Genomic DNA, 57,067 nt, shown 5'->3' on the forward strand with positions numbered 1-57,067 from the left:
GGGCAGTCCACTGCAGGGATCTACAATACAGGCTCGTGGCCTAAGGCCGGGTACGGCATGGGGACTGCCTGACAGAAAGAACTGGCCGGTTCTTTCTGTACGGGAGGATAATACAAGGCCGGGTAAGCGCTAGCGCCACCCGGCACACAGGTTAATGTGCCCCTTTGGCCTGGGTGACAATCTCTTCCAGGTTTTCAGGCATTGGCTCGTAAGGCGTCTCTTTTGCCGTTGGCTTGTCGACTTTCAACGCCGCCAGCGCGGTTTTGAGAGAATACAACGCCAGCACCACGACCACCACCATAAAGAAGATGGTCAACCCGGCATCCAGACGGTTGTTAAACACCAGCTGCGACAGCTGTGATTCCGTATACTGCGCCGGGATTTTACCGCTGTCGATCATCGCCTGAAACTTATTGGCAATCGCCAGGAAACCCACTTTATTGTCCGGGCTGAAGGCTTTCTGCCAGCCCGCCGTCAGGGTACAAATCAGCAGCCAGGCGGTAGGCAGCAGCGCCACCCAGGCATAACGCTGGCGCTTCATCTTGAACAGCACCACCGCACATAGCATTAACGCCATCCCTGCCAGCATCTGGTTAGCGATACCGAACAGCGGCCACAGCGTGTTAATACCGCCCAGCGGATCCACCACCCCCTGATGCAGGAAGTACCCCCACGCCAGCACGCACAAGGCCGTTGCCAGCAGGTTCGCCGGGAGCGAATCGGTACGCTTCAGGTTCGGGGAGATCACGCCCAGCAGATCCTGCAGCATAAAGCGCGCCGCACGCGTCCCCGCATCCACCGCCGTCAGAATAAACAGCGCTTCAAAGAGAATGGCGAAGTGATACCAGAACGAGACATCCATCAGCCCGCCCAGCGCACCGTGAAGGATGTAGGCCATGCCCACCGCCAGCGTAGGCGCGCCACCCGCGCGGGAGATAATCGACTGCTCGCCCACTTCACTGGCGATACTCGATAACGTATCCGGGGTAATGGCAAAGCCCCAGCCGCTTACCACCTGTGCTGCGGATGCCACCACGTCGGCGGTGCCCGCCGGAGCCAGAACCGCCATCGGGCTGTTCATCGCGAAGTAGACGCCCGGGTCGATAATGCAGGCAGAGACCAGCGCCATGATCGCCACGAAGGACTCCATCAGCATGCCGCCGTAGCCAATCAGGCAGGCCTGATTTTCATTCGCCAGCATCTTCGGCGTGGTCCCGGAGGCAATCAGCGCGTGGAAGCCAGACACCGCACCACAGGCGATGGTAATAAACAGGAACGGGAACAGGTTACCGGTCCAGACCGGGCCCGTACCGTCAACGAATTTGGTTAACGCTGGCATGGTCAGCGTCGGGCGCATGATCAAAATACCGATAGCCAGCCCGACGATGGTGCCAATTTTCAGGAACGTGGAAAGGTAATCACGCGGGGCCAGCAGCAGCCACACCGGCAGCACCGCGGCCACAAACCCGTACCCCACCAGCATCCAGGTCAGCTGTACGCCGGTAAAGTCGAAGAACGGTGCCCAGGTTGGGCTCTCTGCCACCCAGCCGCCGGAGATAATGGCGAACACCAGCAGCACCAGACCAATCACCGACACCTCACCAATACGTCCCGGACGCAGGTAGCGAATGTAGATCCCCATAAAAATGGCCAGCGGAATGGTGAACGCGACGGTGTAAGTCCCCCACGGACTGTGGGTCAGCGCTTTCACCACAATCATCGCCAGCACCGCAAGGATGATCACCATGATCATAAAGGTCGCCACCAGCGCAATCACCCCGGCCGTCGCGCCCATCTCCTCTTTCACCAGCTCGCCAAGCGAACGGCCGTCGCGACGGGTGGAGACGAACAGCACCATAAAGTCCTGTACGGCCCCCGCCAGCACCACGCCGGCAAGGATCCAGATCATCCCCGGCAGATAGCCCATCTGTGCCGCCAGCACCGGCCCTACCAGCGGGCCTGCTCCGGCAATCGCCGCAAAGTGGTGACCGAACAGCACTTTCTTATCGGTAGGAACGTAGTCCAGCCCGTCGTTATGACGAACGGCGGGCGTCATACGCGTGGCATCAACCGCCAGCACCGTTTTGGCGATATAGCGGCCATAAAAACGATATGCGATCAGATAAATGCAGACGGAGGCAACGACAATCCAGAGCGCATTGATCTGTTCCCCCCGGTTAAGGGCGATATAGCCCAGAGCAAAGGCTCCCACAACGGAGAGCCCTGCCCATGTAAGGTATTTCCCTGAGTTGTTCATAGTGGTTATCCGTTGTTGTGAAACAGTGAGATGTTACATTTTGTTTCTAGAACAACGCGTAAAATTTAACAACTTTGAAACGCAATAATGCGTGGTCAAACCAGAGATTTACACCACAGTGTTAAGTCGATCACTTTCAGGCTGAAACAACCCCGTCGCTGTCATCGGTCACACTTCTGCGTTTTTCGTCCTGGCTCAACCTTACGGGATGATTTGTATCATTTTTTTTACGCTCAACCTCGCCAGAATGACCCTGCGCGATCGCGCGCTTACCGCTTACAAGGAAAAGGAAATGAATCTGGATCGCTACATTGAAGAGCTGAAAAGCCTGGTGAACGTGGACTGCGGTACCCAGACCATCGCGGGCGTTGCTGCCGTGGCTGGCATTTTAGAATCTCTCTGGCAACGCGAAGGCTGGCATACCGGGCAGGTAAACCTGGGCGAGAAGGTTGGCCCGGGCCTCTTCGTCAGCAACAAGCCGCAGGCAGAGCAGTTCGACGTGCTGCTGGTCGGCCATCTTGATACCGTTTTTGCCCCCGGCACCGTGGCCGAACGCCCGTTGAGCGAGGACGATACGCGTCTCTACGGCCCCGGCGTGTCTGATATGAAAAGCGGACTGCTCAATATTCTGTGGGCAATGCGCGAGCTAGATCCTGCGGATAAAGATCGCCTGGCAATCGCGGTCGCGATGAATCCGGACGAAGAAACGGGCTCGGTATACTCCCACGAATGGATCGGTGCACTGGCACAACGCTCCCGCTGCGTGCTGGTGTGCGAAGCTGCCCGTGCTGATGGCTCTCTGGTGAAAGCGCGTAAAGGTATGGCGGGCTATCACCTCACCTTCAAGGGCGTGGCGGCACATGCGGGTAACGACCCGGAAAAAGGCCGTTCGGCAATCACAGCGCTGGCAAACAGCATCGTTGCCCTGAATGCGCTGAGCGACGGGTCGCGCGGCACCACACTCAACGTAGGGGTGATTAGCGGCGGCAGCGCGGCAAACGTGGTGGCGGACCACGCCGTGGCCGAGCTCGACGTTCGCTTCTGGGAAAACGACGAGTACGACCGGGTGAATCAGGCGCTGGAAGCCTTATGTGAAAAAGGCTTTTTAGAGGGCGTGACGACGACGCTGGCGCGGGTCAATCACAAACCGGCGATGGCAGCAAGCGTTGCGACTCAGGCACTGATGCAGCAGGTTGAAGCGGCAGGTAAAGCGGAAGGCATCGCCATTACCTGGCAGGCGGTCGGCGGCGGCAGCGATGCCAACCACACCGCTGCGCTGGGTATCCCCACGCTTGACGGCTTAGGGCCGATTGGCGCGGGCTTCCACAGCCCGGCGGAGTGGCTGGACAAAGCGTCCATTGCGCCGCGAATTCGGTTACTTAAACGCGTCGTCTCAATGCTCTAATTTTGTACTAGACCGCCCCCTCTCCCTGTGGGAGAGGGTTAGGGTGAGGGCAACAGCCCGCACAACATTACCCCAGCACCATCGTACTCAACCGGCAGGTACAGCACCGCCGTCCCTGCTCGTCGAACACCACAATCTCCCAGCTCTGGCTGGATCGACCCAGATGCAGCGGCTGACACACGCCGCGCACGGTCCCCTGCGCTACCGCACGATGATGGGTAGCATTCAGCTCCGTTCCCACCACGTTCTGCCCGTCGCGGGTCATCAGAAAACCGGCCATCGAGCCCAGCGTTTCCGCCAGCGCCGCCGACGCGCCACCGTGCAGCAGGCCAAACGGCTGATGGGTGCGCGCATCCACCGGCATTTCCGCTTCCAGCGTATCGTCGCCAAGGCGGGTATAAACGATGCCCAGATGCGCCACCAGCGTGTTCTGGCTGGTGGCGTTCAGCGCATCTAACGATAAATGGCGTTTCCAGATCATTACGCCCCCAGCGTGGAGCCGCCGTCCACCACGATATCCTGCAGGGTGATATGGCTGGCAGCATCGGAGGCCAGGAACAGGATCGTGCAGGCAATCTCCTGCGGACGGGCAATTTTCCCGAGCGGGATCCCCAGCTTAAACTGCTCGCCAAAACCGCGAATGCGCTGCTGCTCCGCATCATCGCAGGTCCACAGGGTGCGCTGCATATCGGTATCCGTTGACCCCGGCGACACCAGATTACAGCGCACGCCGCTGCCCGCCAGCTCCAGCCCGACGGTGAGGGCCAGGCTTTTCAGCGCCGCTTTCGAGGCGCCATAGGCACTCATCCCGATGCGCGGCGTGTGGGCCGCGTCGGACGCCACGGTGACAATCGCCCCGCTCTGCTGACGACGGAACTGGCCCATCGTCTGTTGAAAGAGGTTAAACGCCCCGCCAACGTTGACCGCAAACGTCTGCTGCCAGTCCTCCTGCGAAAGCTGGTCCGTGGCGCCCATGCGCAGAATGCCGGCGGCGTTGACCAGTATGTCCAGACGTTCCTCTACGGCGAGCAAGCGCCCGCAGACATCGCTCACCTGCGCCGCGTCAGATACGTCCAGCGTTTCGGTAGCAAATGGATAATTCCCCTGCGGGAAGGCCAGATCGAATCCGGTCACCTTCGCGCCCGCGTCGGCAAAGGCCAGCGCCGTCGCATAACCAATCCCTTTACCCGCCCCTGTCACCCAGACGGTTTTGCCGGTGAAATCAAAAACCATTACAGCACCTCGCGGGAGAGTAGCGCCCACCAGGCGTCGAGGGTCGGATTTTTTGCCAGCATCACGAAATCGATATCGCCGTGGACTTTACGCCAGCGTGCGGCGAGCGCCATCATGCGCACCGAATCCAGGCCGTAGTCGATCAGGTTTTCATCATCCATCGGTTCGTCGGTTTCATCGAGTAATGGCAGGATAAGCTCACGCAGCGCCGCTTTTGAGGCCGGAATCGATGGCAACAGGTCATCGGTCATTACCACGCGACCGGAACGCCCCGCCACATAATTAAGCGACATCAGATGCTCTTCGCGGGTGAAATCTGCCAGCGCGTCGGCAATAAAGAAGGGTTTGATGTCGCGCATAAACGCATCGGTGGCGGTGGTCATGCAGCCGATGTGAGCATACACGCCGGTGATCAGCAGCTGATTGCGGCCTGTCTCTTTCAGCATCAGCTCCAGCGGCGAGCGATGAAACGCGCTGTAGCGCCACTTCACCAGCACGGTGTCCGCTTCGTCCGGGGTCAGTTCAGCGACGATGCGCTGCTGCTCCGGGGAGCGGGTCAGGCCCGGGCCCCACATGTCATTCAGCAGGGCGCGGTCTTCGTCGCTCTGCTCTTTCGGCTGGGCGGTGTAATAAACCGGAATGTTGTGCGCTTTACAGTACGCGCGCAGCCTGGCGATGTTCGCCACCACCTGCTGCATCATCGCGCTGTTTTCGCCCCAGAAGTTCAGGAAATACTCCTGCATATCGTGGATCAGCAGCGCGGCACGTTCAGGCTCAAACGCCCAGTTCACTTTGCTTGTCGGCAACTCTGCGGCAGTTGGCAGCGCATAAGCGGTTAATTTTGGAATAGCCATACTCTGTTCCTCAGGCCCGGGCGCGTTCAGCGATCCACAGGCGCAACTGTTTCTTATCGACTTTGCCGACCGGCGTTAACGGCAGCGCATCCACGCTCTCCACGCGATCCGGCAGTTTGAATTCGGCAACGCCCTGCTCGCGCAGGAAGCGACGCACCTCAACCGCGCGCAGCGGCTGTTTCACCACCAGAAACGCGCAGCTTTTCTCGCCCAACAGGCTGTCCTCCATGCTCACCAGTGCGGCGTGGATCACCGCCTCATGGCGCAGCAGCAGGTTTTCGATCTCTTCAGCGGCGATCTTCTCCCCGCCGCGGTTGATCTGATCTTTCTCGCGCCCCTGCACAGTGATGTACCCCTGCTCGTCGATGGCAATCAGATCGCCGGAGCAGTAAAACCCGTTGGCATCAAAGGCGCTGGCGTTGTGTTCCGGGCTGTTGAAATAGCCGCGGAAGGTGTACGGCCCGCGGGTCATCAGACGCCCTGTTTCGCCACGTGGCAGCGGGTTGCCGTGCTCGTCCGCCACCCACACTTCGTCATCCGGGCACATCGGACGGCCCTGGGTGTGGATGATGCGATCCGGGGTATCATCGAGAGCGGTGTAATTCACCAGCCCTTCCGCCATGCCGAACACCTGCTGTAGCTGGCAGCCAATTTCCGCCGGAATACGCGCGGCAAGCGTGGCGGAGAGGCGTGCGCCCCCCACCTGCAGCAGCTTCAGCGATTTAAGCTGCGCATTGCCCGCGCCGTCGGCAATCGCCTGCAACCACAGGCTGACCGCCGGGGGTACCAGCGAGGTGACGTTAATTTGATGGCGTTCAATCAGCGGGAAGCAGATCGTGGCGCTCGGATCGTGCGCCAGCACCACGCAGCCACCAGCCATGAATACCCCTAACGAACCCGGGGAACTCATGGCGTAGTTATGGGCCGCCGGTAGCGCATTCAGATAGCGGGTATCCGCGGTAATGCCGCAAATTTCGTTGCTGCGACGGATGCTGTAGTCGTAATCGTTATGCGTACGCGGGATCAGTTTTGGCGTGCCGGTACTGCCGCCTGAAAGCTGGAAGAACGCCACTTCGTCGGCGGGCGTGGGGTTGGGGATGAAATGGGCCGCCGGGTGGGCGATGGCCGCCTCCAGGGCATGTGCGCCGTTATCGCCACGCAGCAGGACAACACGCACTGAGCGATGTTCATCCACAAAACGGTTCAGGAAATCATCGCCTGCAAACAGGGCGTGCTCGCGGTCGGCAATCAGCAGCGCGGGTTTGATCTGTGCGGCGTAGGCGTTCAGCTCGTTACGTTGGTGGCTGAAAAGCGCGTTCACCGGAGCCACACCCACCTGCAGAAGCGCGAAAAAGGTGATGTAAAACTCAGCCACGTTGCCGAGCTGAACCAGCGCGGTCTCGCCACGACGCACGCCCTGCCCCTGCAGGACGGAGGCCAGGTTATTCACCGCCTGGTTGAACGCGCGCCAGGTCAGGTGACGTTCACCGTCAATAATGGCGACGGTATCTTTCTCCGCGTGGTCGGTCAGAATGTGGGTCAGCGGCAGATCCTGCCAGTAGCCTTTTTCACGGTAGCGCCGGGCAAACTCCTCAGGCCAACGGGTAAAGGGGATGGTCATGATGATTCCTCAGTGCAAACCAAAAACGTTGAGCATGGTAGAGAGCTTCACCCCGGTTTCGCGCCACTCGCCCACCGGGGAGGAGGCTGGCACAATGCCCGCACCGGCAAACAGGCGAACGCGATTTTTAAGCAGACGCGCGCAGCGGATGGTCACCACCCACTCGCCGTTGCCTTCGCTGTCACACCAGCCAACGATGCCGCCAAACAGTTCGCGGTCGAACGGCTCCAGCCCGGCAATCAGCTCTTTTGCCGCCTGATGCGGGAAACCGCTCAGCGCAGGCGTCGGGTGCAGCAGACAGGCCAGAGTCAGGGCGTTCTCATTTTCACGGGCCTCCCCTTCCACTGGCGTCGCCAGATGCCAGAGCGTTGGGGTGGTGATCAGCTGCGGGGAAGCTGGCATGCTGAGATGATGGCTGCGCGGTGCCAGAATGGCTTTCATCGCCTGGGTCACCAGATCGTGCTCGTGGCGATCCTTCTCGGAGGCCAGCAGCTTATTACCCGCCTCGCGATCCAGCACGTCATCCGGCTGACGACGCGCAGAGCCCGCCAGCGGCAGAGAGCTAAAGTGTGTCCCCTCTTTACGCAGCAGCAGTTCCGGGCTCGCGCCCAGCAGCACGCCGCCATCTTCCAGCGGCACATGGAAGTTGAAGCTGGCCGGATTCTGGGCGATCAGTCGCTCCATCAGCGCGCCGCTATCAATCGTTTTATCCGTCGCAATATCAATCAGCCTCGACAGCACCACTTTGTTCACCTGTGGCGTGGCGGTGAGCGCTGCCGCACGGGCCACCATCTCTTCAAACACGGGCTGCGGCGGGATCTCAGTGCGGGTTTCCACGCTCAACGCCTGGGAAGCGGAAAAATAGCGCGCGGACTGCTGACGCGCCGGGCGCGAAAAGGTCTGCCAGTGCTGCGGAATAAACAGGGATGAGGGCTTGCGGGTATCGAACGGGATGGCACCCACCATCACGGGATGGGCAATGCCGCTGGCCTTCGCGTGGCGGAAAGCCTGAGCCAGTTTCTGCTGGAAGGCCCCCGACGGGTTATCACCGCCCTCGGCGGGTTCAGAGAAACGGGAAAAACAGCCTGACGTGGTAAAACTGCGGTAAGGCGACATAAAGAAAAAGCTGTCTGATGGCAGCGTGGTCGCGGTGTGCTGAACTTCCTCAGCCAGGGACGTATCCATATCATCCTCCATAAAATGATAAAAGAAGCAATAATGATTATCATTTATATTTTCGTTGGCTAACCTAATCCCACATCGCGCCGGTGTCAACCGCAGAGCGAACATCTTGTGCGAGTATCGCTTGCATCCCCTCGCTGCAATCATGAAAATGAGAAGCATTAACTTCAAAGAGAACAGGATGCCGCGTTGTGAAATTCCCCGCCGTTTGCCGTAATGCCCTTCTTTTAACGGGATGTTTTGTTTTAGGACTAACCTCAGCCATCGCCGCCGACTGGCCGCGTCAGGTAACCGACAGCCGCGGCGCGCATACCCTGGAGAGCAAACCCACGCGCATTGTCTCCACCAGCGTGACCCTGACCGGCTCTTTGCTGGCGATTGACGCTCCGGTAGTGGCCAGCGGGGCGACTACGCCCAATAACCGCGTGGCGGATGCGCAGGGCTTTTTACGTCAGTGGGGTGATATTGCGAAACAGCGCAACGTGGCGCGCCTGTACATTGGCGAGCCGAGCGCGGAAGCGGTGGCGGCGCAGATGCCGGATCTGATTCTGATTAGCGCGACCGGCGGAGATTCGGCCCTGGCGTTGTACGATCAGCTCTCCGCCATCGCGCCGACGCTCATCATCAACTACGACGACAAAAGCTGGCAGGAACTGCTGAAGCAGTTAGGCACGATAACCGGACAGGAAAAACAGGCCGCCGAACGCATTACAGCATTCGATAAACAACTCGCGCAGGTGAAACAGCAGATGACGCTGCCGCCGCAGCCGGTGAACGCCATTGTTTACACCGCTGCCGCGCACAGCGCTAACCTGTGGACCGCGGAGTCTGCCCAGGGCCAGCTGTTGCACCAGTTAGGCTTTACCCTGGCCGAACTGCCTGCCGGGCTGCACACATCAAAAAGTCAGGGCAAACGTCACGACATCATCCAGTTAGGCGGTGAAAATCTGGCTACCGGGCTGAACGGTGAAGGCCTGTTCCTGTTTGCCGGCGATCAAAAAGACGTTGAAGCGATTTACGCCAACCCGCTGCTGGCTCACCTGCCTGCGGTGAAGAATAAACGCGTGTGGGCACTGGGAACGGAGACGTTCCGCCTGGATTATTACAGCGCGATGCTGGTGTTAGAGAGATTAAATGCATTGTTTAAGTAGGCATTTTCCCTCCCTCTCCCCGTGGGAGAGGGGCGGGGTGAGGGCATCAGGCCGCACCGTCGTTCAATACAACCTCCTGCCGGAACCGGCGCAATTCTGCTAATACCATTAACAGGATCCCACCTACAACGGCTAACGCAAACCCGCTGGTGCTCGCCGAAGCCACCGGTGTCATGACGGCCCCCAGCCCACCGAGGATCGCCGCGCCAATGGCATCGCCCGTCACGTTTTGCGCGGTCCACAGGCCGTTGATGCGCCCGAGCATCCCCTCCGGCGTCTGGGTCTGGATCAGGGTGTACTGCAACAGAGAACTGATGGCGCTCAGCCAGCCGAAGAGCACCAGACACAGCACACCCAGCGCCCAGACCGGCATCAGGCTGAAGAACCCCATCGCGATAAACGACGCCAGTGTCGTCAACAGCATAATCAACCCTGGACGCGCGCTCTGCGCCAGCCTGCCGCTGGTTAGCGCACCACACGCCGCGCCGAGCGGAATGGCGGCGTACAGCACGCCAATCTCTGAGGCGCTCATCTGCCACACCCCCGCCAGCGCCGGGTACAGCACGCGTACGGCGCTCGCCATCGTCAGCAGACCACCGAGCAGCGCAATACCACCAATCAGCGGGTTGCTGAACAGAAACCGGATCGCCGCCATCAGCGATTTCAGCGGATGCTCACGCGGCTGCGGTGGCGGTGGCAGAAGCGGCAGACGCAGCAAGGTTAAGGTGGTAATAAACGTCCCCGCAGCCGCGAGGCCGTAGTTCCACGCCACGTTACCGGTGGCCAGCAGCAGGCCGCCCACCATCGGCGATATCACCGAGCCAAGACGGACGGTAAGCATGGTAATTGCCCCCGCCTGCATCAGATTCTCACGCCCTACCAGCGCGGGCGTGGCGGCCAGCAGCGCCGTCACGCCTAACGAAGCAAAGAAACCATCCCACAGCCCGAGGGCGTAAATGGCGAGTAAGGAGGGTTCTGGCAGCATTGCGTTCAGGCACAATCCGACAAACCCCACCCCGCAGGTGCCGCGTGCCAGCAGGATCAGCTTCTTGCGTTCGTACCTGTCGGCCAGCACGCCGCCGATCATCAGACCGATAAACATCGCCCCGCCGGTTAAGGTGACCGACAGCCCGACCAGCCAGCTGGAGTGCGTCAACGTCTGGATCTGTACCGGGACGGCAACGCCGAGCAGGCCGAGGGACAAAATGGAGATAAAACGCGCGATAAACACGGCGCGATACGCCGGATGCGTCTTCAGCAGGCTGAGGTTAATCAGCCAGGATTTTTGATTCATGACAAGACCTTGAGTCTATTTCTACCCATTCCATGGGCGCACATGCTAACATAGCCAAATAAGATAGATAACGATAATCACTATCATTATCAAATCATGGATGTTGCTATGTCGTTTTCCTCTTCTTCTGCGGTGCGCGCCGTTGCCGTGCCCGTATTATTGCTGCTGTTAATCCTTGCGATGGCGCTCAGTCTGCTGGTTGGTGCGAAACCGCTGCCCGCCTCCGTGATTGTTGATGCGCTCTTTGGTACCTGTCAGAGCGCCGACTGCACCATCGTGCTGGATGCCCGCCTGCCCCGTACCCTGGCCGGATTACTTGCCGGTGGCGCACTGGGGCTTGCGGGGGCACTTATGCAAACCCTCACCCGCAACCCGCTGGCTGACCCCGGCATTCTTGGCGTGAATAGCGGTGCCAGCTTTGCCATTGTGCTTGGCGCGGCGCTGTTCGGGTTTACCTCTCCCTCAGAACAACTGGTAATGGCCTTTTGCGGCGCGCTGGCGGCCTCGCTGATTGTCGCCTTCACCGGCAGCCAGGGCGGCGGGCAGCTTAGCCCGGTACGTCTGACGCTGGCGGGCGTGGCGCTTGCCGCCGTGCTGGAAGGGTTATCTAACGGCATCGCCCTGCTTAACCCGGACGTTTACGACCAGCTCCGCTTCTGGCAGGCCGGTTCGCTGGATATCCGCACGCTGGAGACGCTTAAGGTGGTGGTCATCCCGGTGATGATTGCCGCCGCCGTGGCACTCGGTTTAAGCCGGGCGCTAAACAGCCTGAGCCTTGGCAGCGACACCGCCACCGCGCTCGGTAACCGCGTGGCGCGAACCCAGTTGACGGGATTAGTGGTCATCACCGTGCTGTGCGGCAGTGCGACGGCAGTGGTCGGCCCGATTGCCTTTATCGGGCTGATGATGCCGCATCTGTCGCGCTGGCTGGTGGGGGCCGATCACCGCTGGTCGCTGCCGGTGACGCTGCTGGCCACCCCGGCCCTGCTCTTGTTCGCTGATGTTGTCGGGCGTCTTCTGGTTCCCGGCGAACTGCGCGTTTCGGTGGTAAGCGCCTTTATCGGCGCGCCGGTCCTGATCTTCCTGGTACGACGTAAACGCGGAGGTGGTGCATGATGGCCCCCTCTCGTCGTTTGATCGTCAGCGTTTCGCTGCTGGTTATCGCCATTCTGATGCTGGCGATCGCAAGCCTGTGCAGCGGCGCGGTGACGCTCGATCTGGCCCAGGTGTTTAACGCGCTCACCGGCAGTGCCCCGCGCGCTGTCACGATGGTGGTGACGGAGTGGCGACTGCCGCGCGTGGCAATGGCGATGCTGGTGGGTGCCGCGCTTGGCGTCAGCGGCGCGATTTTCCAGTCGCTGATGCGCAATCCGCTCGGCAGCCCGGATGTAATGGGTCTCAACACCGGCGCCTGGAGCGGCGTGCTGGTCGCGATGGTGCTGTTTGGTCAGCATCTGACGGCCATCACCGTGACGGCGATGACCGGCGGGATACTGACCGCGCTGGTGATCTGGCTGCTTGCCTGGCGCAACGGTATCGACACTTTCCGCCTGATCATTATCGGTATCGGCGTGCGTGCCATGCTGATGGCGTTCAATACCTGGCTGCTGCTGCAGGCTTCGCTGGAAACAGCGCTGTCGGCCGGGCTGTGGTATGCCGGTTCCCTCAACGGCCTGACCTGGGGCAAAGTCTGGCCTGCCGCGCCATTGATTCTGCTGATGTTTATCGCCGCGCTGCTGCTGGTGCGGCGCATGCGGCTGCTGGAAATGGGTGACGACAGCGCCTGTGCGCTGGGGGTCGGCGTTGAGCGTTCGCGTCTGATGCTGATGCTGGTCGCCGTGTTGCTCACCGCGGCCTCCACCGCGATTGCCGGCCCCATCTCCTTTATCGCCCTTGTCGCCCCGCACATTGCGCGTCGTCTTAGCGGTACGGCCCGCTGGGGCTTAACCCAGGCGGCGCTGTGCGGCTCAATGTTACTGTTGGCCGCCGATCTCTGCGCCCAGCGGCTGTTTATGCCTTATCAACTTCCGGTGGGCGTTGTCACCGTCAGCCTTGGCGGGATTTACCTCATCGTCTTGCTCGTTCAGGAGTCACGCAAGAAATGACCGATTCAACCCCCCGCTTGCGCGGCGAAAGCCTTACTCTCGGTTACGGCAAAAAAATCGTTGCCCATGACTTAACCGTCAACATTCCTGACGGCCATTTCACGGCGATTATCGGCCCGAACGGCTGCGGCAAGTCGACCCTGCTGCGCACCCTCAGCCGCCTGATGACACCGGTTGAAGGCCACGTATTCCTCGACGGCGAGCAGATCCAGCGCTTTGCCAGTAAAGAGGTGGCCAGGCGCATCGGGCTGCTGGCGCAAAACGCCACCACGCCGGGAGACATCACGGTGCAGGAGCTGGTCTCACGCGGACGCTATCCGCACCAGCCGCTGTTTACCCGCTGGCGCAAGGAAGATGAAGACGCGGTTAACCGCGCGATGCAGGCAACGGGCATTACGGACCTCGCCCGGCAGAGCGTGGACACCCTTTCCGGCGGCCAGCGTCAACGGGCGTGGATCGCGATGGTGCTGGCGCAGGAGACCTCCATTATGCTGCTGGATGAACCGACGACCTGGCTTGATATCAGCCATCAGATCGATCTGCTCGAGTTGCTGAGCGAGCTCAACCGCACGCAGGGTTACACCCTGGCGGCGGTGCTGCATGATTTGAATCAGGCCTGCCGCTATGCCACGCATTTAATTGCACTGCGCGACGGCGAAATTGTGGCGCAGGGCGCGCCGAAGGAGATTGTGACGCCAGCGCTTATTGAGCGGATCTACGGCATGCGCTGCATGATTATTGACGACCCGGTGGCGGGCACGCCGCTGGTGGTGCCGCTTGGAAAGCGTGCGCGCTGATGCCCTCACCCCGGCCCTCTCCCACAGGGAGAGGGAGCAAACCATCCCCTCTCCCCGTGGGAGAGGGTTAGGGTGAGGGGAAATCACTACCCCAACATCTTCTGCAACACCGGCCCAATCTTCTCAAACGCCTGCGGCGAAATGATGTCCACGTGGGCGCAATCCTGGCTGTATACCTCCAGTTCATTTACCCACGGCGACCACGCCACCAGCGGATCCATCGTTCGCGTGCGCTCGGCAACAAACAGCGTTGCTTTCCCGTCAAACCGCGAGCTGTGCGCCGTGGTGAGCAGCCGCACCGCGTCGGCGTAGTTACCTTCAATGGCGTTGAATAGCGCGCTGGAGCCCTGCCCCTGCTGGGCGGCGATAAACGCCTGACGCTCGCGCTCAATTTCGGCCAGCACCGCCGGGTCGAGTCCGTTGGCCTCTTTTTCTGACCAGTTCTGGGTTTCCGGTGGCCAGGTATCCAGCAGACCCAGGAAGGCGACGGTTTCGCCCTGTTCACGCAGACGCGCAGCAATCCCCTGCGCCAGCGTACCGCCAAGCGAGTAGCCGAACAGGTAATACGGCCCGTAGGGCTGCCGGCCACGTAACGTAGTCAGATGATGTTCAATCACCCCATCCAGATCCGCACACTGCTGCATCGGCCCCTCCGGGCGCGGCGACTGAATTCCGGTAATGGACCAGCGCGAGCTAAGGTAGCGCGCCAGCACGCTGAACTGCCAGGCAAAACCGGAAGCCGGATGGAAGCAGAACAGCGTCGGGCCGTCGCTTTCGCGCAGCGGCAGTAAGGTTTCATAACCCAGACGCTGCGCCTGCTCGTCGCTTATCGGCGAATCCAGCAGAGCACTCAGCCTGCTGACCGTAGAGGCGACCATTATCTGCCCCGGCGTCACCTTGCGGGCGAACGTACGGCTGAGCTGTGCGGCCAGGCGCATCGCCAGCAGCGAGTGGCCGCCGAGGGCAAAGAAGTCGGCTTCGATGTCGTTTACCGCGCAGCCCAGCAAAGACGCAAACGCCTGCGAGACGGCAATTTCGGTTGCACTTTCCGGTGCGCGTCCGCTGGTTTTGCTGGTCAGCTCCGGCAGCGGCAGCGCCTTGCGATCCAGTTTGCCGTTTGCGCTTAACGGCAGCGCGCTGATTTGCAGCATCACCACTGGCACCATATGCGGCGGCAACTGCGATCTGAGTGAGGCAAGCAGCGCGTCGCGATCCAGCGGTAAACCGGATTCAGAAACCACATATCCCACCAGCTGACGGGCATCGCCGCCCGTGGCCGCCGCCTGGTTGAACACGCAGGCGTGCGCCACCGCCTGAGCCACGTCGGGCAGCGACAGCATCGCCCGGTCGATTTCGCCAAGCTCGATGCGCTGGCCGCGAATTTTCAGCTGGTCGTCGCTGCGGCCTAAATACTCCACCGCGCCGTTGTCCAGCCAGCGGGCGACGTCACCGGTACGGTACATCCGCTCGCCCGGCGCGAACGGATCGGCAATAAAGCGGCTGGCGGTGAGATCCGGACGCCCCAGATACCCCTGCGCCAGCTGAATGCCGGTGAGATAGAGATCGCCCGCCACGCCAAACGGTACCGGGCGCATCATCGCATCCAGGATCCGCAACCCGGTGTTCCATACCGGGAAACCGATCGGCACGCTGTTACCTGCAACTGCCGCCAGCTCTGGTCCAAATGCCGGATACCAGCTAACGTCCACCGCCGCTTCCGTCGGGCCGTAGAGGTTATGCAGCGGCACGTGGGTGAGGCGCTCCCATTCGCGACAAAGTTCCGTCGGCAGTGCTTCCCCGCTGCAGAATACCTGCCTGAGGCTTTTACAGCATTCGGCGTTTTCCGGCGTCAGCGAGGCGACAAACGCCGCCAGCATCGACGGCACAAAGTGGGTGGTGGTGACGCCATAGTGCGCAAAGAAGTGCTGCATGGCCTGAGGATCACGGTGCGCGTCCGGCTCGGCCATCACCAGCTTCGCCCCGGCGATAAACGGCCACCAGAACTCCCAGACCGACACGTCAAAGCTGCACGGCGTTTTCTGTGCCACCACGTCACACGCCGTCAGCGTGTAGTGATCCTGCATCCATTTCAGACGGTTAACGATGGCGGTATGCCCGACCATTACCCCCTTCGGACGCCCTGTCGAGCCCGACGTAAAGATGATGTACGCCGTCTGCTCCGGCTTCGCCAGCCGCAGCGGTTCAGCATCCGCAGCCGGTAATAGTGTGTTGTAACTAAACGTCCCGACGGACAGATCGCTAAAGCGCGGGCGCTGTTCGTCGGTGGTGATAAGCAGCGACGGCTTCGCGTCCTCCAGCATCATCCGCAGACGATCGTCCGGGTAGCCGGTATCCAGCGGCAACCACGCGGCCCCCGCTTCCACAATGCCATGCAGCGCTAACGTCAGGAATACCGAGCGCGGCAGCGCCACCGCCACGCTGTCGCCCGGTTTCACGCCGCGCTCACGCAACAGATGCGCCAGTGCCACCACCTGCTCGCGCATCTGGCGATAGCTGAGCTCGATGTGCGCATCCGCCAGTGCGGGCGCGTCCGGCGTTTTGCTCGTCTGTTCCGCCACCAGTTCCGCAAGCGTGGTGGACGGTAGCGCCAGCCCGGTGTCGTTGATGCGTGCAAGCTGCTGGTATTCCTGCTCTGAGACCGTTTCAACCTCGCCACAGCGCAGGTCCGGGTTAGCGGCAAATTGGGTCAACATCGCATTCAGGCGCGCCACGTGACGGGCCAGCGTGGTTTCATCGTAGCGCTGTTTATTGGCGAGGATCTCAATGCTCAACCCACCCTGCTCGTCCGGGAACAATGCCAGCTCCAGATCGTTAACCGGGCCGGTGGCCAGCGTATGGGTGGTGGCCTCCACGCCGTCGATGTCCAGCTGATAATCGAATACCTTGACGTTGAGCACCGGGCCGAACAGGGCTTCATCACCCGCGGCACGCCCGCTGTCGCGCACGATCTGCTCGGCGTCGTAGCGCTGGTGGCGACGCATTTTTTTCAGCTGGTTTGCCAGGCGCTGCGCCAGTTCCGGCAGGCTCTCCTGCGGATGAATGTTCACCGCCAGCGGCAGCACGTTGAGCACCGGGCCGGTCGCGGTCAGCGCAGCGGAGCCCATGCGGCGCATAAAGATAAACCCGGCGGCGTAGTCCAGCCGTCCGGTGAGACGGCCCAGCCACAGCGCCACCAGCGCAAGCGCCAGATCGGTGCGCTGTACCTGTCCTGCGGCCTGCGCAAGCTGGCTGAAGGCGCGGCCATCGGCGGCGATTTTCAGGCGCAGGATGTCGGTGGTGGCGGCACGCCCCGGCAGCGGCGCAGAGGAAAGCGAGACCGGAGAAGGAAGCTGTTTGCGCTGCTCAGCCCAGAAGGCACCGTCGCGCTGATACGCCTCGCTGTCGCGGTAGCGCTGATACTCCTCCACCACCCCGGCGAACGGCGTAAACGGGGAGTCAGGCGTGGACTCGCCCCTCTTCCACGCGGCATAAATCGCGGCGATCTGGCGGGTAATCGCCGGGAAGCTGAAGCCATCGACCACTAAATGGTGATAGCGCTGATACCAGTACCAGTGTTGCGGACCGATCTGAATCAGCAGGTGAAACGCCAGGGGCTGACCGCTGTCGACACGAAGGTTCTGGTTAAGATCGGCGTCCATCAGCGCCACGGCGGCGTCATGGGAACCGGCATTCACGATTTCCGGTTCAGGCAGCGTCATTGATGCATCCACCCACTGCCACACCTCACCGTTATCCTCGGTGAAGCGCATGCGAAGAGTGTCGGCCTGCATCATGCCTTCGGCAATGGCTTTTGCCAGCAGCGGTGCGTCAATATCGCCTTTCAGTTCGGTGTAGTGTGCCACGCTCCAGGCGTTCGGCAGGCTGGAAAGCTGCTCCGCCATCCAGATGCCCGGCTGGGCGGCAACAAGCGGCAGACGGTTCATGCATGCTCCCCCGCATAATTAGAGGGGCTGAGCGTCTGCCAGTGTTCGGCCAGCCACTGCTGGCATGCGTCCTGCGATTGCGCTTCGCATACCACGCGCCAGCCTGCGGGCAATTCGCACTGCTGCGGCCACAGGCTGTACTGCCCCTGATCGTTACGCAAAATAGCAAACTGCCCCTGCGGATTATCGAAAGGATTGCTGAATTCCATACAGACTCCGTTAGTGAATAAGCGGCTGCCAGAGGGTCATCAGCCCCTGCGTCAGCCCACCGCGCCAGCAAAGCGCGTCGTGTCCGCCGTCAACCTGACGCCAGTAAACCTGCTGCTGTGTGTGCAGTTCGTCGTAAATGGCCTGATTCGCGCGGTAAATCAGCGGCTCGTTGCGCCCGGCCTCAAGGACGATGCGCAGGCCGCGTGCGGTTTTCTCACCCGCTTTCAGTTGGGCGATAAGCAGCCCTTCCTGCTGCCCGCCGCGATGCGGCCACCAGTAAGAGCCGGACTGGCTCAGCACGCAGCCAAAACGCTGCGGCCAGTTAAGTGCGGCATAAAGCGAGGAGAGACCGCCGAAGCTCTGGCCTGCGACCACCGTACGGTCTGCGCGGTCGCTGAATGGCGTGCGTTGTTTTACAAGAGGGAGAAGTTCTTCCTGCACCGCCAGCCAGAAATCGGGGTTACAGGGCAATTCGTTATTGCGATGCGCCATATCTATCACATCGATTAAAACGTAGACGGCAGGCGGCAGTTTGCGTCCGTCGGTAAGCGCCGTCAGCGCTGGCCAGACGGGCATGCTCTCGGCCCAGAACTGGCCGTCGAGCAGCACCGCCAGCGGGCGTTCCGGATCGTCATCGCCGGTGGTAAATATCCAGACGCGACGACGGTTGCCCAGCCGCTTGCTCTGCCAGTCAATGCAGACCGGCTGCCGGTATGGCGTATTGGGGCGATCCCAGCCGGGCTGCACCGGAGCGTCGGGCATCTCCAGCGCAGAGACATCATGCCCTCGCCCGCCTCGCCAGCTCTGGGCATTAAGCGGGTCGGACATTGCCTGCGGCAGCAGCTTGCGCCAGCCTTCGCGCAGCGCCAGGCGATCCGGCTGCTCACCGTGAAACACATCGGGCGCAAAATCGTCTGTATTCTCTGAGGGGATAAAGCAGTAGCTGCCGCGCCACTGGGGGCTGAACTCGCCCTGCCATTGCCAGACGTCGGTATCCGGGATGCGTTCGAGGGATTGTGGGCGGGCATTTTTATGGTGATCGGTTACGCCGGTGATATACAGCCAGACACGTTTCACCGCCGAGGTGTGTTGCGTTCCCGCCGGATCGCGCCACCAGAAGGTGACCCGATATTTCCCCTGTTCACGCACCCATTCCGGGCCGTTTTTCGACTGCCACCAGGCTTCACTTCCCGTTGTTAACACCGTCACCCTTCTAACCTCATGTTTAACAGTCTTTTTTGTTTCAGGACAAATTTTATTGATAATATTATTGATAACTATTTGCATTTGCAATAGCGTAATGCCCGCGCTGTGGGAAGCGCGTTCATAAGAAACCATAAAAGCGGGACATCCAATGAATAAGAAGATTCACTCTCTGGCCTTGCTGGTCAATTTAGGGATTTATGGCGTCGCGCTGCCTGCCATGGCAGACGACAATACCGCCTCCGCGCAGCATGAAGACACCATGGTGATCACCGCCGCCGAGCAGAATTTGCAGGCGCCGGGGGTTTCCACCATTACCGCCGATGAGATCCGTAAAAATCCGCCCGCGCGTGACGTGTCTGAAATCATCCGCACCATGCCGGGCGTTAACCTGACCGGTAACTCCACCAGCGGCCAGCGCGGTAACAACCGCCAGATTGATATCCGCGGTATGGGCCCGGAAAACACCCTGATCCTGATCGACGGCAAGCCGGTCACCAGCCGCAATTCGATTCGTCTGGGCTGGCGTGGCGAGCGCGACACCCGCGGTGATACCGGCTGGGTGCCGCCTGAGATGATCGAGCGTATTGAAGTGATCCGTGGCCCGGCCGCCGCGCGTTACGGCAACGGTGCGGCAGGTGGCGTGGTGAACATCATCACCAAAAAATTCGACGACCAGTGGCACGGCTCCTGGAACACCTATCTGAACGCGCCTGAACACAAGGATGAAGGTTCCACAAAACGCACCAACTTCAGCCTGAGCGGCCCGCTGGGCGGCGACTTCAGCTTCCGCATGTACGGTAACCTCGACAAAACCCAGGCCGATGCATGGGACATCAACCAGGGCCATCAGTCCGAGCGTACCGGCGCCTATGCCAACACCCTGCCAGCTGGCCGCGAAGGGGTTGAGAACAAAGACATCAACGGGGTAGTCCGCTGGGATTTCGCACCGATGCAGTCTCTGGAGTTTGAAGCGGGCTACAGCCGCCAGAACAACCTCTACGCCGGTGATACCCAGAACACCAACAACGACAATGCGCTGGTGAAGAAGAACTACGGCAAAGAGACCAACCGCATCTATCGCCAGAACTTCGCCGTGACCTGGAACGGCGGCTGGGATAACGGCATCACCACCAGCAACTGGGCGCAGTACGAACACACCCGCAACTCACGTCTGGGTGAAGGGCTTGCCGGAGGAACCGAAGGGCTGTTCAACAGCGATAAATTCACTGACACCGACCTGGCCGACGTCATGCTGCACAGCGAGATCAACCTGCCGATTGATTTCATCGTCAACCAGAACCTGACGCTGGGCACCGAGTGGAACCAGCAGCGAATGAAGGATTCCACCTCCTTCTCGCAAACCCTGCAGGGCGGGACCGTCCCGGGGATGAGTAACGATCGCAGCCCGTATACCTCCGCAGAGATTTTCTCCCTGTTTGCGGAAAACAATATGGAGCTGACCGACAGCACCATGCTGACCCCGGCGCTGCGCTTCGATCACCACACCATCGTGGGTAACAACTGGAGCCCGTCCCTGAACCTGTCGCAGGGTCTGGGGGATGATTTCACCCTGAAGATGGGCATCGCGCGCGCCTATAAAGCGCCGAGTCTGTACCAGACCAACCCGAACTACCTTTTATACAGCAAGGGCCAGGGTTGCTATGCCAGCTCTGACGGCGTGGGCTGCTATATGATGGGTAACGACGATCTGAAAGCCGAAACCAGCATCAACAAAGAGATTGGTCTGGAGTGGAAACGCGACGGCTGGCTGGCGGGCGTGACCTGGTTCCGTAACGACTATCGCAACAAGATTGAAGCGGGTTATACGCCGATTGGCCAAACCTCCACCAGCAAAGTCACCACCGATATCTACCAGTGGGAGAACGTGCCGAAAGCGGTGGTTGAAGGTCTGGAAGGTTCCCTGAACGTGCCGGTCAGCGACACCATCAACTGGACCAACAACATCACCTACATGCTGCAGAGCAAGAACAAGGAGACCGGCGACCGTCTGTCGATCATCCCGGAGTACACGCTGAACTCTACCCTGAGCTGGCAGGTGCATCAGGATGTGTCGCTCCAGTCGACCTTCACCTGGTACGGCAAGCAGCAGCCGAAGAAGTACAATTACAAAGGTCAGCCGGTGACCGGGTCAGAGAAAGACGAGGTCAGCCCGTATAGCATCCTTGGCCTGAGCGCGACGTGGGACGTGACTAAAAACGTCAGCCTGACCGGCGGCGTGGATAACGTCTTCGACAAACGTCAGTGGCGTGCGGGTAATGCCCAGACCACCGGGAATACCTCGACGGGTGCCTATATGTACGGCGCGGGGGCTTATACCTATAATGAGCCAGGCCGCACGTGGTATATGAGCGTGAATACCCGATTCTGATACAGGCAGTGACTTCCCCCCTCTCCCTGTGGGAGAGGGCCGGGGTGAGGGCAACATGCCGCACAATACTGACTGAAGGGAAAACCATGCACACAACCCACAGCACGTTCGTTCTCGCCAGCCTCACCGTTCACCGCATCACCTTCGCCCCCACCACCTTCATCGACGCCGATCTCCTCTGGCTCCCCCATCACGCACAGCTGGCTGACGCCGGACGCAAACGCAAAGCCGAACATCTGGCGGGCCGCATCGCCGCCGCGCATGCCTTACCTGGCCACGCCGTTCCCGGCATCGGCCCCAGCGGCGAACCGCTCTGGCCGCACGGGGTTTCGGGCAGCATCACCCACAGCGGCACGAGGGCCATGGCCGTCGTCACGCACGAGTACCATGCGCTTACTGGCATCGATTGCGAAGCGATCCTCCCCGACATGGAAGCTCGAGAAATCAAAGACGGCATCATCGATAAGCAGGAAGAGAGTGTGCTGTCACGCGCGGGAAGCCCGTTCGCCCTCGCCCTGACGCTGGTTTTTAGCGCTAAAGAAAGCCTGTTTAAAGCCCTCTTCCCGCGAGTGAAAATCTACATGGGATTTGACAGCGCCCGCATCACATCGCTCGACGAAGAGACGCTGACGCTGGCGCTGACCCACCCACTGGAGGGGTTTAACGAAGGCACCCCCTTCACACTGCGCTGGCAACGTGATGGCGATGGGGTGATCACATTGCTGTCACACTCTCCCGCCGCCTGGCCCTCACGCCAGTCACCACAAAGGTCACGATAAACACGACCGCGAACAGCACTACAATGGTTGGCGCGGGCGCGCTGTCAAGAAAGAACGACAGAAAGACGCCGCTCACCGAGACCAGCATCGAGATCGCAACCGCCACCAGCAGAGCCATATGGAAGCGCCGGGTGATCAACACCGCAACCGCACCGGGCGCAATCAGCAGCGAAATCGACAGAATAATCCCCACCGCTTTCAGCGTCGCCACAATGGTCAGCGAGACCATGCACAGTAACCCGTAGTGCAGCCAGCGGGTGCGCAGACCGCTCGCCTGCGCCTGCTGATAATCAAAGCAGAACAGCAAAAAGTCGCGCCATTTCAGGCCAATCACCAGCGAAATCACCCCGGCGACGATACCGCTTTGCAGGATATCCATGTTGTTTATGCCCAGCATATCGCCGAACAGAATATGGTCGAGATGCACCTCAGGTTTAACGGCGATATAGAGGATCAGTCCGGCACCGAACATGCCGGAAAAGACGATCCCCATGACCGTATCCTGCTTGATGCGGCTGTTATCCTTCAGGTATCCGGTGGCGACCGCGCAAAACAGCCCGGCAACAAATGCCCCCAGCGCCAGCGGCAGACCCATCATCCACGCCAGCACAACACCGGGAAACACCGCGTGGCTCATGGCGTCGCCCATTAATGCCCAACCTTTGAGAACCAGAAATACCGACAGCAATGCACAGGGCACGGCCACCAGAAGTGAAATCAGCAGCGCGTTGTGCATAAACGCAAACTGGAAGGGTTCCAGCAGCAGCGCCATCATGGGAGTAACTCCTGTGCGTGACGTGCCCGGCGCCGGCTGGCAAGCAGGCCATGCTTCGGTGCAAAGACGAATGCCAGCAGGAACAACAGCGTCTGGGCGACCACAATAATGCCGCCGGTTGCGCCGTCCAGATAATAACTGGCCCACGCGCCAAGGAAACTGGTGATGCTGCCAATAGCGACGGCAATCATCAGCAGACGCGGGAAGCGATCGGTCAATAACCACGCGGTCGCGCCGGGTGTGACCACCAGACAGATGACCAGAAATGCCCCGACGGTTTGCAGCGCCGCTACGGTGGAGACCGCCAGCAGGGTAAAGAAGAGGATTTTCAGGCGTTCAGGACGCAGGCCGATGGCGCGGGCGTGGTTCTCATCAAAAAAGGTCACCATCAGATCTTTCCATTTGAACAGCAGGATAATCGTCGACACCACGCCGATAATCGCCAGCTGGACAATATCTTCCGGAGCAATCGCGAGGATATTACCGAGGACGATAGTCTGAATATTTACCGAGGTTGGGTTGAGCGACACCATAAACAGACCCAGACCGAAAAAGGAGGAAAATATCAGCCCGATAATAGCGTCCTCTTTCAGGCGGCTGCGCTGGTTCAGAAAAAGCATGCTCCCCGCCGCCAGCCCGCCCGATAAAAACGCCCCCAGCGAGAACGGCAGCCCGAGCATGTAAGCGCCCGCCACGCCCGGTACGATGGAATGCGACAGCGCATCACCAATCAGCGACCAGCCTTTGAGCATCAGGTAACAGGAGAGAAAGGCGCACAGCCCACCCACCATCGCCGAGACCCACATCGCGTTGAGCATGTACTCATAGCCGAAGGGTTCAAGAAGCGCGTTCATTTTGCCTCCTGACGGTGGGTAACGAAGGGTCGCTCATCGTCAGTAATGATGCGTTCTTCAGAGCCGCTGAGCACCACGTGGCGCAGCACGCCGCTGAAGGCGCGTTCAAGATTTTCGGCGGTGAAGGTGGTTTCCGTTGGGCCGCTCGCCAGCACGGTACCTTTGACCATCAGCGTGTAATCGCAAAACTCCGTGACCGAACCTAAGTTATGGGTCGAGACCAGCATCGTTTTGCCCTCGTCACGCAGTTCCCGCAGCAGGCTGATAATTCGGGCTTCGGTTTTGACATCCACGCCGGTAAAAGGCTCGTCGAGCAGGATCACCTCCCCCTGTTGGGCAATCGCCCGCGCCAGAAAAATGCGTTTTTTCTGCCCACCGGACAGCTCGCCAATCTGGCGATGACGAAGCTCAAGCATATCCACGCGCTTCAGCGCATCGTTCACGATACGGCGATCGTTCTCCTTAGGCCGACGCATAAACCCCATATGACCGTAGCGCCCCATCATCACCACGTCTTCAACCAGCACCGGAAACGACCAGTCGACCTCTTCCGACTGAGGCACATAGGCGACGAGATTCTGATGCAATGCACGATGAGGCGGCATGCCCAGAATGGCGATGTTGCCCTTCGCCGCCCGTACAAAGCCCATTATTGCCTTGAACAGCGTGGACTTGCCGGAACCGTTCACCCCCACCAGAGCGGCAATCGATCCCCCCGGCACGTTAAATGAGGCGTCACGCAGCGCCGTGTGACCGTTGCGGTAGGTCACGGTGAGGTCTGTGACGGCAATCCCCTTTTGCATAGTTACTCCTTCGTGCCGTCACGGATGCCCTGCACCAGCGTGCGGGTGGTGACGTTCAGCAGATCGATATAGGTCGGTACCGGGCCATTTTCCGCGCTCAGGGAGTCGACGTACAGTACGCCGCCGTAGTGGGTATCGGTTTCACGGGCCACCTGACGCGCGGGCTTGTCGGAAACGGTGCTTTCGCTGAATACCGCCGGGATATGATGTTTTTTCACCAGGTCGATAACCTTGCGCACCTGCTGGGGCGTGCCCTGCTGATCGGCGTTGATTGGCCAGAGATAAAGCTCTTTCAGGCCCAGATCGCGCGCCAGATAGGAGAAGGCCCCTTCGCTGGTCACCATCCAGCGTTTGTCTTCCGGGATCTCCGCCACCTGCTTGCGCAGCGGTTCAAGGGTGGCGGTAATCCTCTGCTTGTAGGCCTCAGCATTTCGTTGATAGGTCTGCGCATTCGCCGGATCGTACTTCACCAGCGCATCCCGAATGTTGTCGACGTAAATCAGCGCGTTGTCGGGCGACATCCACGCGTGCGGGTTGGGCTTGCCGTTATAGGGCCCTTCGCTGATGCCCATCGGGGTGATGCCTTTAGTGACAATCACCTCCGGCACGCCGTTCAGGTGCTGATAAAAACGCTGGAACCACAGCTCCAGGTTCATGCCATTCGCCAGGATCAGCTGCGCCTTCTGCGCGCGTTTGATATCGCCCGGCGTGGGCTGATACTCATGGATTTCAGCGCCCGGTTTGGTAATCGATGTCACTTCTGCGGCGTCTCCCGCCACGTTTTTCGCCATATCAGCGATAACGGTAAAGGTGGTGATAACCCGGAACTTTTCGGCCGCCAGCGCGCCGGTGGTGGTCGCCGTCATGAGCAGCGCGCCGAGTAACAGACGCTTCAATCCTTGCCGTAGGTGCATCGCAGAAGTCTCCTGAGGTGGTTAAATTCAAAGCAAAATTAGCCTGTGCTATAAGGTATAGCACAGGCTAATTTTAAATGAAAATGGTTATCATTAAAGTTGTGTCAACCTGGACTGTCAGGTGGAATTTTTAGGAAATGTGCTTTCTTTTTTCTCTCACGGTCAGGAGTATTATTTACGGCCAATACCCATACTAAAAAAATGGAATTGACATGCCGGTTAATGAAAGAATTCACCCCACTTCAGGAACCCCGATTAATCCGGGCGGGATCCGACAGCTCACAATTGGTGAAATCGCCCTGGCGAAGACGCTTTACGGTTACAGCATTCGCTATCATCTGGTTTGGGTGCACAGGGAAAGCTATCTTCCTTTTAATCTCCAGCCTGTCGATATAGCGATGAGCCCTAATGGTGAAATGTGGTTTAGAGAAGAAACTTATTCACCTGATTTCTCTTTAGAGGACGACTTAGTTAAGAAACATAGGTTTATGCATGAGATGATGCACGTCTGGCAAACACAAAAGGGGATGTTTGTCAGAACCAGAGGGTTATTTTCCGGTATTGCTGACTATACTTATAGCTTAGATAAAGTAGATTTATTGCATTATGGGTTAGAGCAGCAAGCATCAATTGTAAGCGATTACTGGTTATTGCAATACTTTGGTCTGGACAAAAATCAGAGTTTATTACAATACCGAGATCTGCATCTTAAAGAAACGATCTATTACCTCCTGAATAAATACAAAACAGTTTTAAAAGGATTTCCCGGATGACAAAACTGCTGTTTATTATTGCTATGTGTATTTCAATTACCGGTTGCCCCGGCGGTAAACGAGCCCCAAAAACACGACTAACTTTTATTAATGGCAATCATGTTTGTTTCAGCATAAATAAAAATGACATTTTGAAATACTATACAATCTATTCAAGCAAAGCCCATCAGATAAGCATAGTCATGGGTTCCGGATACGGTGATTTAAACGCTTCATATCCTGATACCTGTATGAATATTAAATGGGAGAATGAACATACTTACGTTATTCACTACGGCTTAAATGGCAATGAATATGTACATCAGTTCGATATCGATAAAAATGGCAAGCTAATAAATTTAGGAGAACGATAATGTCACTACCCGCTTACTTATTTCTCTACGATGAAAATGGAATGCTCATTCAGGGCAATTGTATGATGCCAGACCGGGAAGGTGCTATTGAAATCATGAACAGCAGTTACAGTATAAAGCAGGCAGTGGACAGTCATACCGGAAATATGACCGGAACTCGACAGCATGGCCCTGTTACTCTGCATAAGCAATTGGATAAAGTGAGCCCTTATCTTGCCGTTGCCGCCTGCGAGGGCAGACGCCTGCAAAAAGCCATTATCAAATATTATGAAATTGTTGAAGCGGGAGCAGAAAGAGAGATCTACACCATTACGCTTGATAGCGTGGTGATCTCATCTTTGGATTTCACGCACGTCTATTATCCGGGAAGTTCAGCGCCGAATATGCATGAAGTGGTTGGACTTCGATTTCGGGGCATTCAATGGAATTATGTGAAAGGCAATATTCTTTATGGCGATGCATGGATGAAACCTGCACAGAAAGAGAAGAGTAACGCATAATTTCCCTGCCCCCCTAACTAATAAATATTCATGCAAGCTGCTGCTTATAAACGGCGATCCTGGCTTTCCCTGGATCGCCTCGTTAATTTTTACCGCTACTATTTTCTACTTTCGTTCACGGGCAAATCCCCCGTATCAATTAACGCTCCCGGAAACGTCTCCAGCCATTTCATTACCTTCAGCTTATTGGTATACGTCGCACTAACACCCTCCAGACAGCCCCAAAGCTCACGGGAATTTTGCGGCGTAATCACAATACAATCCGGCATCACGCGGATCTTCACGGCTATTCCTGCTTTAAACCCTGCGCGGGTTAACCACGCGCCGGTTAACGGCAGATAGTTGCGCTCCATTCGAGTATAAAGTTCCACACAGGCGGAACCCGCCTCTCCTCTTTCATGAAGATACGCAGAGTGAACCGGCTCGTCATGCAACGCCCGGATGCGTTTTTTGCGTAGCTTCTCGCGATTTTCTTGCTGAATCTCTAAATCTGCATTTTCTGTTTGGGCAATAGCCCGCTCTGGCATAGAATTCTTCGCAGCCATAATCAACTCCCTTTTAGTTGTTTGTGGTTAGCGGTATGGAGGTGGTCGCACACCTTTGTACCGCGATTCCTTTTCTTACCTTTTTATATCCTGTTTATAGCTCACATTGCTGTATTAATTGCCGAAATTATACCACCATGGATAAATGCACAGGTAAGCTTCAGTAGTAAATATATGAAAAATGCGACAAGGCTCGAAAAAAATGCAAGACAAACATTCCTCTTTTATTAATCACCGAGCTTTATATAAATCAATAATTTCATGAATAGCGTTTTGACAATTGGCATGTTATTTTAAAGACCAAGTTTTAGAATAACTTATTAAGTGTCTTATCCAAACGATATAAGGTTATAAAAAAGTTAAAATCTTTCACCTTACGCCTTAAGTTTATGTAATTTAACAAACAATAAATAGCATAATAAATATATTGGATACATATAAGACTACACCCAGCGATAAACATCCATTTCAGTGGACTGGCTGTTATGTTAATCCATGACATAATCCCACCCCAACCCGAAAGACCACCCACAATTAACATTACAAATGGTAACCAAAGTATGTTATTTTTAAGATTAACCTCTGCATTTTGATACTCATAAAAGCCTTTCACTAGAAACAAGGACTTACAAAACTTCCCTCGTTCTTTTTTGCTTGCAAGAAAGTATTCCAATATATATATGTTCAACTGGAAATTATCACATAATTTATAATAAGATAATTTAAGCTCTTGCTTGTATTTGCTTAATAAATTTTCTTCATTAGCACTTTCGATTAGAAAATCTATTGCTTCAGCCTTCTTATCATCTGATAAAGAGAAGAAGGTTTCATTGGTAATAAACCTTTTCAAGTATGGTAGTAATGGAATAAATAATTTATAAATGCTTGTTAACGAGGTAATTTCCATTTACTGCTTCCTTAAACTATTTTTTTATCGCAAACTTCAAACTGGCTATTTTTGATATCATCAAAATGTACCATTTACAAGTAAATGGCGGGAGTTTTGATAAAAAATCGGCGCTATACCGAAGATATAGCGCCGTTCATTAACCGACTCTCAATTTACACATCCGGGAACATCACGCTATTCCCCGGCGCTTCCCGGTGCAGATGGATAAAGTTCAGGTGCCGTTCATACTGGTCCAGAATATCCGTAATCACCTGCTCCTTGCTGTAGTCCATCAAATCATTCCCCTGGCTGCCTTCCAGCAGGAAGGTCTCCAGCCGGTAGTAGGTCGATTTGCCGCTGCGCGCGCGGTAGGTAAACCCGGGCACCGAATACTGCTGCGGCCAGATCTGATAGACAAAGTTCTGCTCGTCGCCCATATGCACCAGCAGATCCAGATGCCCCAGGGTCTCGCCCTCTTCCGGCGGCAGGTTTTTCAGCTCCACGTAGGCACCGCGTAATCGCAACTCCTGCGCCACCTCTTCCATTGCCGGGAAGCAGACCGTCTCCATCATCTGGCTGGTGTAGCGCGTGCCCGGGTAGTTCATCAGGCGCGAGAGACGCTTCTTCCAGCTCAGTCTGTCCTGGGCGCCCATCGGACGCGGCGCGGTATCGCGGCTGGCGCTGACGCGGCGGTAGTCTTCCACCTTGAGCGATTTATACAGCCCGGCCATCACAAAGAAGATCACAAAGCTGAACGGCAGCCCCATGATCACCGTGGTGTTCTGCAGGGCGGAAATCCCGTTGGTCATCAGCATGCCGAGCGTCAGCAGGCCGATGGCGACGGACCAGAAGATACGCAGCCAGTTTGGTGCATCGCTGTTGATGTCCTTCAGCTTCGAGGTGAAGTTCCCCAGCACCAGCGCACCGGAATCCGCTGAGGTGACGTAAAACAGCAGACCGGTAATGGTGGCCACGGAGGCGCTAAAGGTGAACGCCGGATATTGCGCCAGCAGGCTGTAAAATCCGCGCTCCGGGTGCGCCATCGCCTCCTGCGCAAACGCCGCGTCGCCGTGGATGATCTCATGCAGCGCACTGTTGCCAAAGACCGACAGCCACAGCAGGGTAAAGGTGAACGGAATGATCAGCGTGCCCATCACAAACTGGCGGATGGTGCGACCACGTGAAATACGCGCCAGGAACAGGCCGACAAACGGCGACCACGCCACCCACCACGCCCAGAAGAACAGCGTCCAGTTGTTCATCCACTCCACCGGGCGGTCAAAGGCGAAGCTGTTCAGCGTCATGCCCATAAAGCGGTTCACGTAATCGCCCACGTTCAGCACTAAGGCATTGAGCAGGAAAGAGGTGTCGCCCACAAACAGCACAAACAGAATCAGCCCCAGCGCCAGCGCGACGTTCAGCTCGGAAAGCACGCGGATCCCCTTATCCACGCCGGCAGTGACCGAGATGGTGGCGATAATCACCGACAGCGCGATCAGCGCGGCTTTCGCCGCTAGCGAATCCGGGATATCAAACAGCACGCTCAGCCCGTAGTTGAGCTGCACCACGCCGATCCCGAGCGTAGTGGCGATACCGAAGATGGTGCCGATCACCGCCGCAATATCGACGCTGTGCCCTATCGGGCCGTTAATCTTTTTACCGAAAATGGGGTACAGCGCAGAGCGAATGGTGAGGGGTAAATTATAACGATAGCTAAAGTATCCGAGCGCCATGCCCATCAGGGCGTACATCGACCAGCCGGTCAGTCCGTAGTGGAACAGCGTCCAGACCATCGCCTGGCGCGCGGCCTCCATCGTCTGCCCTGCCCCTTCCGGCGGCTGCATATATTGCGTGACCGGTTCGGCCACGGAGAAGAACATCAGGTCGATGCCGATACCGGCGGCAAACAGCATCGCCGCCCAGCTTAACAGACTAAACTCGGGTTTTGACTGCTCGGGCCCGAGCTTCACCGAACCAAAGCGCGAACAGGCAATGCAGACAACAAAGACAATATAGAGCGTCGCCGCCAGCAAATAGTACCAGCCGAAGGTCTTCGACACCCAGTTCAGGGTGCGCCCAATCCACTCGGCAGAGAAGTCGCTAAAGAAGATCGTCATCAGGGAAAACAACAAAATCAGTCCTGCGGATGTATAAAAAACAACCGGATTGATTTTGTCCTTTTCTCTGTCTTGCGAAAGATCTGTCATCCAGTATCCCCACTGTTTTTGTAACTATTAAAATCCAAATCCGCAACAATTAAGACACATTTTATATTGAACGTCCAATCAAAAACCGCTTTAATGGTTAACCAACGCTGATGAATGGAGTGGCAAAAATGCCCAAAGTGGGGATGCAGCCGATCCGGCGCAGGCAACTGATCAACGCCACGCTGGAAGCAATAAATGAAGTGGGAATGCATGACGCAACCATCGCGCAGATCGCCCGTCGGGCGGGAGTCTCAACCGGGATCATCAGTCACTACTTCAAAGATAAAAATGGCCTGCTGGAAGCGACCATGCGCGACATCACCGGCCAGCTGCGCGACGCGGTTCTGAGCCGCCTGCATGCCCTGCCGGATGGCAGCGCAGAGCAACGATTGCAGGCGATTGTCGGCGGCAACTTTGATGAAACCCAGATCAGCAGCGCGGCAATGAAAGCCTGGCTGGCCTTCTGGGCGAGCAGCATGCATCAGCCGATGCTCTACCGGTTGCAACAGGTAAGCAGCCGCCGTTTGCTTTCAAATCTGGTGTACGAATTCCGCCGCGAACTGCCGCGTGAACAGGCGCAGGAGGCGGGTTACGGGCTTGCAGCGCTGATCGACGGGTTGTGGCTGCGCGCCGCGCTAAGCGGCAAACCGCTGGATAAAAACGTAGCCCAGTCGCTCACCAGCCACTTTATCAGCCAGCATTTACCGACCGAATAACCGAGGAGAATTTATGTCCCGAATGGCAGAACAGCAGCTTTATATCAATGGTGGTTATACATCCGCCACCAGCGGTCGCACTTTCGAGACCATTAACCCGGCTAACGGCGACGTTCTGGCGACCGTACAGGCCGCCGGGCGCGAAGATGTCGATCGCGCCGTCCAGAGTGCCCGGCAAGGCCAAAAAATCTGGGCGGCAATGACCGCCATGGAGCGCTCGCGCATTCTGCGTCGCGCCGTCGATATCCTGCGCGAGCGGAACGACGAACTGGCGAAGCTGGAAACCCTCGACACCGGTAAAGCGTATTCGGAAACCTCAACCGTGGATATCGTCACCGGTGCGGACGTGCTGGAGTACTACGCGGGGCTGATCCCGGCGCTGGAAGGCAGCCAGATCCCACTGCGCGATACCTCTTTCGTCTACACCCGTCGCGAGCCGCTGGGCGTGGTGGCGGGTATTGGCGCGTGGAACTACCCGATCCAGATCGCCCTGTGGAAATCCGCCCCGGCGCTGGCGGCGGGCAACGCGATGATCTTCAAGCCGAGCGAAGTCACCCCACTCACCGCCCTGAAGCTTGCGGAAATCTACACCGAAGCGGGCCTGCCGGACGGCGTGTTTAACGTTCTGCCGGGCGTGGGCGCGGAGACCGGCCAGTACCTGACCGAACACCCGGGCATCGCGAAAGTCTCCTTCACCGGTGGCGTCGCCAGCGGCAAAAAGGTGATGGCGAACTCGGCGGCCTCGTCCCTGAAAGAGGTGACGATGGAGCTGGGCGGCAAATCCCCGCTGATTGTGTTTGACGATGCGGATCTCGATCTCGCTGCCGACATCGCGATGATGGCCAACTTCTTCAGCTCCGGCCAGGTCTGCACCAACGGCACCCGCGTGTTCGTACCCGCGAAGTTCAAGGCCGCGTTTGAGCAGAAAATCGTTGAACGCGTGGGCCGCATCCGCGCAGGCGATCTGTTCGATGAAAACACCAACTTTGGCCCGCTGGTCAGCTTCCCGCACCGCGACAACGTGCTGCGCTATATCGCCAAAGGCAAAGAGGAAGGCGCACGCGTGCTGTGCGGCGGCGACGTGCTGAAGGGCGAAGGCTTTGACAACGGCGCGTGGGTCGCTCCGACCGTGTTCACCGACTGCACAGACGAGATGACCATCGTGCGCGAAGAGATCTTCGGGCCGGTGATGTCCATCCTCACCTATGAATCTGAAGAAGAAGCTCTCCGCCGCGCCAACGATACCGACTACGGGCTGGCGGCAGGCATCGTGACGGCCGATCTGAACCGGGCCCATCGCGCGATTCATCAGCTTGAGGCGGGTATTTGCTGGATCAACACCTGGGGTGAATCCCCGGCAGAGATGCCGGTTGGCGGCTACAAACACTCCGGTATCGGCCGCGAAAACGGCGTGATGACGCTCCAGAGTTACACCCAGGTGAAGTCCATCCAGGTTGAGATGGGTAAATTCCAGTCCATATTTTAACCGGGAGGTTTTTTTGCAATTTGACTACATCATTATTGGTGCCGGCTCTGCCGGCAACGTTCTGGCAACACGACTGACTGAAGATCCGAATACCACCGTTCTGCTGCTTGAAGCGGGCGGCCCGGATTACCGCTTTGACTTCCGCACCCAGATGCCTGCCGCACTGGCATTCCCACTGCAGGGCAAGCGCTACAACTGGGCGTACGAAACCGAGCCAGAGCCCTATATGAATAACCGCCGCATGGAGTGCGGACGCGGTAAAGGGCTGGGCGGGTCGTCGCTCATCAACGGCATGTGCTACGTGCGCGGCAACGCGATGGATCTGGACAACTGGGCGAAAGAGCCGGGTCTGGAGCACTGGAGCTACCTCAACTGCCTGCCCTACTACCGTAAGGCTGAAACCCGCGACGTGGGTCCGAACGACTACCACGGCGGCGACGGCCCGGTGAGCGTCACCACCTCCAAACCGGGCGTGAACCCGCTGTTTGAGGCAATGGTGGAAGCGGGCGTACAGGCGGGCTACCCGCGCACGGACGATCTTAACGGCTATCAGCAGGAAGGCTTCGGCCCGATGGACCGCACGGTCACACCGCAGGGCCGACGCGCCAGCACCGCGCGCGGCTATCTGGACCAGGCGAAGCAGCGCCCGAACCTGACCATCCGCACCCACGCCATGACCGATCGCATTCTCTTTGACGGTAAGCGCGCCGTGGGCGTCGAGTGGCTGGAAGGCGAAAGCACCATCCCGTCCAAAGCATCGGCAAACAAAGAGGTGCTGCTGTGCGCAGGCGCAATTGCCTCTCCGCAGATCCTGCAACGCTCCGGCGTGGGCAACGCGGAACTGCTGAAGCAGTTTGATATTCCGCTGGTGCATGACCTGCCCGGCGTGGGCGAAAACCTGCAGGATCACCTGGAGATGTATCTCCAGTACGAATGCAAAGAGCCGGTCTCCCTCTACCCTGCCCTGCAGTGGTGGAACCAGCCGAAGATTGGCGCCGAGTGGCTGTTTGGCGGCACCGGCGTGGGGGCGAGCAACCACTTCGAGGCGGGTGGGTTTATCCGCAGCCGCGAGGAGTTCGAGTGGCCGAACATTCAGTATCACTTCCTGCCGGTGGCGATTAACTACAACGGCTCCAACGCGGTGAAAGAGCACGGCTTCCAGTGTCACGTTGGGTCGATGCGCTCACCAAGCCGCGGGCATGTGCGTATTAAATCGCGCGATCCGCACCAGCATCCGGCGATCCTGTTCAACTATATGTCCCACGAGCAGGACTGGCAGGAGTTCCGCGATGCGATCCGCATCACCCGCGAGATCATGCATCAGCCCGCGCTGGACAAATACCGTGGCCGCGAAATCAGCCCGGGGGTTGAATGCCAGACCGACGAACAGCTGGACGAGTTCGTGCGCAACCACGCCGAAACCGCCTTCCACCCGTGTGGAAGCTGCAAAATGGGCTATGACGAGATGGCGGTAGTCGATGGCGAAGGCCGCGTTCACGGGCTGGAAGGGTTACGCGTGGTGGATGCGTCGATCATGCCGCAGATCATCACCGGCAACCTGAACGCTACCACCATTATGATCGGTGAGAAAATTGCTGATGCCATTCGCGGGCGTGAGCCGCTGGCGAAGAGTACAGCGGCGTATTACGTGGCGAACGGAGCGCCGGTAAGACGCTGAGTTGCCTGATGCCGGGTAAGGCGTAGCCGCCACCCGGCAACAAATTACTTCAGCAGCTTAACCGTGGCATCGATATCGATTTCATCTTCGGTAAAGATCAGCGTGGTGTTCTGGAAGGTGGTGATCGCCAGCTTCTTCACCGTGCGCATTTCGCCCGGCTTTTTGTCGGATTTCGGTTTGATGTTGTTCATCAGCAGCCCGACCGACAGCACCGCGTTCTCTTTGTCGATGCCCGTATCCGCAGGCTCTTCTTCGCTAAACACCACGAAGGATTTGATGGAGGTGAGCTTCACGCGCTCGCCCGCAATATAGAGGTATTTACTTTCCGGGATCACCTTCACCGCATAGGCGGAAAGGCCTTTGTTATTGGTGGTTGGCTCAAAAGTCACCGCCGCATCTTTCTTGATCAGATCAGGGTTGGCGACCTTAATCACATGAAAATAGCGGTTGTCACCGTTTTCATCTTTGATAAATCCAAAGCCTTTATCTTTAAACCACGTTGTGATTGTACCGTTCATCGCTGTTACCGCCTGTCAAATCGTCATGACTAAAGTTTTGCAGCGCGCAGTGTAATGCACAATGGCGGAGGAGACAAAAAAAAGCCCCTGCACGGGGGCAGGGGAAAACTCATGTCAGAGCTTATTAGTATTACGTTTTTAGTTGAACACCATCCCACCATCGATTAACAGAGACTGGCCGGTCATGTAGTCGGAATCTGGCCCGGCGAGATACGAAACGCAGGCGGCGACATCTTCCGGTTCGGACAGGCGGCCAAGCGTAATGCGTTTGGCAAAGGTTTCGGTGCCATAGCCAAGCGGTTTACCTGCCGCCTCTGACACCTGGCGGTCAATCTCCGCCCACATTGGCGTTTTCACGATGCCCGGACAGTAGGCGTTAACGGTGATCCCCAGCGGCGCGAGATCCCGTGCTGCGGTCTGGGTTAAGCCACGAACCGCGAATTTACTGGAGCTGTATACCGCCAGTTCGGGGTTACCGGTATGGCCCGCCTGGGAGCAGGCATTGATGATCTTGCCGCCGTGTCCCTCTTTGCGAAACGCGTCAATCGCGGCCTGCATGCCCCAGATCACCCCTTTGACGTTGATGTTGTAAACCTTGTCGACAATCTCCGGCGTGATGGATTCGATGGGCGTAGACGGCGCAATCCCGGCATTATTCACAATCACGTTGAAACCGCCCAGCGCGGTGCGGGCTTTCTCAACTGCCGCAAACACCTGGTCGCGGTCAGAGACATCCACCTTCACGGCGATGGCATTACCGCCGTTACGGATGATTTCATCGGCAACGGCTCGCGCCGTCTCATCGTTATAGTCGGCGATAGCGACAGCAAAGCCATCTTTCACCAGGCGCAGCGCAATCGCTTTACCAATCCCCTGGCCTGAGCCGGTTACGAGAGCAACTTTTTGCATTTCTCTGTCCTTATAGTGAGTCACAAAATCTGGCTGAGATGGAGCTGGCCCATCAGCAGCGGGTTATCGCTGTAGTCGACGGGAATAGCCACCACGGCCGGGCCATTCACATCCATCGCCGCACGCAGCGTCGGTTCAAGGGCATCGGCGCTCTCCACGGCAAAACCCCTGGCGCCAAAGGCATCGGCATAGGCTTTGAAATCGACCGGGCCGAACTCCACGCCGGAAAGACGCTGGTATTTTTTCTCTTCCTGAATGGCGACCATGTTGTAGCCGTTATCCACCCAAATGATGTGCAGCACGTTGGCGTTAAGACGCACGGCGGTTTCCAGCTCCATGCTTGACTGCAGGAAGCCGCCGTCGCCGGACACCGAGACCACTTTGCGCCCCGGGTTGACCAGCCACGCGCCAATAGCCCACGGCAGCGCAACGCCCATGGTCTGCTGACCGTTGGAGATCATCACCTGACGCGCCCGGAAGCTGTAGAGGTAGCGGGCGATCCAGATGTGGAAGCTGCCCATGTCGACGGTCAGGGTCACGTCGTTATTCACGATGTCCTGCATGGCCCGCACGATACGCAGCGGATGCAGGGCAAACTGGTTGAGCGAGGCACCGCGGCGATCGAGCAGATCGCGCTGATGCTGGCGATCGACCAGGATCTCTGACGCACGCTGGCTCAGCTCCAGCTTGTGATCGATCCGGTTAGCGAGCAGGTTCAGCGTTTCAGCGATATCCCCCACCAGCTCCAGATCCGGTACATAATTGCGTTCTTCATAGGCCGGCAGCACGTCAATGTGCACCAGCGTGGCGTCGCCGCTGTTCCACATGGAAGGCTCATACTCCACCGGGCTGTAGCCAATGCAGATAATCAGATCCGCCAGATGCAGCAGCCTGTCGCCCGCCTGGTTATTGAACAGACCGACGCGTCCGGCAAAGCGGGTGAAGTGCTCCTGGTTCACCGCCCCGGCGGCCTGATAAGTGCTGGTGACCGGAATGCGGCTTTTCTCCAGCAGCTTACGCAGCGCCGCGCTGTTGGCAGGCTGGCTCGCCATCAGCCCCAGCAGGATCACCGGGTTTTTGGCTTTGTCGATGAGCTTCGCCACATCGTTAATGGCCGATTCGGGAGCAGGGCCCATCAGCGCCGGGCCGCTGGCCGGTAAAATCGCGCCCGTGGCGGGCTGGTCAACAATATCCTGCGGCAGGCTAACGAATGCGCCCCCCGGCCTGCCGTGCTCGGCGGCACGAAACGCGTTCGATACCACTTCAGCAATCGCATCCGGAGAGCTGACTTCTACAGCGTATTTGGTGACCGGGCTGAACATGGCAACCGTGTCCATGCTCTGGTGCACCAGTTTGGCTTTATCCGCCCGCTTCACCGCTCCGCCCAGCGCCACCACCGGGTCGCCTTCGCTGTTGGCGGTGGCAATGCCGGTGATCAGGTTGGAACAGCCCGGCCCGGAGGTAACCAGCGCCACCCCGGCCTTGCCGGTCAGACGCCCTACCGCCGCCGCCATGAACGCCGCATTCGCCTCGTGGCGTACCGGGATGATTTCGATGGACGAATCCAGCAGGGAGTCAAAGACTTTGTCGATTTTCGCCCCCGGGATCCCGAACACCTGCTTCACGCCCTGCGCTTCCAGCTGGCCGACAACCATATCGGCGCCGTGCGCCCACTGACGTGACTGTTTCTCACTGTTCACGGTAGTTCTCCTGTTAGTTTTCGACGGAACGGATCGCTGCATCAAGGTTGCTGGGGTGAAGGTTGGCCTGTAAAAACGCGCTGTCGGCGGGCAGGTCAATCATTAGCTTGTGTATTTCGCCAAAGGTGAGCACGCCGCTCTCCAGCTGGTAATCCAGCAGATGTCCCCCGCCCTGACGGTCGTCGGTAATGAAATGTTCGTGATAGCCGGCCACGTTGATGCCCTGCATATGCTGCGGCGTGCGGAACCCAACCAGCACCCCTTCGCGCTGGTTAAAGCGGAACACCGGCTGGTCGTCCAGCACGTCGGTCATCGCGCGGTATGGCGGCGTCTGACGCGGTACGGTACGGGTGTGGGCGTGGCGGAAGTTGCCGTCGATGCGCAGCGCGCAGAACAGGTTATCCGAGGGAATTTGCTGGTCGATCACGTCGTGGATCTGCTGACGGCTGACCGGCGCATCAAAGGTTTTGCGGTACTGCGGCTGGAACCAGGTCATCACCGCGAACGGCGTTTTCTGCTCTGGCTTCGCGGCGCGTGCACTGCCGTCGGCGCGCAGCTGGTACACCTGGCTGCTGAAGGCAATCATTTCGCCGTCCAGCTCGTTGAAGGTGCCCAGACCAAAATCACCGTGTGCCAGCAGATCGGCGATGGTGGTGTCCCCCTCGTAGACGCCGCTTAGCAGGGCGCTCATTAGCGATGTCTGATAGATCACGCTGTCAGGATGTTTAGCGGAGAACCCGCGCAGGGTCTCGCATAAGCTCGCCTCACAGTCGCAGGCAGATGAGTGCATCATCATGCTCGTCCTCTTCAACTTTATTTATAAAGGTTAAATAAATGTTGACCCGATTCAGCAGAGAGTTCCAATATAGAATCCATGCTGGTTTGAGACGTTTTTGATATGGAACTTCGTTATCTGCGGTATTTTGTCGCGGTTGCACGCGAGCGACACTTCACCAGGGCGGCCAAAGCGCTGGGTATTTCGCAGCCTCCTCTGAGTCAGCAGATCAAACGGCTCGAAGAGGAAGTGGGCACGCCGCTGTTCAGGCGTCTGACGAGAGGTGTGGAGCTAACCGAAGCGGGAGAAGCCTTCTACGAGGACGCCTGTAAGATCCTGGCGCTGAGCGACGCCGCGCTGGAGAAAGCCCGCGGCATCGCGCGCGGTCTGAAAGGCAACCTGTCGATTGGCATCACCAGTTCAGATGCTTTTCATCCCAAAATTTTCGCGCTCATTCGTCAGTTTCAGGTACAGAACATGGCGGTGCAGGTACACCAGGTGGAGGCCAATATGTCTTCGCTGACGGCGATGCTGGCGGAGGGGGAACTGGATATCGCCTTCGTGCGGCTGCCGTGCGAGAGCAGCAAGGCATTCGAGTTAAAAATCCTCGACCGGGAGCCGATGGTGGTGGCGCTGCATCGCGACCATCCGCTCGCAACAAGCGGCGCTCTGGCGCTGGAGCAGCTCCGGGATACGCCAGTGGTGTTGTTCCCGCAGGAGGTCGCGCCCGGCCTGTTCGACCGGGTTTACAGCTGTTGCGAACGGGCCGGAATAGACGTACAGCACGCGCTGCAGTCGTCTCAGCTCTCGTCCTCCCTGAGCATGGTCTCTGCAGGCGGCGGATTCGCGCTGGTGCCGAAGTCAATGGCGGCCATCTCTCCGCCGAATGTCACCTACCACGCGCTGAGTTCACCCGAGCTTTATACCGATATCGCGCTCTGCTGGCGGCGCTTTGAACGCTCGCGGACGGTGAAGCGGTTCTTGACGATGATAAGCGAGGAGTAGCGGCCGGTTTGGTTGGTGGTTTTTGTAGGCCGGATACGGCGTAACCGCCATCCGGCAATGCCCTTCTGGAAGCCGCCTCGCAAACCTGCAAGCAACCTGATGTAATTCAGGGGCATCCCTTTTCATCCCTTCTTCACGGTCGTAAAGTGCCTGCGTTGCGGCACATCCGTAACCGGGCGTAGGAACCCGTTAGCATAAAGCGATATTTTTTGTCGCGACAGCGCATATCCCGTTAGAATCACGGTGGCGCTGGCGGAGCAGTCGAAAGGCTGGCCGTTTTTCTTTATGCACGGTATTCCTACCTCCGTCAGCGCTACCCCCTCTGAGCGTAGGAACTCATCGGGCGGTTAACATTTTTTGCATAAAGAGGATGCCTTATGGCTACTATCCCTGGATTTTCTTACGCGCTTACTGAAGAAAGCGCTGTTTATCACCTTCTCCACCTGCAACTTCCCGATTCTGCGGATCTCTTCGAACTGGCTGACGCCTGCACTGCGTATGTAAGCGTGCTGGTGGAAACTGACGACGCGATGACGTTTGCCACGCTCTGTGAGCGATTGTTGGCTGCGCTTAAGCGGCTGCGGGGATGCTGCGATGATGAACTGCCTTCGTATCTGGTTGAACAATTGATCGCAGGGGAAAAGATTACCTCCTGCGTGCCGGACTGCTGGCAGGAGACGACGCTGCAAGTGGACTATGCCGTGGCGTTAACACTGGCGGTGATGGGCGGGACACTGCCTGCGAGCGTGGCGAAAGAACTCGTCGGACTGCTGCATGATATGGTCTGGCTGTTGGCGGAGTTTGTGAAGGAGCCGTATATTACGGCGCACTGAGGCGGGTGATGGGAGGCCGGGGTTCTGCTGGGTAAGAAGCAGATCCCCGGTCTTACGCAAAATTTAATGTTGTTTATTGAATGTCTATTACGAAGTAAGAGCAAACGTTTGTATTTTCGCCCTCCCCATAGGCTGAGAACATAATGACGGCATTTCATTCCTAGTAATGACCGTTTGCCCATTTCTTTGCATTTATTCCATTTTATTATGCTTATCGCATCCATACATATGAACTATTTTTCAACTGTTTATTAAAATATTCATATCCATCTTTGTTACTGGCAATATGTAAACTTTCATTATTTGTAACATCAAAATAATCGAACCCGACTAAAAAGAAACCCTCACGAATTTTGTATGGATTAATGTTTATGCATATAGAGTTTTTCTCGGCCCAATCAACCCAAGCATTATCATTGCTTTGATGCCAGATTCTAATACTATGGTTAAAGTTAGTGTTGTTAAATGTTGAAAAGTAATGTTTAAATAAATCTTTCTTATTTTTGAATAAATATTCAATTTTTATCCTTTCTGGATTAACATCAATTTGGCTAATATTTTTCCCATAATCAATTAAACCATCTCGCATTATTTTACTCTTAATTATTGACTCTTTTATTTCACGTGATAAATGATAGGATAAATCAATAATTTCATGGCTATGCTTATTAAATTCGTTGTCACAATAATGCGCTATTGCAATATTAATTGCAACAGCGATATCTATTGTGGAAAAATGGTAGTCACCTGGTTGGAAAAGTGAATTTATTATACCTCTAAACTCTCTTGCATTAATCAAATCAAGAGGCCTGTAACATTCTCGTAGTTTTTTATCATTAACACTCGTTAGAATATCAATAATACTTTTTTGATATAAATAATGAGAGAGTTTCCTCTTAAATATGTAGTGAAACGGAGATGTAATTACTTCAGATATTTTAAAAATGTCATTTAAAATCACTTTGGATACCTAGAATGTAAGTCAAGCATATGTGCTAACCATATCAAACTATTGCAAAAAATATATGTAGAATCTGCACTCCCCTCCCAGTTTCCATATTGTCAACTCACCACCCACCATCTATAATGTTTCCATTCAGAAAACAAGGGGAAAGGATGCAAGTAGTCCAAGAGCGCCTTTCGACGCGGCCACCAGTCAATTTCCTAATCAAGCACTCGCCCTGGACGATCTTTACCGGGTACTAAAAAATGTGCACTACCCATCACCAGACGACATGCGAAAGCGCTTCCCCCAGTCGGGACAGGATGAAATACCGGGAAAAATGGTGAGTCATTGATGCGGGTGGCGGGCATTTAAGAGTGATGTTTTTGCTGATTTTGAGCGGGGAAAGATCTTCATCAAACACATCAGCACTCACGCAGAGTATGACAAGCTCACGGACCTCTACCGGAGAACGAAAGAATGAACTATGCAGCAGCCATCAAAGCGGCAAACGATCTGACCAACGAGCTTCCTTTCCTGGGCTCAAGCCCGTCGCGACAAGATTACGAGGATGCTCTGGCGTTGGTGGAGTATCTGATTGAGCATGACCCCGATAGCCCGCTGGTAGAGATGCTCACCGCGAAAATCGATAAATACGAAAACGAGTCTCCGGAGTTTGCAGAATTTAATGCGCGTGTTGCCAGCATTCCGTCAGGCGTTGCGTTATTGCGAACGCTGATGGACCAGTACCATCTCACTCAGAGCGATTTCGAGAACGAGATAGGCAAGAAGTCTCTGGTGAGTCGGATCCTTAACGGACAGCGCACGTTAACGCTGGATCATATGCGCGCGCTGGCGAAGCGTTTTGGCGTGCCGGTAAGTGCATTTGTGGGGAATTGATGAGGATGATTTTTTAATATTAAGAAAAAAGTGACGCAGCCAAGCTGGCCATGTCGCGGCTAAAACTCCTATGATAATTGAAGAGGCACGTCACTGCCTTCAAACACTTCCCTCAAACACTTTCCAAGCGATTTAGAGTCTTTTGCTGCAGGAATAACCACATGATATTCCCTGATACCAATCATTTTTACGGCATCTTCATTAAGCACGATCACAAGTTTGTCTTCAGTGAGCTGAACAGAACGAATAGAGTCTGTTAACTCATATTCCGTTGACTCACTCTGGAAACCAATGCATTCGTTAACGGGTAATTCATCTTCGTCGAATCGTCCGATAATGATAAAGTTTTTGGGATCATGACTGTCATCCCCTATTCCAATGGTGAGAACATCATTTTCTTCAGCGCAGTTAATACACGTTGCAACAAGATTTTTAATTATACTCATCAGTTGTCCTTATCATGAATCGTTTCACTCCTGACAGATTTTTACCGAAAGCCTGCAATTCACTAATATAGTTAGTATCGTATGAACAGCCAAAAATGGCATCCACAGAAATATTTTTAATAATGCTCTTTTTAAAAGACAAATTATATATTTCCAGTATAGCGAAACGGCTGTTGCTGCTGTGATATGCTGCACCAGCCACACCCACCTTCAGCAATAGATGGGCTTCGCCAGGATCACCGCAAGTACACTTTTATTAAAAATCAAGATCGACTTTGACTACCCCTGATGCATCTATTTTATCATTCTGAGCAGTAAGCATATCAACAAACTCATCGAAGGAGTTTGCTATTTTCGTCAGCCCGGAGGTCACTACTGAAAGATTGAATATTGGATCAGACTCGTGATCCCAAAACCAAATCTCTCCCGACATACCTCCCTTGAGGCAAAGACAGATTTGATTATCACCAGACGAGGCTCCTATCGGTAACCATTGATCGCGAAAATCATTCCGGTATGTATCAGCCATTTCAAAGACAGTATATTCTTTACCCGATTCTGCAAGGCCGTACAAAGACTCAAGCGTATCGTTTCCTTGCTCATCAGACCATGGAGATGGTTGTAACGCCTTGAAAACAACATTTACCTCAAAAAGAACAGAAACGCCAAAATGAAGTAAATAGGCACGATAACTTTCAGGAATTGACCCTATTGATGTTTCTAATGTATGTAAATTCTTTTTCAGTTCATCTAATGGTAATGGTGTCGATTTCGCTCCAAAGCGCTCTAATTTTTTCAACAATGTTCTTTCCCCCATATATCTTATGCGTAGCCAATATGGGGCACATTGGCATGAAGATCTCTCGGCAGAAGAATTATGGTAGTTTCAATCAGATGATGTGGCGTGTGCATCTTTTTCCTTAACAAATTCTGAGTCGCTTTCTGTGAAATGCCTTTTTATCTACAAAGACACTATTATCAATAGTAAAATACAAGCATATCTGACATTGTTTTTATCACTATTTATCTATTTACTAACATCTAAATGTAAAAAAAATAAACCATAATCATATTCTAAATATGGCTTATTTTTGAAATATCATAAATCAACAGTTACATTCATTCCTGCATCAAGGGATGTTTCACATATTTTCTTGTAAAATTCAGTAAAGCCATTAGTAATTTTATAGATATTTCCGCACTCATTTTGCTCAGCGATCTCAAACTCTTGGATATCATCCTCTGCATGTAGATGTGTTCTGTCCCAATAATACACACCTTGGCTTTCACTGCCATTTAATATAAGGTAAAAGTTACCTCCAGGATCATCACCAATAATCAACTTATCATCAATGAAATCAAGTTCACTTAAAAAATTTTCATTTTGACGAAATATGTCGTGGTTTGGATTTTTCATATTTATTCCAAAAAGGGCATCAAAAGAGATAAACCCTTCATCGACACCTTTGTACTCCAATTCACAAAAATCCGGAGATTTTACAACAAAACCATTTTTCAACCTGAGGAATTCTTTATAATCCTCAGGTAAACTGATTTTGAATTCCCCCTCCACAACTTTAATTTCATCTTTATTTGCAGGTTTACCGTATGAAATAGGCATAAGCTCTCCTTGCTAAGGTCATGACTTCTTGATCTTAGTTACTCAACCTCTATTATGGAAAAATTGATTGTAGTAATTAAAGCCGGAACTTAATGGTTTCCGGCATACTCCATTTATTCATCTATATCAAAAAAAACATGTGTCCTAGCCATAAAAATAATCATAGAAAGCATTGAAATTTTCATTACCGATAAGAGGCACAATTTTTTTCCGCAACTCATCAATAAAATCATCTTTTACTTCGTCATTATCATCTGCTATATCAAAGATATCATATTGGCCATATACCAAATCAATAAACTCAGCCAATGAAAATATAAATCCAGAGAGACTACCAGCTATTTTAAATGGTTCAATTACATCATAACTTGCATATATAGAGGTATTCCCTTCATCGACAACCGCAATTATAGGTTTACCTCCACCTAAATCATCGCCAATAACAAGATAATTATCTGGTAAGTATTCATAACCACTTTGAGCCTTTAAAAGCTCACTTACCGAGTGAAGTTTAATTGGCGTGAAGCCTGTTTCAATCTTTAACTTTTCAGGATTATAATTTTCATATAAAAATTCCACCTCTGTCGAGCGAGGTAAGTTGGGCGGGAAGGCATTGTCCAGATCATTGACGGTGCTGAAACTCCCTGACAGCGAATATTTATTGCAAATAACAATAAGTTGTTTTAATGCTTTTTCAATCTCATTCACAATGGTCTCAGACGCATCCATAAATATAGCCCTCAGTAATAACCAATCAATTTAAAATAACATTCTCAGTATGCACTACCTTCAAACAAGCTAAGTAAATCAATTTTCAATTACTCTCTCGCTCTTTAAATCAAAGCTCTATGAAGTTATCGTTCTCGAGATAAAAATTTAAACCTGATATGAAATCCTCTACAGATGGTTTTTCTCTTTGGATAGAGATATTATGTAATACATCTATAAATTGCTCTCCATAGAAAAACAGCTCTAGCGAATTTTCGACAACAAAATCAGGATATACTTCCTCATCGTCATCACTAATGACAGGATAGTTATCTAAATAACAAACAAGCTCTTCTTTAGCAAATGCTTCATATTCTTTTGTATACACACAAAAATTATCTAATGTACTCCCACCCATGATTTCATATATTAAGACATCTAACCCGTAGGCTTTTCTGTATTCTAACCGACTCATATGCACAATCCTTGAGGGTTATCTTTTAAACTTTGCAAAGCAAGTAGTTAATGATAAAATCATATATTCCATTCAATTGTAATTTAAATGGTTTTTATAATCCGGGAAAATCATCCCCCGGACCATTTTGTCTAATTTAAATCATACTCATATTAATAAATAGGATCAGCAAAATCTATTCCCTTCACATTATTCTTAGAAAGGAACTCTTTAAATCCATTTGAAATAATTATGCAAGATTTATATTCACTACATCTTGCCATACTAAAATCTTCAATAACGTTGGCTTTGAACACTATTTTACTAAATTTCCTTGGACCATTAGGTAAATAACTCAATATAGGTTGGCTTTCTGAAGCCTCCATATCGATGCATGAAACCTCTCTTAGTATATTAATTATTTTATACCCTTGATGTTGGGTTTCATTTACAGATACAGTTGCGTCAATAAGTTGAACATCAGTCCGAAAAACATCGTAACAAGAAATTAGCGATGCTAGTCTGGGTGATATGAATATAGGCCCATCGCTATAATAAAAATCATATGCAAGCAGTACCTTCTCACTCACCTTAGATTTTAATGTAAAAAAATGTCCCTCGTAAGTTTCAATTGATTTACATTGAGAAAAAGCACTTCCAGATATGTCAGGGTGCTGGTATTCAAACCAATAACTATTGGGGTAATCAGAAGCTATTCGTAGCTCATACATACTTAGCACCTCGCTTTTCTAACCGAGTAAAATAACCAATTTAGAAATTAATCTTCATTCCAAAGAATCTTTATTACTAGCACGCTGTTCATAAATGAACATCGGGAAATATCCAAGAGATACTCCCCGTAAAAATACATTATATACCATTCCAGAAAGAAATATCATTTGCCCCTGTTGACTTTATAATTTCCGTTAGCGGGCATGCTTTTAAAAAATGCGAACCAACACCTCTGATAAATAGCTCAAAACTATCAGCTATCGATTCCCGTCCATCCATAGTTTGTTCACTTGTAATAGCATAAACTTTGCCATTATGAGTATTAAGTAAGATAGTATAAGGGTCTGATATTGCAATACATATCACACCATCTGGTCTATGCTCGCCAATCCACCAATGGTTAAACTCATCATTGTTAATCCTGACTATTTTCTCCAAATAATCATCGCCATGGCCGAAAGATATATTCCCCAAAGAGAAGTTATCAATATCATAACTATTGACAAACTCAATAAAATCCTTTGGGAAATTTACACCAAGTCTTTCCTCCGAATGTTTGATATTATTTACAGGCGCCATTCTTTTTTTCAAAATAAAATCATCCATCCCTCCATTAAAAGAAGAGAACTTCTCATGCAATCTAACTTCAATTTCATTTATTGTTAATAACACAATTATCACTCTCATTTCGTATGCCAAACATCGCCATTGCCAACATGAGTACGTGCAGATGCGGGTATAGCATATGTTCCAAAATCGACATGTTAATGTATTATTGCATCTCCTTTATAATTCACTTGCTCAGGAAATACTTTAATCTAGGTTTCATCTATTCCCGGTAACTGTTCCACCTCTTTTATTCTTTATAACTTGCTTTAACTTAAGGAACCCGATGCATATCAGATTATTGACTGCAAAATTCTTGGTATTTCCTTATATCGCAGTTTGAAATAAGTATTCCTGATACTAATGTTCAGGTATCTATTTAGAAAGCATGATGAGGTCTTCCGGGGTAATAAGGATGAACCCGCGTCTGGTATGGATTGTTAACTCTGATTTCATATCCCCTACATAACCCAATCGGATCCTGTACAGTAAACCGCACAATCTTCGGGTCGTAGTAGAGGATGGATTATTAATTATATGTTTGTGATTCAAGACAGGATTATATCATATCAAAACCGGGCGAATTTCTCACCCGGCCTTTATTCTTTTTAGCTTAAACAGTTTATTACTAGCGAGTCTAACTCTATCCATGCATCTTCTAATTTAAAAGCCAAATCTGGTTTGTTTTCCACTTTATCAAAACTAGCATATGCATTTCTTATCATTTGAGGTATTGTATATAAATACAAAGCTAATTCTTTATCTATGGACTCATTATTTTTCAATAGGTTAGCAAGCTCACTTAAACTAAAAACCAAGTCATTATACTGTTCATCATTGAAAACCATATTAATTCTAACATTATTAACAAAATCATTATCAATTATTTTTTTCTTTACATCACTTAACATAAATCACCTATTTAAATATGATGGCTTCGTGAGGAATCTCACCAAAAATCAATACTTCCTGATGCGCCGCAGCAGCATTTCGAGTAAACGGTGTTTGTAAATTCTCTGCAGCTTTTTGAGCTGTTGAAACATCGACTATTCTATCTTGAGGTATTTTAGACAAATCTATTTCTATAATAGGATTTGCCGCACGAGTACCGCCATGGGTAGCAAAATACTCTGCTGATGCCTGGCTTCTGGTGGTGGAAATCCAAGGATCACGCGAATGCGGAGCACCAGCAACATGTTGGGTCGGCGTCGTTTTATGATAAGGTGTTGGTCTTGTTATTCCATTACCCGCTCGAATGCTCTCCATTTGTTCAGGCGTCACCGCTCTTTTGACAGTATTACAATTATTTAAACCCAGCGGATCAATCCACCCCAACGGATTCGGCGCATACTGATAAAGGTTCCACCCGCCATTCAACCCAATCGGATCCTGCACAATAAACCGCCCGACCTGCGGGTCGTAGTAGCGGAACAGGTTATAGTGCAGCCCGGTTTCACCGTCAGCGTACTGCCCGGCATAGCGAAGCGGTTGATGCGCCATCGCTGTGAGATTCACAACCCGTGAGAACCCTTCGCTCTGATGGCGTACCTCGCCAAAGCTGCCGTACTGGCCGCTCCAGCGTACCGCACCCCGTTCGTCGGTCACCTCCAGCGGCGCGCCGTTCAGGTCGGTGTTGAACCAGTAAATCTCACCGCAGCTCTGGTCTCGGAGATGATCCACCCGCGCCAGCGGGCTCCAGGCTTCATTCGGGTCATAAATATACGTACTGCACAGCCCGGTTTGCTGCTGCTCCTGCAACAGGCGGTAGCCCTGCCACAGGAAGCGGGTGTTGGTAGTGCCGTGCGTCGTGGTGACGATTTTGTGCGTGCGGCGGCCCAGCGCGTCGTAGTGATAGCGCGCCTCAAACCGTCCTTCCGGCCCGGTTCCGCGGGCGGATACCAGACGGTTCTCGGCGTCATACGCATAATGCTGTTCATACAGCCCGTTGCGGCGGCTGATCAGGTTGCCCCAGTGGTCGTATTTCATAAACAGCGCCTGCCAGTGCTGCAGGCGGTTATCCGTGACCGGTACCGCATCGTCATTGGCGGCGAGGTTATCCGCAGCGTCGTAGCTGAACTGCGCGCGGCTGTGCCCCTGTCGGGCCTCGTAGTGCTTCAGCAGACGCCCTTCGGCGTCGTAGCCGTAGTCCACCTCACCGCGCAGGGTGTCGCTGACACCAGAAAGCTCACCGCGCGCGGTGTAGCGATACAGGCGTTCCAGTAGCGCCTGCTCCGGCAGGGTCACGTCCGTACTCAGCTCGCTGCGCTGCAGGGTGCGTCTGCCGAGGCTGTCATACTGACGGAGCTGCTCGCGCGCGCCCTGGGTGCGGCGCACCTCGCGGTGCAGGCGGTCGCGGTTGAACTCGGTCACCAGCTGCTGCCCGAAGCGGATGGCGCTGACGTGGCCAGAGCCGTAGTGCAGCCAGGCCAGCTTTTGCTCGCCGGGCAGCGTCAGGCCGGTCAGGTTGCTCAGGGCATCCCACTCGTAGCCCACCGCGCCGTTAATGCCGGATTCGCTCAGAACGCGCCCGGCGGCATCGTGGCGGTAAGCAATCTCATCGCTTTCGATACCCAGGGCAACGCCTTCGGCTGTTGGCGTGCGGCGGATGCGGGTGATCTGGCCGCTCAGGTCGCGGACGTAGCGGTACTCCGCGTGGCGCTGAGTGCGCCCGATCAGCAGGCCGCTGTCGTCATAGCTGAACTGCTGGACGCGACGGGCAATGCCGCCGTCGGCGGCAGGTCGGCCGTTCTCTTCGAGCGCACAGAGGAACCCTCGCGCATCCCATTCCATATGGCGCACAGTCTCGTCAGGGCGCGTTTCGCTGAGCGGGCGGCCCACGGCGTCATAGGTGAAGCGGTATTCCGCCCCGTTGCCGTTATCGAGTCTCAGCAGGTTACCGCGTGGGTCGTAGCGCCACTGGCGCACGCGGCCAATACGATCGGTGAGGCTGACCGGGAGGCCGAGCGCGTTATAGGCCCAGCGCACCTCGCTTTCCAGCGGGTCGCGCCAGCCCGTGAGCTGGCCGCGTTCGTTCCACACCAGCGACTCGCGGCTGCCGTCCGGGTGGATCACGGCACTCAGCAGCCCGGCGTTGTTCCACTCCCGACGCGTAATATTCCCTTCCGCATCCTCGCTGGCAATCAGCTGCCCGAAGCGGTCGTAGGTGAAGCGGGTGACGCTGCCGGAGCAGTCGGTGCGCTGCGTCAGCAGCCCCTGGATGTTCCAGACCAGACGTACCACGCCGCCGAGGGCATCAGTGATGCTCTCAGGCAGGTTTTCTTCATCGTCGGGATAGCGATACGCGGTGGTGCTACCGGCTGGATCCGTTTCCGACAGCAGACGACCGCGAAGGTCGTACATGGCCTGCGATGAGGTACCGTCCGGGTAGACCGTCCGGGTGATGCGGTCGGTCAGACGATACCAGTAATACTCTGTGCGACGGCCCGCCGGGTCCGTCTCACTGGTCATGCGGCCATACTTATCCCAGGTACTGCAGCGCATCGCACCGCCGGGCAGAATGACATCGCTGAGCTCGCCGTCGCGGTAGACAAACGTCGTCTGGCGGCCGTCGTAATCCGTGAAGCGCGCGACGTTATCGTCGTCATCAATCAGCCAGTGCGCCTGCGCGCCATCGTCACGAATGGCGCGACGGATGCCGTTATCAAAATCGTATTCGAACGTCAGCTGTTCACCGCCGCTGTGGCGGAAGCCGATCACGCGTGGCAGGCCGTCAATCTCCCGCCAGCGGTATTCGCTCAGCAGGCCGTTGGCGTCCTCGTGGGCGCTCATCAGTCCGTCCTGCCAGCAGAAGCGTCGGCGCACGCTACCACCCCGGCCGGTCACACAGACCAGCTGGCGCTGTTCATCATAAGCGTAACTGACCAGGCAAATCTCGTCATCCAGCCAGGCGCTGGCAAGCCTGTCACGGTCGTAGCGGCAGACCACGCGCTGGCCCGCGCTGTCGGTCAGGGCATGCAGGGTATTATCCGCATTCCACTCGAAGAGGATATCGTTGCCGCAGGGTTCTGAGATGCGCTGAAGCAGTGACGGTGCGTCATCTTTCAGCGCTGCGTAGTGCCAGCGCTCGCCACTGACGTCATACACCGACCAGCTGTCGTCATGGTGATGTTCAAGCCAGTTTTTTTCGCTCTCGCAGTAGGTGCGCATCCCTTTCGGCACGTTCGGGAAGGCAACGTAATCGCCGGACGGCGCACGCCACACCAACCCGTCCTGATAAGGCTCCAGGCGGCTTTCCCAGAACAGGCTCCAGCCGCGGCCCAGCACGCTGTCGCCGGGGTTGCCGCTGCGCCAGTAGCGCTGCCAGCGCACCGGCAAGCGTGACGGCAGAACGAAATCGAGCTCATCATCCCCGCTGAGAAACTTCTGTCCGCTGACGATATCCACCGGACGGGCGATGATCCCCGCGGCCGCTACGCCGGTCATCAGCGTGCCGGCGCGGCAGGCGATACGGGCCAGCTTGTTGATACCGGGGATTTTGCCCAGCAGCTTAGAGAGCGCCCCGACTTTGCCAGCGGCGCCGCCCCAGCCGCCGAGAAGCCCGGCGAACAGCAGGGTAAGATCGGAGACTTTATAGAGCCACTCGGGCACTTCAGACTGAATGGGCAGGGTTTGCTGCGGGTCGCCGCCGATAATGACGTTGTCCGAACCGGTCATCACCTTCGCGTCGCAGGTGGTGCGATCCCCGATGCGGGACGCAGGCTGGCTGTTAATGGAGACACGCTTAGAGCCTTCGGCCATCTGCTGCGAGCCATCGTCCGAGCACTTCACCGCGCTGTCCGTCGCGATGGCGGCGGGTTTGCTGTTGATAAACACATTGGGCGAGCCGGAGGTGATGACGCCTTTCTTCGTCATACTGGATGCCCCGGCGTCGGCGATACTGTCCCGGGCGGCGGTCGCCAGCTCCCCGGTGTAATACCCCACGGCCAGGCTTGCGCCGACGAGCAGCACACCCACGCCAAGGCAGGATGCGCCGAGACCGGCAATAAACATCGCCCCCGCCAGAATGCCCCCGGCGGCGGCAATCAGGCCACCGACAATCGTTCCGGCAATCATCCCGGCCAGCGCACCGGAGTGGCCGATATCATCACCAACGCGTGCAGCTTCAAACATAACGACTATCCCTGGTGTTAATGGTGGAAACGAAAGCTCCTGAGAAGATCGCCGAACAGCGCGCAGTCCGTATCGCCCAGCGTACGGGTGCAGGTCATAGTGAACACCAGAATGTTATCGCCCTCGGCATTAAACACGGCCTGCTGCTGCCAGATGCGTTTCCCGTCGCGCAGATAGCTGGCGTGGACAATTTCACCCTGTAAAAGGCTGTCGCCGAGCGTTGCGGCACTGCGTTCACCCTGCTTCCAGCCCTTGATGTGTTTTGCCATCAGGGCGAGCTGGCGATCGATATACGCGGCAAGCGCTTCGCCGGGGTTGAGGGTATCGCGGGAGATGTTGAATGCCGGCGCATCCGCAGCAAGCGGCGCGAAGACATTGACGGTACGATCCTGATAGCCCTCGGGAAAAGCGATCATTCCTTCATTAAACAGGCACTGCGAAGATGGTTCTGACATTGAGCGGGTCCCACCACATTTTTTCAGAAGCGGTAAGTTTCGCATATGTGTTTAAGGCTGACTATCCCCAGATTATTGTCCCACCGCCACGCTCGCCGACAGGCCCGCCACCAGCTCAACCCCCTTCGGTAAGGTGTCGATATGAATGCGCACCGGCACGCGCTGCGCCAGCCGCACCCAGCTGAAGGTGGGCTCCACGTCGGGCAGACCCAGCCCGCCGGTCTCGTCGTTGTTATCGCCAATCCCATGACCGATGCTCTCCACGTGCCCCGTGAGGACAGGGTCATAACCCATCAGCGCCACCTGCGCGCTATCCCCCACGCGGATATGGCGCAGTTTGGTCTCTTCAAAATACCCCACCACCCAAAAGCTGTGGGCATCAACGATGGCCACCTTTGTCTCCCCCGCTGTCGCATAATCGCCGGGCCGAAGCCGCAGATGCGTGACGTAGCCCGAGACTGGCGAGCGAACGGTGGCGTGAGCCAGATTAAGCTCGGCCAGCGCCAGCGCGGCAAGTGCGCCGTGATAATTGGCCGCCGCGACGTTCGCCGCACTGCCAGTTTGCTGCAAATCCTCGCGGGAGATGGCGTCCTTAATCTGCGTGCGTCGCCGGGCAGCATCCTGGCGCATCAGCATCTCATGGCGTTTTGACGCCACATCCGCCTGCGCGCTGGCCACCGCCAGTTTGAGCCAGCGCGGATCGATGCTGTAGAGCACATCGCCCTGGTTTACCCACTGATTATCCCGCACCACCACGCTGATAACCGGCCCGGAGACGTCCGGCGCTATCTGCACCACATCCGCCCGCACGCGTCCGTCGCGGGTCCACGGGGTCTGGGCGTAATGTTTCCACAAGATAAACGCCAGACACGTTGCCGCCGCAACGGCGCTTAGCGTCAGCGCATAACGGCCCAGCAGAGAAAGTAATGCTTTCATATCAATAACCCCAACGCGGTTAACCCCTGCATGAGCAGGTAAAAGGTAACGATCCAGGTTGAAACATCCATCAGCGGGCGACACGGCAAACGGCGGTAAAGCCTGCTGAGAGAGAAAAGCGGTATGAGAAGCAGCGTGCAGACCAGTGCCACGAGCGCCACCATCAGTAACCCGGGGATCAACACGCCCCCGACATTGAGATCATTGACCATCGTCCGGCCCCCGTAATGCGCAGTGGAGATCCACCAGCCTGCCGATAACCTGCCGCGTTTGTTCATTAGCCGCAGGCAAACGGCAGCCAATGGCGGCGGCGAGGCGTTCACGTAAGGCGGCGGTGTCTGACGTCGTCGTCAGTTGATAAAGCAGCGCGTTGATCTCCGGCGGCGTGTCAGTACGGCGTAGGTGTCGCACCGAGAGGCCAATCCGCAGCGCGTGCAGCAGTCGGTTAAGCGCCTGTTCGGTGGCGTGTCCGCTGCGTGGCAAGCGCGGCAGTAACAGGGCCGCCCTGTCGATCATCAGATTGATCCAGTGGGTTTCATCGCTCTGCATTTTTCCTTTCACGTTGCGGCGGATATCGCGCTGGCACAACCTCAGCAGCCGGTTGATGGCGGCATCGGCCTGCACGGTTTGCAGCAGGCTCATGCTGATGACGGCAAAACCGGTCGCGAAAAAGAGAGCAATGGCGGTGTTTAGCGCCGCGGCGAAATCGCCGCTGTAGCGCGCGCTTAGCTCCGATAATACCGGCAGCGTGAGGGTGATCCCCATCGCCATAAAGGTGGTGGGTGGGCGCGCCTGCAGCGACCCGGCCAGCAGATACGCTGGCGCAAGCACCGCCACCAGCACGGCGAAATCACTCACCTGTGGAAGTAGCGCAAAGCTGTAGAGCAGGCTTATCACTACGCCCCAGATGCTGCCAATGATGTATTTCACGAGGTGCGGTGCCGGGGTGTCGAAGCTACCGAACAGCGTGCAGCAGACACCGAGGATCGAAACTGCCGTGCCGCCGTCGGGCCAGGCGGAGTAAATCCAGACCAGACAACCGCTCAGGATGATGACGAACGCCCCCAGCGCCGTGCGCGCGGCGGTAAGCGGATCGCGGTGGAAGACGTAGCCTTTGATCGCGCTGCTCTGTACACGATCGGACGCAAACCGGCTGTGGTGGATCGCATCTGAAAGACGATCGCACTGTTGCAAAAGAAGCACGGCCTCCGTCAGATAACGGGTAAAACTTGCCCGCTCCGCCTCTTTCAGGCTCCGCGCCCGAGAAGCATCGCGCTCAGCGACCTGCTGGCAACGCTTAATGAGGGCGTCTGCCAGCTGTTTTCGTTGCGCTTCATCGTCACAGGCAAGCCAGGCCTGGACATCGTCCAGCACGGTTTGCAGTTCAGCGGGCATTGTCGCCGTCAGGGGTAAGCGGTCACGCAGTTCACAGTTCACCATAATCAACCGCGCCAGCCGGTCATGAATGGCTTTTCGGGCCTGGCGTACCGGAACGGCAAGGGCGAAATCGTACGGGATATGATGGCTCATTCCCTGCAGGAACTGCAGCGACAGCGTAAAATGCAGGGGCGACGTCACCGTACCGGGTTTGCCCGCTAACGTGTCGGCTACCCGCTCGCGTGCGGTGCGCAGCGTCTGCGATAAGGCGCTGTTGAACTGCGCGGAGATACGCGCAGGCAATACATAGCGGTGAATCACCGCCGCACAGAAGATACCAATCGCAATCTCCTGCACCCGAACGACGGCGATGTTAAAAATCGCACCGGGCTCAGAGACCGCCGGGAAACCAATCAGGCTCGCGGTGTAACCTGCCAGCACAAAGGCATAGGCCCGGGGCGTGCGTTCCAGCAGGGATAACCAGAGACAGAACGTGATCCACCCCGTCAGCACCACGCTGCAAACCATCGGCATAGTTGCGAAAGTGGGCACGATCAGCACGGTGGCACAGGCCCCCGTTACGGTTCCGGCAAGACGGTAAAGGCTCCTGCTGAGCGATGCCCCCACCGACGTCTGCGACACAATGTAAACGGTAATAATGGCCCATGAGGGGCGCTCGAGACCGATCGACAGCGCAATGTAATACGCCAGCATCGCGGCGGCAAATGTCCTTGCGGAATAGAGCAGCGCGCGGGCATCGCTTTGCAGCGCGGCTGGTAAATAACGAGAGATGAGGATATTCATGCCGGGATTATTACCGGCTTGTCAGCGCGCTTAAATACTCTATTCTGTCAAAAAATACCTAAATGTTGCCAGAAACATGAAACCTCAACTTGCTAATACGCTCTATGACCCTGACGCCACAGCCTCTCCTGCCGTGGCGCGCCATCTGGACTTCGTGGACTACGCTGCAGAAGTGCCGGTACACACCCACCGCAAGGGGCAGCTGATTATTGCCCGCTATGGCGCGGTCAGCTGTTATGCGGAAAACGATATCTGGATCGTGCCGCCAGACTGCGCGGTCTGGATCCCCGGCGGCATTCCGCATAGTGCCAAAGCAACCTGGAACGCCCATCTCAACTATCTGTTTATTGAGCCCGGTGCGGCGGCGCTCCCGGCGCGATGCTGCATCCTGGCGATTTCGCCGTTGATTAAGGAACTGGTTGACCGCTTAACCCGCGAAGAGGTTGATTATCCGCCGGACAGCCACGCGGCAAGACTCACCCGGGTAACGCTTGATGAACTGACCAGCATGCCGCAGCAAAAGCTGAGCCTGCCGGTTTCGGCGCATCCCAAAATACGCGCGATGGCCGACGCGCTGGTCAGCCACCCTGAGGACAGAAGCACCCTGAAAGACTGGGCCAAACGGCTGGCGCTCAGCGAACGATCCTTTGCGCGTCTGATGCAGCGCGAGACCGGGCTGAGCTTTGGGCGATGGCGGCAGCAGCTGCACCTGATTATCGCCCTGCAGGAGCTGGCGAGCGGTGCCCCAGTGCAGAATGTGGCGACAAAACTCGGGTATGAATCCGTGAATGCGTTTATCACCATGTTTCGCAAAGCGATGGGCACCACGCCCGCGCACTACTTTGCCGAACGGAAAAACAGCGGCCGTTAGCCCGGTCCCTCGCTGGCCTGCAGCCAGCAGCGACACCAAACTGGCGGGATTTTGACGAGCCGTCAGGAACTTTTAATTAACTCATAACTCGTCAAATCGATGTAACGTTAATAACAGTTCAACTATTTATTACACTTGCAATCATTATTCACTTAATCAAATTTTAAGTTAAACCAAGATATTAATCGTTAACACTTTATCCAGCTCCAAACCGTAAGATCCCATCATTTCTTAATTTTCATCAACGAAATCGCAGATCGTTTTATATCCATGCCGTACAAAAATTGACGAGCCACTTTGGAAGCGCTAGCGTTGAAATAGTTACATAACCCACTAAAGAAAAAAGATTTTTTCAGGATTTCCTTAAATGGAGTTTTATACAAATGGCTATTCCCGCTTATTTATGGCTTAAAGATGACGGCGG

55 protein-coding genes and 1 pseudogene (1 of these 56 cut by a window edge) are annotated in these 57,067 nt (G+C 55.6%); 20 read left to right on the forward strand and 36 right to left on the reverse strand.

Annotated elements, in window-relative coordinates; genetic code table 11:
* Positions 1–151: 151 nt before the first annotated feature.
* Positions 152–2,257: a pyruvate/proton symporter CstA gene (gene cstA, locus PUZ33_RS16630; RefSeq protein WP_058681109.1), complete on the reverse strand. Its 2,106-nt coding sequence runs from the start codon at positions 2,255–2,257 to the stop codon at positions 152–154.
* A 292-nt stretch (positions 2,258–2,549) separates the two neighbouring features.
* Here cstA and PUZ33_RS16635 point away from each other — a divergent pair, with 292 nt between their 5' ends.
* Positions 2,550–3,662 carry a M20 family metallopeptidase gene (locus PUZ33_RS16635; protein ID WP_058681194.1) on the forward strand — a complete coding sequence of 371 codons (1,113 nt, stop codon included), beginning with the start codon at positions 2,550–2,552 and terminating at the stop codon, positions 3,660–3,662.
* Between the two features lie 67 nt (positions 3,663–3,729).
* On the opposite strand, the gene entH is transcribed toward PUZ33_RS16635, so the two are convergent.
* Genes entH through entC form a run of 5 tightly spaced genes read right to left on the reverse strand, consistent with a single transcriptional unit; the run spans position 3,730 to position 8,555 of the window.
* Positions 3,730–4,143 carry a proofreading thioesterase EntH gene (entH, locus tag PUZ33_RS16640; RefSeq protein ID WP_020684615.1) on the reverse strand — a complete coding sequence of 138 codons (414 nt, stop codon included), beginning with the start codon at positions 4,141–4,143 and terminating at the stop codon, positions 3,730–3,732.
* A complete protein-coding gene (gene entA, locus PUZ33_RS16645; RefSeq protein WP_058681110.1) occupies positions 4,143–4,895 on the reverse strand; it encodes a 2,3-dihydro-2,3-dihydroxybenzoate dehydrogenase EntA in 753 nt (250 codons plus the stop codon). Before entA ends, entH begins: the two co-directional genes overlap by 1 nt.
* Positions 4,895–5,749, reverse strand: coding sequence for an isochorismatase (locus tag PUZ33_RS16650; RefSeq protein ID WP_058681111.1), 855 nt, complete (start codon positions 5,747–5,749; stop codon positions 4,895–4,897). Before PUZ33_RS16650 ends, entA begins: the two co-directional genes overlap by 1 nt.
* Before the next feature lie 10 nt (positions 5,750–5,759).
* Entirely contained in the window at positions 5,760–7,370 is a 1,611-nt protein-coding gene (gene entE, locus PUZ33_RS16655; protein WP_058681112.1) for a (2,3-dihydroxybenzoyl)adenylate synthase EntE, read from the reverse strand.
* A 9-nt stretch (positions 7,371–7,379) separates the two neighbouring features.
* Positions 7,380–8,555 carry an isochorismate synthase EntC gene (gene entC, locus PUZ33_RS16660; protein ID WP_058681113.1) on the reverse strand — a complete coding sequence of 392 codons (1,176 nt, stop codon included), beginning with the start codon at positions 8,553–8,555 and terminating at the stop codon, positions 7,380–7,382.
* Positions 8,556–8,743: 188 nt separating this feature from the next.
* Here entC and fepB point away from each other — a divergent pair, with 188 nt between their 5' ends.
* A complete protein-coding gene (gene fepB / locus PUZ33_RS16665; RefSeq protein WP_058681114.1) occupies positions 8,744–9,703 on the forward strand; it encodes a Fe2+-enterobactin ABC transporter substrate-binding protein in 960 nt (319 codons plus the stop codon).
* Between the two features lie 46 nt (positions 9,704–9,749).
* Here fepB and entS read toward each other — a convergent pair whose 3' ends face one another.
* Positions 9,750–10,997 (reverse strand): enterobactin transporter EntS, encoded by a 1,248-nt coding sequence (gene entS / locus PUZ33_RS16670; RefSeq protein WP_038981022.1) that lies wholly within the window; start codon positions 10,995–10,997, stop codon positions 9,750–9,752.
* A 108-nt stretch (positions 10,998–11,105) separates the two neighbouring features.
* On the opposite strand from entS, the gene fepD reads away from it, so the two are divergent.
* Genes fepD through fepC form a run of 3 tightly spaced genes read left to right on the forward strand, consistent with a single transcriptional unit; the run spans position 11,106 to position 13,899 of the window.
* Positions 11,106–12,113: a Fe(3+)-siderophore ABC transporter permease gene (gene fepD / locus PUZ33_RS16675; protein WP_038981024.1), complete on the forward strand. Its 1,008-nt coding sequence runs from the start codon at positions 11,106–11,108 to the stop codon at positions 12,111–12,113.
* Positions 12,110–13,102, forward strand: coding sequence for an iron-enterobactin ABC transporter permease (gene fepG, locus PUZ33_RS16680; RefSeq protein ID WP_038418881.1), 993 nt, complete (start codon positions 12,110–12,112; stop codon positions 13,100–13,102). The genes fepD and fepG overlap by 4 nt, the downstream gene beginning before the upstream one ends.
* Positions 13,099–13,899 (forward strand): iron-enterobactin ABC transporter ATP-binding protein, encoded by an 801-nt coding sequence (gene fepC, locus PUZ33_RS16685; RefSeq protein WP_058681115.1) that lies wholly within the window; start codon positions 13,099–13,101, stop codon positions 13,897–13,899. Before fepG ends, fepC begins: the two co-directional genes overlap by 4 nt.
* 86 nt (positions 13,900–13,985) lie before the next feature.
* On the opposite strand, the gene entF is transcribed toward fepC, so the two are convergent.
* From entF to fes, 3 genes are read right to left on the reverse strand one after another with little or no spacing between them, the layout of a single operon-like run.
* Positions 13,986–17,843, reverse strand: coding sequence for an enterobactin non-ribosomal peptide synthetase EntF (gene entF / locus PUZ33_RS16690; RefSeq protein ID WP_058681116.1), 3,858 nt, complete (start codon positions 17,841–17,843; stop codon positions 13,986–13,988).
* Positions 17,840–18,052, reverse strand: coding sequence for an MbtH family protein (locus tag PUZ33_RS16695; protein WP_013097641.1), 213 nt, complete (start codon positions 18,050–18,052; stop codon positions 17,840–17,842). Before PUZ33_RS16695 ends, entF begins: the two co-directional genes overlap by 4 nt.
* A 10-nt stretch (positions 18,053–18,062) precedes the next feature.
* Entirely contained in the window at positions 18,063–19,391 is a 1,329-nt protein-coding gene (gene fes, locus PUZ33_RS16700; protein WP_333053817.1) for an enterochelin esterase, read from the reverse strand.
* Positions 19,392–19,407: 16 nt separating this feature from the next.
* On the opposite strand from fes, the gene PUZ33_RS16705 reads away from it, so the two are divergent.
* Positions 19,408–21,648, forward strand: coding sequence for a TonB-dependent siderophore receptor (locus PUZ33_RS16705; RefSeq protein WP_058681118.1), 2,241 nt, complete (start codon positions 19,408–19,410; stop codon positions 21,646–21,648).
* A gap of 86 nt (positions 21,649–21,734) precedes the next feature.
* Positions 21,735–22,427, forward strand: coding sequence for an enterobactin synthase subunit EntD (gene entD / locus PUZ33_RS16710; protein ID WP_058681119.1), 693 nt, complete (start codon positions 21,735–21,737; stop codon positions 22,425–22,427).
* On the opposite strand, the gene sitD is transcribed toward entD, so the two are convergent.
* The 4 genes from sitD to PUZ33_RS16730 are packed head-to-tail and all read right to left on the reverse strand — an operon-like array spanning position 22,363 to position 25,773.
* The gene (sitD, locus tag PUZ33_RS16715; RefSeq protein ID WP_058681120.1) at positions 22,363–23,202 is read right to left on the reverse strand and encodes an iron/manganese ABC transporter permease subunit SitD; all 840 of its coding nucleotides are present in this window, start codon (positions 23,200–23,202) and stop codon (positions 22,363–22,365) included. The genes entD and sitD overlap by 65 nt on opposite strands.
* Positions 23,199–24,056, reverse strand: a complete 858-nt coding sequence (sitC, locus tag PUZ33_RS16720; RefSeq protein WP_047024267.1) for an iron/manganese ABC transporter permease subunit SitC — start codon at positions 24,054–24,056, stop codon at positions 23,199–23,201. Before sitC ends, sitD begins: the two co-directional genes overlap by 4 nt.
* Positions 24,053–24,859 (reverse strand): manganese/iron ABC transporter ATP-binding protein, encoded by an 807-nt coding sequence (locus tag PUZ33_RS16725; RefSeq protein ID WP_058681121.1) that lies wholly within the window; start codon positions 24,857–24,859, stop codon positions 24,053–24,055. The genes sitC and PUZ33_RS16725 overlap by 4 nt, the downstream gene beginning before the upstream one ends.
* Before the next feature lie 2 nt (positions 24,860–24,861).
* A complete protein-coding gene (locus PUZ33_RS16730; protein WP_047024268.1) occupies positions 24,862–25,773 on the reverse strand; it encodes a metal ABC transporter substrate-binding protein in 912 nt (303 codons plus the stop codon).
* A 212-nt stretch (positions 25,774–25,985) separates the two neighbouring features.
* On the opposite strand from PUZ33_RS16730, the gene PUZ33_RS16735 reads away from it, so the two are divergent.
* The 3 genes from PUZ33_RS16735 to PUZ33_RS16745 are packed head-to-tail and all read left to right on the forward strand — an operon-like array spanning position 25,986 to position 27,399.
* The gene (locus tag PUZ33_RS16735) at positions 25,986–26,546 is read left to right on the forward strand and encodes a hypothetical protein (protein WP_045902356.1); all 561 of its coding nucleotides are present in this window, start codon (positions 25,986–25,988) and stop codon (positions 26,544–26,546) included.
* Positions 26,543–26,899: a putative T6SS immunity periplasmic lipoprotein gene (locus tag PUZ33_RS16740; RefSeq protein ID WP_058681122.1), complete on the forward strand. Its 357-nt coding sequence runs from the start codon at positions 26,543–26,545 to the stop codon at positions 26,897–26,899. The genes PUZ33_RS16735 and PUZ33_RS16740 overlap by 4 nt, the downstream gene beginning before the upstream one ends.
* Complete coding sequence (locus PUZ33_RS16745; RefSeq protein ID WP_058681123.1) at positions 26,899–27,399, forward strand: Hcp family type VI secretion system effector; 501 nt, start codon at positions 26,899–26,901, stop codon at positions 27,397–27,399. Before PUZ33_RS16740 ends, PUZ33_RS16745 begins: the two co-directional genes overlap by 1 nt.
* 98 nt (positions 27,400–27,497) lie before the next feature.
* On the opposite strand, the gene PUZ33_RS16750 is transcribed toward PUZ33_RS16745, so the two are convergent.
* From PUZ33_RS16750 to betT, 3 genes are all read right to left on the reverse strand, one after another.
* Positions 27,498–27,944, reverse strand: coding sequence for a SymE family type I addiction module toxin (locus PUZ33_RS16750; protein ID WP_072203653.1), 447 nt, complete (start codon positions 27,942–27,944; stop codon positions 27,498–27,500).
* 307 nt (positions 27,945–28,251) lie between these two features.
* A complete protein-coding gene (locus tag PUZ33_RS16755) occupies positions 28,252–28,851 on the reverse strand; it encodes a hypothetical protein (RefSeq protein ID WP_274205348.1) in 600 nt (199 codons plus the stop codon).
* 155 nt (positions 28,852–29,006) lie between these two features.
* The gene (gene betT / locus PUZ33_RS16760; protein ID WP_038981034.1) at positions 29,007–31,040 is read right to left on the reverse strand and encodes a choline BCCT transporter BetT; all 2,034 of its coding nucleotides are present in this window, start codon (positions 31,038–31,040) and stop codon (positions 29,007–29,009) included.
* A gap of 128 nt (positions 31,041–31,168) precedes the next feature.
* On the opposite strand from betT, the gene betI reads away from it, so the two are divergent.
* From betI to betA, 3 genes are read left to right on the forward strand one after another with little or no spacing between them, the layout of a single operon-like run.
* Entirely contained in the window at positions 31,169–31,756 is a 588-nt protein-coding gene (betI, locus tag PUZ33_RS16765) for a transcriptional regulator BetI (protein WP_013097647.1), read from the forward strand.
* Positions 31,757–31,769: 13 nt separating this feature from the next.
* Positions 31,770–33,242 carry a betaine-aldehyde dehydrogenase gene (gene betB, locus PUZ33_RS16770; RefSeq protein ID WP_045293331.1) on the forward strand — a complete coding sequence of 491 codons (1,473 nt, stop codon included), beginning with the start codon at positions 31,770–31,772 and terminating at the stop codon, positions 33,240–33,242.
* A 13-nt stretch (positions 33,243–33,255) separates the two neighbouring features.
* Positions 33,256–34,920, forward strand: a complete 1,665-nt coding sequence (betA, locus tag PUZ33_RS16775) for a choline dehydrogenase (protein ID WP_058681124.1) — start codon at positions 33,256–33,258, stop codon at positions 34,918–34,920.
* A gap of 44 nt (positions 34,921–34,964) precedes the next feature.
* Here betA and PUZ33_RS16780 read toward each other — a convergent pair whose 3' ends face one another.
* The 4 genes from PUZ33_RS16780 to budA form a co-directional block, all read right to left on the reverse strand.
* Positions 34,965–35,438: a cold-shock protein gene (locus PUZ33_RS16780; RefSeq protein ID WP_058681125.1), complete on the reverse strand. Its 474-nt coding sequence runs from the start codon at positions 35,436–35,438 to the stop codon at positions 34,965–34,967.
* Positions 35,439–35,576: 138 nt separating this feature from the next.
* The gene (locus PUZ33_RS16785) at positions 35,577–36,347 is read right to left on the reverse strand and encodes a (S)-acetoin forming diacetyl reductase (protein ID WP_013097651.1); all 771 of its coding nucleotides are present in this window, start codon (positions 36,345–36,347) and stop codon (positions 35,577–35,579) included.
* A gap of 20 nt (positions 36,348–36,367) precedes the next feature.
* Positions 36,368–38,047, reverse strand: coding sequence for an acetolactate synthase AlsS (gene alsS, locus PUZ33_RS16790; RefSeq protein WP_013097652.1), 1,680 nt, complete (start codon positions 38,045–38,047; stop codon positions 36,368–36,370).
* Positions 38,048–38,060: 13 nt separating this feature from the next.
* A complete protein-coding gene (budA, locus tag PUZ33_RS16795) occupies positions 38,061–38,840 on the reverse strand; it encodes an acetolactate decarboxylase (RefSeq protein ID WP_014831009.1) in 780 nt (259 codons plus the stop codon).
* Positions 38,841–38,945: 105 nt separating this feature from the next.
* Here budA and PUZ33_RS16800 point away from each other — a divergent pair, with 105 nt between their 5' ends.
* From PUZ33_RS16800 to PUZ33_RS16805, 3 genes are all read left to right on the forward strand, one after another.
* Positions 38,946–39,827: a LysR family transcriptional regulator gene (locus tag PUZ33_RS16800; protein ID WP_058681127.1), complete on the forward strand. Its 882-nt coding sequence runs from the start codon at positions 38,946–38,948 to the stop codon at positions 39,825–39,827.
* Positions 39,828–40,070: 243 nt separating this feature from the next.
* Positions 40,071–40,178, forward strand: coding sequence for an ash family protein (locus tag PUZ33_RS25170; RefSeq protein WP_159424634.1), 108 nt, complete (start codon positions 40,071–40,073; stop codon positions 40,176–40,178).
* 26 nt (positions 40,179–40,204) lie between these two features.
* Positions 40,205–40,660, forward strand: coding sequence for a hypothetical protein (locus tag PUZ33_RS16805; protein WP_058681128.1), 456 nt, complete (start codon positions 40,205–40,207; stop codon positions 40,658–40,660).
* Between the two features lie 211 nt (positions 40,661–40,871).
* Here the strand turns inward: PUZ33_RS16805 and PUZ33_RS16810 are convergent, their stop codons facing one another.
* Positions 40,872–41,621: a hypothetical protein gene (locus PUZ33_RS16810; protein ID WP_058681129.1), complete on the reverse strand. Its 750-nt coding sequence runs from the start codon at positions 41,619–41,621 to the stop codon at positions 40,872–40,874.
* A 133-nt stretch (positions 41,622–41,754) separates the two neighbouring features.
* Between PUZ33_RS16810 and PUZ33_RS16815 the strand changes: the two are divergent.
* Positions 41,755–42,087: pseudogene (locus tag PUZ33_RS16815) on the forward strand (type II toxin-antitoxin system HigB family toxin).
* The gene (locus PUZ33_RS16820) at positions 42,084–42,503 is read left to right on the forward strand and encodes a helix-turn-helix domain-containing protein (RefSeq protein ID WP_013097659.1); all 420 of its coding nucleotides are present in this window, start codon (positions 42,084–42,086) and stop codon (positions 42,501–42,503) included. The pseudogene PUZ33_RS16815 and the gene PUZ33_RS16820 overlap by 4 nt, the downstream one beginning before the upstream one ends.
* Before the next feature lie 68 nt (positions 42,504–42,571).
* Here the strand turns inward: PUZ33_RS16820 and PUZ33_RS16825 are convergent, their stop codons facing one another.
* From PUZ33_RS16825 to PUZ33_RS16890, 14 genes are all read right to left on the reverse strand, one after another.
* The gene (locus PUZ33_RS16825) at positions 42,572–42,949 is read right to left on the reverse strand and encodes a hypothetical protein (RefSeq protein ID WP_058681130.1); all 378 of its coding nucleotides are present in this window, start codon (positions 42,947–42,949) and stop codon (positions 42,572–42,574) included.
* Complete coding sequence (locus PUZ33_RS16830) at positions 42,936–43,151, reverse strand: hypothetical protein (protein ID WP_126347329.1); 216 nt, start codon at positions 43,149–43,151, stop codon at positions 42,936–42,938. The genes PUZ33_RS16825 and PUZ33_RS16830 overlap by 14 nt, the downstream gene beginning before the upstream one ends.
* A gap of 54 nt (positions 43,152–43,205) precedes the next feature.
* On the reverse strand, positions 43,206–43,751 hold the full coding sequence (locus tag PUZ33_RS16835) for an SMI1/KNR4 family protein (protein ID WP_159424633.1): 546 nt from the start codon (positions 43,749–43,751) through the stop codon (positions 43,206–43,208).
* A gap of 297 nt (positions 43,752–44,048) precedes the next feature.
* Positions 44,049–44,570: an SMI1/KNR4 family protein gene (locus PUZ33_RS16840; protein ID WP_058681133.1), complete on the reverse strand. Its 522-nt coding sequence runs from the start codon at positions 44,568–44,570 to the stop codon at positions 44,049–44,051.
* A gap of 144 nt (positions 44,571–44,714) precedes the next feature.
* A complete protein-coding gene (locus tag PUZ33_RS16845) occupies positions 44,715–45,299 on the reverse strand; it encodes a hypothetical protein (protein WP_058681134.1) in 585 nt (194 codons plus the stop codon).
* A 109-nt stretch (positions 45,300–45,408) separates the two neighbouring features.
* Complete coding sequence (locus PUZ33_RS16850; RefSeq protein ID WP_058681135.1) at positions 45,409–45,753, reverse strand: DUF7716 domain-containing protein; 345 nt, start codon at positions 45,751–45,753, stop codon at positions 45,409–45,411.
* 152 nt (positions 45,754–45,905) lie between these two features.
* On the reverse strand, positions 45,906–46,463 hold the full coding sequence (locus tag PUZ33_RS16855; RefSeq protein WP_062676783.1) for an imm11 family protein: 558 nt from the start codon (positions 46,461–46,463) through the stop codon (positions 45,906–45,908).
* A gap of 139 nt (positions 46,464–46,602) precedes the next feature.
* Complete coding sequence (locus tag PUZ33_RS16860) at positions 46,603–47,136, reverse strand: SMI1/KNR4 family protein (protein WP_058681196.1); 534 nt, start codon at positions 47,134–47,136, stop codon at positions 46,603–46,605.
* A gap of 542 nt (positions 47,137–47,678) precedes the next feature.
* Positions 47,679–47,981 (reverse strand): hypothetical protein, encoded by a 303-nt coding sequence (locus PUZ33_RS16865; protein ID WP_058681136.1) that lies wholly within the window; start codon positions 47,979–47,981, stop codon positions 47,679–47,681.
* A gap of 7 nt (positions 47,982–47,988) precedes the next feature.
* On the reverse strand, positions 47,989–52,200 hold the full coding sequence (locus PUZ33_RS16870; RefSeq protein ID WP_235836492.1) for an RHS repeat-associated core domain-containing protein: 4,212 nt from the start codon (positions 52,198–52,200) through the stop codon (positions 47,989–47,991).
* A gap of 17 nt (positions 52,201–52,217) precedes the next feature.
* Entirely contained in the window at positions 52,218–52,655 is a 438-nt protein-coding gene (locus PUZ33_RS16875) for a DcrB-related protein (protein ID WP_058681137.1), read from the reverse strand.
* 72 nt (positions 52,656–52,727) lie between these two features.
* The gene (locus PUZ33_RS16880; protein ID WP_062676784.1) at positions 52,728–53,591 is read right to left on the reverse strand and encodes an efflux RND transporter periplasmic adaptor subunit; all 864 of its coding nucleotides are present in this window, start codon (positions 53,589–53,591) and stop codon (positions 52,728–52,730) included.
* Positions 53,588–53,803, reverse strand: coding sequence for a DUF1656 domain-containing protein (locus tag PUZ33_RS16885; protein WP_029882597.1), 216 nt, complete (start codon positions 53,801–53,803; stop codon positions 53,588–53,590). The genes PUZ33_RS16880 and PUZ33_RS16885 overlap by 4 nt, the downstream gene beginning before the upstream one ends.
* Positions 53,793–55,772, reverse strand: coding sequence for an FUSC family protein (locus PUZ33_RS16890; RefSeq protein WP_058681138.1), 1,980 nt, complete (start codon positions 55,770–55,772; stop codon positions 53,793–53,795). The genes PUZ33_RS16885 and PUZ33_RS16890 overlap by 11 nt, the downstream gene beginning before the upstream one ends.
* 76 nt (positions 55,773–55,848) lie before the next feature.
* Here PUZ33_RS16890 and PUZ33_RS16895 point away from each other — a divergent pair, with 76 nt between their 5' ends.
* A complete protein-coding gene (locus PUZ33_RS16895) occupies positions 55,849–56,643 on the forward strand; it encodes an AraC family transcriptional regulator (RefSeq protein ID WP_038981066.1) in 795 nt (264 codons plus the stop codon).
* Between the two features lie 383 nt (positions 56,644–57,026).
* On the forward strand, positions 57,027–57,067 hold the 5' portion of the coding sequence (locus tag PUZ33_RS16900) for an Hcp family type VI secretion system effector (protein WP_047024288.1). 451 nt of this gene lie beyond the right edge of the window; the window shows 41 of its 492 coding nt (coding positions 1–41); the start codon lies at positions 57,027–57,029; the stop codon falls past the right edge of the window.

This window comes from Enterobacter cloacae complex sp. 2022EL-00981, from assembly GCF_028737495.1.
Classification (GTDB): domain Bacteria; phylum Pseudomonadota; class Gammaproteobacteria; order Enterobacterales; family Enterobacteriaceae; genus Enterobacter; species Enterobacter cloacae.

Coding starts and splice junctions, on each gene's coding strand:
- entA (WP_058681110.1), bottom strand. CDS start 4,895: ATGGTTTTTGATTTCACCGGCAAAACCGTCTGGGTGACAGGGGCGGGT.
- PUZ33_RS16880 (WP_062676784.1), bottom strand. CDS start 53,591: ATGAAAGCATTACTTTCTCTGCTGGGCCGTTATGCGCTGACGCTAAGC.
- PUZ33_RS16800 (WP_058681127.1), top strand. CDS start 38,946: ATGGAACTTCGTTATCTGCGGTATTTTGTCGCGGTTGCACGCGAGCGA.
- budA (WP_014831009.1), bottom strand. CDS start 38,840: ATGATGCACTCATCTGCCTGCGACTGTGAGGCGAGCTTATGCGAGACC.
- PUZ33_RS16885 (WP_029882597.1), bottom strand. CDS start 53,803: ATGGTCAATGATCTCAATGTCGGGGGCGTGTTGATCCCCGGGTTACTG.
- fepD (WP_038981024.1), top strand. CDS start 11,106: ATGTCGTTTTCCTCTTCTTCTGCGGTGCGCGCCGTTGCCGTGCCCGTA.
- betB (WP_045293331.1), top strand. CDS start 31,770: ATGTCCCGAATGGCAGAACAGCAGCTTTATATCAATGGTGGTTATACA.
- PUZ33_RS16805 (WP_058681128.1), top strand. CDS start 40,205: ATGGCTACTATCCCTGGATTTTCTTACGCGCTTACTGAAGAAAGCGCT.
- entH (WP_020684615.1), bottom strand. CDS start 4,143: ATGATCTGGAAACGCCATTTATCGTTAGATGCGCTGAACGCCACCAGC.
- PUZ33_RS16635 (WP_058681194.1), top strand. CDS start 2,550: ATGAATCTGGATCGCTACATTGAAGAGCTGAAAAGCCTGGTGAACGTG.
- PUZ33_RS16650 (WP_058681111.1), bottom strand. CDS start 5,749: ATGGCTATTCCAAAATTAACCGCTTATGCGCTGCCAACTGCCGCAGAG.
- PUZ33_RS16695 (WP_013097641.1), bottom strand. CDS start 18,052: ATGGAATTCAGCAATCCTTTCGATAATCCGCAGGGGCAGTTTGCTATT.
- PUZ33_RS16865 (WP_058681136.1), bottom strand. CDS start 47,981: ATGTTAAGTGATGTAAAGAAAAAAATAATTGATAATGATTTTGTTAAT.
- fepC (WP_058681115.1), top strand. CDS start 13,099: ATGACCGATTCAACCCCCCGCTTGCGCGGCGAAAGCCTTACTCTCGGT.
- PUZ33_RS16890 (WP_058681138.1), bottom strand. CDS start 55,772: ATGAATATCCTCATCTCTCGTTATTTACCAGCCGCGCTGCAAAGCGAT.
- PUZ33_RS16705 (WP_058681118.1), top strand. CDS start 19,408: ATGAATAAGAAGATTCACTCTCTGGCCTTGCTGGTCAATTTAGGGATT.
- PUZ33_RS16725 (WP_058681121.1), bottom strand. CDS start 24,859: ATGCAAAAGGGGATTGCCGTCACAGACCTCACCGTGACCTACCGCAAC.
- entD (WP_058681119.1), top strand. CDS start 21,735: ATGCACACAACCCACAGCACGTTCGTTCTCGCCAGCCTCACCGTTCAC.
- sitD (WP_058681120.1), bottom strand. CDS start 23,202: ATGATGGCGCTGCTGCTGGAACCCTTCCAGTTTGCGTTTATGCACAAC.
- entE (WP_058681112.1), bottom strand. CDS start 7,370: ATGACCATCCCCTTTACCCGTTGGCCTGAGGAGTTTGCCCGGCGCTAC.
- entC (WP_058681113.1), bottom strand. CDS start 8,555: ATGGATACGTCCCTGGCTGAGGAAGTTCAGCACACCGCGACCACGCTG.
- PUZ33_RS16870 (WP_235836492.1), bottom strand. CDS start 52,200: ATGTTTGAAGCTGCACGCGTTGGTGATGATATCGGCCACTCCGGTGCG.
- sitC (WP_047024267.1), bottom strand. CDS start 24,056: ATGAACGCGCTTCTTGAACCCTTCGGCTATGAGTACATGCTCAACGCG.
- fepG (WP_038418881.1), top strand. CDS start 12,110: ATGATGGCCCCCTCTCGTCGTTTGATCGTCAGCGTTTCGCTGCTGGTT.
- PUZ33_RS16855 (WP_062676783.1), bottom strand. CDS start 46,463: ATGTATGAGCTACGAATAGCTTCTGATTACCCCAATAGTTATTGGTTT.
- entF (WP_058681116.1), bottom strand. CDS start 17,843: ATGAACCGTCTGCCGCTTGTTGCCGCCCAGCCGGGCATCTGGATGGCG.
- PUZ33_RS16850 (WP_058681135.1), bottom strand. CDS start 45,753: ATGAGTCGGTTAGAATACAGAAAAGCCTACGGGTTAGATGTCTTAATA.
- PUZ33_RS16895 (WP_038981066.1), top strand. CDS start 55,849: ATGAAACCTCAACTTGCTAATACGCTCTATGACCCTGACGCCACAGCC.
- fes (WP_333053817.1), bottom strand. CDS start 19,391: ATGGTTTCTTATGAACGCGCTTCCCACAGCGCGGGCATTACGCTATTG.
- cstA (WP_058681109.1), bottom strand. CDS start 2,257: ATGAACAACTCAGGGAAATACCTTACATGGGCAGGGCTCTCCGTTGTG.
- PUZ33_RS16820 (WP_013097659.1), top strand. CDS start 42,084: ATGAACTATGCAGCAGCCATCAAAGCGGCAAACGATCTGACCAACGAG.
- PUZ33_RS16785 (WP_013097651.1), bottom strand. CDS start 36,347: ATGCAAAAAGTTGCTCTCGTAACCGGCTCAGGCCAGGGGATTGGTAAA.
- PUZ33_RS16825 (WP_058681130.1), bottom strand. CDS start 42,949: ATGAGTATAATTAAAAATCTTGTTGCAACGTGTATTAACTGCGCTGAA.
- PUZ33_RS16755 (WP_274205348.1), bottom strand. CDS start 28,851: ATGGAAATTACCTCGTTAACAAGCATTTATAAATTATTTATTCCATTA.
- betI (WP_013097647.1), top strand. CDS start 31,169: ATGCCCAAAGTGGGGATGCAGCCGATCCGGCGCAGGCAACTGATCAAC.
- PUZ33_RS16840 (WP_058681133.1), bottom strand. CDS start 44,570: ATGCCTATTTCATACGGTAAACCTGCAAATAAAGATGAAATTAAAGTT.
- PUZ33_RS16875 (WP_058681137.1), bottom strand. CDS start 52,655: ATGTCAGAACCATCTTCGCAGTGCCTGTTTAATGAAGGAATGATCGCT.
- PUZ33_RS16740 (WP_058681122.1), top strand. CDS start 26,543: ATGACAAAACTGCTGTTTATTATTGCTATGTGTATTTCAATTACCGGT.
- PUZ33_RS16780 (WP_058681125.1), bottom strand. CDS start 35,438: ATGAACGGTACAATCACAACGTGGTTTAAAGATAAAGGCTTTGGATTT.
- PUZ33_RS16730 (WP_047024268.1), bottom strand. CDS start 25,773: ATGCACCTACGGCAAGGATTGAAGCGTCTGTTACTCGGCGCGCTGCTC.
- entS (WP_038981022.1), bottom strand. CDS start 10,997: ATGAATCAAAAATCCTGGCTGATTAACCTCAGCCTGCTGAAGACGCAT.
- PUZ33_RS16735 (WP_045902356.1), top strand. CDS start 25,986: ATGCCGGTTAATGAAAGAATTCACCCCACTTCAGGAACCCCGATTAAT.
- PUZ33_RS16745 (WP_058681123.1), top strand. CDS start 26,899: ATGTCACTACCCGCTTACTTATTTCTCTACGATGAAAATGGAATGCTC.
- PUZ33_RS16845 (WP_058681134.1), bottom strand. CDS start 45,299: ATGGATGCGTCTGAGACCATTGTGAATGAGATTGAAAAAGCATTAAAA.
- PUZ33_RS16750 (WP_072203653.1), bottom strand. CDS start 27,944: ATGGCTGCGAAGAATTCTATGCCAGAGCGGGCTATTGCCCAAACAGAA.
- betT (WP_038981034.1), bottom strand. CDS start 31,040: ATGACAGATCTTTCGCAAGACAGAGAAAAGGACAAAATCAATCCGGTT.